Annotated in this window: 47 protein-coding genes and 1 pseudogene (2 of these 48 running past the window's edge); 30 read left to right on the top strand and 18 right to left on the bottom strand. The window is 39.1% G+C overall.

The features are described from left to right. The 4 genes from F8M47_RS08050 to F8M47_RS08035 all read right to left on the bottom strand — a co-directional run. Positions 1 to 539 carry the 5' portion of a metal ABC transporter ATP-binding protein gene (locus F8M47_RS08050; protein WP_150539598.1) on the bottom strand. The gene continues 217 nt to the left of window position 1, outside the view, so the window shows 539 of its 756 coding nt (coding positions 1–539); it begins with the start codon at positions 537 to 539; its stop codon lies beyond the left edge, outside the window. Position 540: 1 nt separating this feature from the next. Next, on the bottom strand, positions 541 to 1,437 hold the full coding sequence (locus F8M47_RS08045; RefSeq protein ID WP_150539597.1) for a metal ABC transporter substrate-binding protein: 897 nt from the start codon (positions 1,435 to 1,437) through the stop codon (positions 541 to 543). Between the two features lie 64 nt (positions 1,438 to 1,501). After that, on the bottom strand, positions 1,502 to 1,837 hold the full coding sequence (locus F8M47_RS08040; RefSeq protein ID WP_150539596.1) for a TusE/DsrC/DsvC family sulfur relay protein: 336 nt from the start codon (positions 1,835 to 1,837) through the stop codon (positions 1,502 to 1,504). 52 nt (positions 1,838 to 1,889) lie between these two features. Next, the gene (locus F8M47_RS08035; RefSeq protein WP_150539595.1) at positions 1,890 to 2,555 is read right to left on the bottom strand and encodes a Bax inhibitor-1 family protein; all 666 of its coding nucleotides are present in this window, start codon (positions 2,553 to 2,555) and stop codon (positions 1,890 to 1,892) included. 180 nt (positions 2,556 to 2,735) lie between these two features. On the opposite strand from F8M47_RS08035, the gene pgsA reads away from it, so the two are divergent. The 10 genes from pgsA (at position 2,736) to F8M47_RS07985 (ending at position 15,110) form a co-directional block, all read left to right on the top strand. Next, positions 2,736 to 3,287 carry a CDP-diacylglycerol--glycerol-3-phosphate 3-phosphatidyltransferase gene (pgsA, locus tag F8M47_RS08030; protein ID WP_150539594.1) on the top strand — a complete coding sequence of 184 codons (552 nt, stop codon included), beginning with the start codon at positions 2,736 to 2,738 and terminating at the stop codon, positions 3,285 to 3,287. 133 nt (positions 3,288 to 3,420) lie between these two features. Then, positions 3,421 to 5,397, top strand: coding sequence for a TonB-dependent receptor domain-containing protein (locus tag F8M47_RS08025; RefSeq protein WP_150539593.1), 1,977 nt, complete (start codon positions 3,421 to 3,423; stop codon positions 5,395 to 5,397). Between the two features lie 165 nt (positions 5,398 to 5,562). Continuing rightward, on the top strand, positions 5,563 to 7,395 hold the full coding sequence (gene uvrC / locus F8M47_RS08020; RefSeq protein WP_150539592.1) for an excinuclease ABC subunit UvrC: 1,833 nt from the start codon (positions 5,563 to 5,565) through the stop codon (positions 7,393 to 7,395). Between the two features lie 150 nt (positions 7,396 to 7,545). Continuing rightward, on the top strand, positions 7,546 to 8,838 hold the full coding sequence (locus F8M47_RS08015) for a nucleobase:cation symporter-2 family protein (RefSeq protein ID WP_150539591.1): 1,293 nt from the start codon (positions 7,546 to 7,548) through the stop codon (positions 8,836 to 8,838). A gap of 121 nt (positions 8,839 to 8,959) precedes the next feature. Beyond that, the gene (gene trxA / locus F8M47_RS08010) at positions 8,960 to 9,277 is read left to right on the top strand and encodes a thioredoxin (protein WP_005597935.1); all 318 of its coding nucleotides are present in this window, start codon (positions 8,960 to 8,962) and stop codon (positions 9,275 to 9,277) included. A 175-nt stretch (positions 9,278 to 9,452) separates the two neighbouring features. Further along, entirely contained in the window at positions 9,453 to 10,643 is a 1,191-nt protein-coding gene (hflK, locus tag F8M47_RS08005) for an FtsH protease activity modulator HflK (protein WP_150539590.1), read from the top strand. 2 nt (positions 10,644 to 10,645) lie between these two features. Next, a complete protein-coding gene (gene hflC / locus F8M47_RS08000; RefSeq protein ID WP_150539589.1) occupies positions 10,646 to 11,533 on the top strand; it encodes a protease modulator HflC in 888 nt (295 codons plus the stop codon). Between the two features lie 203 nt (positions 11,534 to 11,736). Then, entirely contained in the window at positions 11,737 to 13,035 is a 1,299-nt protein-coding gene (locus F8M47_RS07995) for an adenylosuccinate synthase (protein ID WP_150539588.1), read from the top strand. A 102-nt stretch (positions 13,036 to 13,137) separates the two neighbouring features. Beyond that, entirely contained in the window at positions 13,138 to 14,586 is a 1,449-nt protein-coding gene (gene thiI / locus F8M47_RS07990; RefSeq protein ID WP_150539587.1) for a tRNA uracil 4-sulfurtransferase ThiI, read from the top strand. Between the two features lie 83 nt (positions 14,587 to 14,669). Continuing rightward, positions 14,670 to 15,110, top strand: coding sequence for a GNAT family N-acetyltransferase (locus tag F8M47_RS07985; protein WP_150539586.1), 441 nt, complete (start codon positions 14,670 to 14,672; stop codon positions 15,108 to 15,110). 162 nt (positions 15,111 to 15,272) lie between these two features. Here the strand turns inward: F8M47_RS07985 and F8M47_RS12385 are convergent. Further along, positions 15,273 to 15,456, bottom strand: a pseudogene (locus F8M47_RS12385) (nuclear transport factor 2 family protein); the annotation flags it as partial. 168 nt (positions 15,457 to 15,624) lie between these two features. Beyond that, the gene (locus F8M47_RS07980) at positions 15,625 to 16,167 is read right to left on the bottom strand and encodes a carboxymuconolactone decarboxylase family protein (RefSeq protein WP_150539585.1); all 543 of its coding nucleotides are present in this window, start codon (positions 16,165 to 16,167) and stop codon (positions 15,625 to 15,627) included. Positions 16,168 to 16,335: 168 nt separating this feature from the next. Between F8M47_RS07980 and F8M47_RS07975 the strand changes: the two genes are divergently transcribed. Then, positions 16,336 to 16,926, top strand: coding sequence for a Maf family protein (locus F8M47_RS07975; protein WP_150539584.1), 591 nt, complete (start codon positions 16,336 to 16,338; stop codon positions 16,924 to 16,926). Between the two features lie 57 nt (positions 16,927 to 16,983). On the opposite strand, the gene F8M47_RS07970 is transcribed toward F8M47_RS07975, so the two are convergent. The 6 genes from F8M47_RS07970 to yajC form a co-directional block, all read right to left on the bottom strand. Continuing rightward, positions 16,984 to 18,285, bottom strand: coding sequence for an NCS2 family permease (locus F8M47_RS07970; protein ID WP_150539583.1), 1,302 nt, complete (start codon positions 18,283 to 18,285; stop codon positions 16,984 to 16,986). A gap of 169 nt (positions 18,286 to 18,454) precedes the next feature. Beyond that, complete coding sequence (gene ftnA, locus F8M47_RS07965; RefSeq protein ID WP_150539582.1) at positions 18,455 to 18,952, bottom strand: non-heme ferritin; 498 nt, start codon at positions 18,950 to 18,952, stop codon at positions 18,455 to 18,457. After that, entirely contained in the window at positions 18,952 to 19,458 is a 507-nt protein-coding gene (gene ftnA, locus F8M47_RS07960) for a non-heme ferritin (RefSeq protein WP_150539581.1), read from the bottom strand. The genes ftnA (F8M47_RS07965) and ftnA (F8M47_RS07960) overlap by 1 nt, the downstream gene beginning before the upstream one ends. Positions 19,459 to 19,616: 158 nt before the next feature. Beyond that, positions 19,617 to 20,588, bottom strand: a complete 972-nt coding sequence (gene secF / locus F8M47_RS07955; RefSeq protein ID WP_150539580.1) for a protein translocase subunit SecF — start codon at positions 20,586 to 20,588, stop codon at positions 19,617 to 19,619. A 10-nt stretch (positions 20,589 to 20,598) separates the two neighbouring features. After that, complete coding sequence (gene secD, locus F8M47_RS07950; protein WP_150539579.1) at positions 20,599 to 22,446, bottom strand: protein translocase subunit SecD; 1,848 nt, start codon at positions 22,444 to 22,446, stop codon at positions 20,599 to 20,601. 24 nt (positions 22,447 to 22,470) lie between these two features. After that, positions 22,471 to 22,767 (bottom strand): preprotein translocase subunit YajC, encoded by a 297-nt coding sequence (yajC, locus tag F8M47_RS07945; RefSeq protein WP_005597904.1) that lies wholly within the window; start codon positions 22,765 to 22,767, stop codon positions 22,471 to 22,473. A gap of 192 nt (positions 22,768 to 22,959) precedes the next feature. Between yajC and F8M47_RS07940 the strand changes: the two genes are divergently transcribed. Continuing rightward, complete coding sequence (locus tag F8M47_RS07940; protein WP_150539578.1) at positions 22,960 to 23,520, top strand: YtfJ family protein; 561 nt, start codon at positions 22,960 to 22,962, stop codon at positions 23,518 to 23,520. 61 nt (positions 23,521 to 23,581) lie between these two features. Here F8M47_RS07940 and ubiG read toward each other — a convergent pair whose 3' ends face one another. Then, positions 23,582 to 24,292 carry a bifunctional 2-polyprenyl-6-hydroxyphenol methylase/3-demethylubiquinol 3-O-methyltransferase UbiG gene (gene ubiG, locus F8M47_RS07935; protein WP_150539577.1) on the bottom strand — a complete coding sequence of 237 codons (711 nt, stop codon included), beginning with the start codon at positions 24,290 to 24,292 and terminating at the stop codon, positions 23,582 to 23,584. 193 nt (positions 24,293 to 24,485) lie between these two features. Here ubiG and gyrA point away from each other — a divergent pair, with 193 nt between their 5' ends. The 8 genes from gyrA to tcdA all read left to right on the top strand — a co-directional run bounded on the left by gyrA (position 24,486) and on the right by tcdA (position 37,966). After that, a complete protein-coding gene (gene gyrA / locus F8M47_RS07930) occupies positions 24,486 to 27,188 on the top strand; it encodes a DNA topoisomerase (ATP-hydrolyzing) subunit A (RefSeq protein WP_150539576.1) in 2,703 nt (900 codons plus the stop codon). Between the two features lie 89 nt (positions 27,189 to 27,277). After that, the gene (locus tag F8M47_RS07925; RefSeq protein ID WP_150539575.1) at positions 27,278 to 28,825 is read left to right on the top strand and encodes a type I restriction-modification system subunit M; all 1,548 of its coding nucleotides are present in this window, start codon (positions 27,278 to 27,280) and stop codon (positions 28,823 to 28,825) included. Positions 28,826 to 28,828: 3 nt separating this feature from the next. Then, positions 28,829 to 29,824, top strand: a complete 996-nt coding sequence (gene rhuM / locus F8M47_RS07920) for a virulence RhuM family protein (RefSeq protein WP_150539574.1) — start codon at positions 28,829 to 28,831, stop codon at positions 29,822 to 29,824. A 145-nt stretch (positions 29,825 to 29,969) separates the two neighbouring features. Further along, a complete protein-coding gene (locus F8M47_RS07915) occupies positions 29,970 to 31,268 on the top strand; it encodes a restriction endonuclease subunit S (RefSeq protein WP_150539573.1) in 1,299 nt (432 codons plus the stop codon). 220 nt (positions 31,269 to 31,488) lie between these two features. Further along, positions 31,489 to 32,049, top strand: coding sequence for an REP-associated tyrosine transposase (locus F8M47_RS07910; RefSeq protein WP_244298101.1), 561 nt, complete (start codon positions 31,489 to 31,491; stop codon positions 32,047 to 32,049). 136 nt (positions 32,050 to 32,185) lie between these two features. After that, positions 32,186 to 35,239, top strand: coding sequence for a type I restriction endonuclease subunit R (locus F8M47_RS07905; RefSeq protein WP_150539572.1), 3,054 nt, complete (start codon positions 32,186 to 32,188; stop codon positions 35,237 to 35,239). A gap of 17 nt (positions 35,240 to 35,256) precedes the next feature. Beyond that, entirely contained in the window at positions 35,257 to 37,200 is a 1,944-nt protein-coding gene (locus F8M47_RS07900) for an ABC transporter ATP-binding protein (RefSeq protein ID WP_150539571.1), read from the top strand. 1 nt (position 37,201) lies between these two features. Further along, entirely contained in the window at positions 37,202 to 37,966 is a 765-nt protein-coding gene (tcdA, locus tag F8M47_RS07895) for a tRNA cyclic N6-threonylcarbamoyladenosine(37) synthase TcdA (protein ID WP_150539570.1), read from the top strand. Between the two features lie 57 nt (positions 37,967 to 38,023). Here the strand turns inward: tcdA and F8M47_RS07890 are convergent, their stop codons facing one another. Further along, positions 38,024 to 38,578 carry a TetR/AcrR family transcriptional regulator gene (locus F8M47_RS07890; RefSeq protein ID WP_150539569.1) on the bottom strand — a complete coding sequence of 185 codons (555 nt, stop codon included), beginning with the start codon at positions 38,576 to 38,578 and terminating at the stop codon, positions 38,024 to 38,026. A 150-nt stretch (positions 38,579 to 38,728) separates the two neighbouring features. On the opposite strand from F8M47_RS07890, the gene F8M47_RS07885 reads away from it, so the two are divergent. From F8M47_RS07885 to F8M47_RS07870, 4 genes are read left to right on the top strand one after another with little or no spacing between them, the layout of a single operon-like run. After that, positions 38,729 to 39,790: an HlyD family secretion protein gene (locus F8M47_RS07885; protein WP_150539568.1), complete on the top strand. Its 1,062-nt coding sequence runs from the start codon at positions 38,729 to 38,731 to the stop codon at positions 39,788 to 39,790. A 2-nt stretch (positions 39,791 to 39,792) separates the two neighbouring features. Further along, on the top strand, positions 39,793 to 42,534 hold the full coding sequence (gene rbbA, locus F8M47_RS07880) for a ribosome-associated ATPase/putative transporter RbbA (RefSeq protein ID WP_150539567.1): 2,742 nt from the start codon (positions 39,793 to 39,795) through the stop codon (positions 42,532 to 42,534). A gap of 1 nt (position 42,535) precedes the next feature. Beyond that, the gene (locus F8M47_RS07875; protein ID WP_150539566.1) at positions 42,536 to 43,660 is read left to right on the top strand and encodes an ABC transporter permease; all 1,125 of its coding nucleotides are present in this window, start codon (positions 42,536 to 42,538) and stop codon (positions 43,658 to 43,660) included. Between the two features lie 3 nt (positions 43,661 to 43,663). Continuing rightward, the gene (locus tag F8M47_RS07870) at positions 43,664 to 45,064 is read left to right on the top strand and encodes an efflux transporter outer membrane subunit (RefSeq protein WP_150539565.1); all 1,401 of its coding nucleotides are present in this window, start codon (positions 43,664 to 43,666) and stop codon (positions 45,062 to 45,064) included. A gap of 149 nt (positions 45,065 to 45,213) precedes the next feature. On the opposite strand, the gene adhE is transcribed toward F8M47_RS07870, so the two are convergent. Next, entirely contained in the window at positions 45,214 to 47,829 is a 2,616-nt protein-coding gene (gene adhE, locus F8M47_RS07865; RefSeq protein WP_150539564.1) for a bifunctional acetaldehyde-CoA/alcohol dehydrogenase, read from the bottom strand. A 267-nt stretch (positions 47,830 to 48,096) separates the two neighbouring features. Here adhE and hemC point away from each other — a divergent pair, with 267 nt between their 5' ends. The 4 genes from hemC to F8M47_RS07845 are packed head-to-tail and all read left to right on the top strand — an operon-like array spanning position 48,097 to position 52,450. After that, positions 48,097 to 49,023, top strand: coding sequence for a hydroxymethylbilane synthase (gene hemC / locus F8M47_RS07860; RefSeq protein ID WP_150539563.1), 927 nt, complete (start codon positions 48,097 to 48,099; stop codon positions 49,021 to 49,023). A 4-nt stretch (positions 49,024 to 49,027) separates the two neighbouring features. Then, complete coding sequence (locus F8M47_RS07855) at positions 49,028 to 49,792, top strand: uroporphyrinogen-III synthase (RefSeq protein ID WP_150539562.1); 765 nt, start codon at positions 49,028 to 49,030, stop codon at positions 49,790 to 49,792. A 9-nt stretch (positions 49,793 to 49,801) separates the two neighbouring features. After that, positions 49,802 to 51,187, top strand: coding sequence for a uroporphyrinogen-III C-methyltransferase (locus tag F8M47_RS07850; protein WP_150539561.1), 1,386 nt, complete (start codon positions 49,802 to 49,804; stop codon positions 51,185 to 51,187). A gap of 12 nt (positions 51,188 to 51,199) precedes the next feature. Then, positions 51,200 to 52,450: a heme biosynthesis protein HemY gene (locus F8M47_RS07845; protein WP_150539560.1), complete on the top strand. Its 1,251-nt coding sequence runs from the start codon at positions 51,200 to 51,202 to the stop codon at positions 52,448 to 52,450. Positions 52,451 to 52,508: 58 nt separating this feature from the next. Here the strand turns inward: F8M47_RS07845 and F8M47_RS07840 are convergent, their stop codons facing one another. From F8M47_RS07840 to F8M47_RS07830, 3 genes are all read right to left on the bottom strand, one after another. Then, on the bottom strand, positions 52,509 to 53,375 hold the full coding sequence (locus tag F8M47_RS07840) for a DUF808 domain-containing protein (RefSeq protein ID WP_150539559.1): 867 nt from the start codon (positions 53,373 to 53,375) through the stop codon (positions 52,509 to 52,511). Positions 53,376 to 53,454: 79 nt separating this feature from the next. After that, complete coding sequence (gene rpsO, locus F8M47_RS07835) at positions 53,455 to 53,724, bottom strand: 30S ribosomal protein S15 (RefSeq protein WP_014991115.1); 270 nt, start codon at positions 53,722 to 53,724, stop codon at positions 53,455 to 53,457. A 136-nt stretch (positions 53,725 to 53,860) separates the two neighbouring features. Then, positions 53,861 to 55,168 (bottom strand): cation:proton antiporter, encoded by a 1,308-nt coding sequence (locus F8M47_RS07830; RefSeq protein ID WP_150539558.1) that lies wholly within the window; start codon positions 55,166 to 55,168, stop codon positions 53,861 to 53,863. Positions 55,169 to 55,443: 275 nt separating this feature from the next. Here F8M47_RS07830 and F8M47_RS07825 point away from each other — a divergent pair, with 275 nt between their 5' ends. Next, positions 55,444 to 57,321, top strand: coding sequence for a SurA N-terminal domain-containing protein (locus F8M47_RS07825; RefSeq protein WP_150539557.1), 1,878 nt, complete (start codon positions 55,444 to 55,446; stop codon positions 57,319 to 57,321). A 116-nt stretch (positions 57,322 to 57,437) separates the two neighbouring features. Beyond that, on the top strand, positions 57,438 to 57,671 hold the beginning of the coding sequence (locus F8M47_RS07820) for a YchE family NAAT transporter (RefSeq protein ID WP_150539556.1). The gene runs 420 nt beyond the window's last position; 234 of the gene's 654 nt are visible here — the first part of the coding sequence; the start codon lies at positions 57,438 to 57,440; its stop codon lies beyond the right edge, outside the window.

Below are 57,671 nucleotides of genomic sequence, written 5' to 3'. Positions count from 1 at the left end.
TTTTCAGTTTTAACATCAACGCCTGTAAATGGCTCGTCCAATAAGATAATTTGGCTTTCTTGTGCCAATGCTCGAGCGAGGAAAACACGTTTTTTTTGTCCGCCAGAAAGTTCGCCAATTTGGCGATCTTGTAAATGGTGAATATCTACACGTTCCATTGCTTGCATAACTTTTTGCTTATCTAAAGCAGATGGGCGACGTAGAAAACCCATATAGCCATAACGTCCCATCATGACTACGTCGTAAACCGACACAGGAAATTGCCAATCCACATCTTCACTCTGTGGAACATAAGAAACTAAGTTCTGTTTAAGTGCTTTTGCAATAGGCATATGGTTTAATTGAATAGTACCCGTTTGAGGTTTAACTAATCCCATTAAACTTTTAAATAAAGTGGATTTACCGCCACCATTTACCCCAATTAAGGCGCAAATGGTGCCGTTTTCAAGTTGAAAAGAAACGTCATGTAAGGCTAAATGCCCGTTGTTATAACGGACACTTAGCTTTTCTACGGAAATAGAGGTTGGAGTTAATGCCATTTTATTGTTTACTTTTTTCAAAACCATCAACAATTGTGCTGATTGTCACTTTTAATAAATCTAAATAAGTTGGAACCGCTCCATCTTTCGTTGAAAGTGAATCAACGTATAATACACCACCATATAATGCGCCTGTTTCTTTTGCTACTTGTTTAGCTGGTTTATCTGAAACCGTACTTTCGCTGAATACGACAGGAATATGATTTGCTTTTACGCCATCAATAACTTTTTTCACTTGTTGAGGTGAGCCTTGTTCTTCAGCGTTAATCGCCCATAAATAAAGCTCTTTCAATTGATAGTCTTGCGCTAAGTAACTAAATGCTCCTTCACTGGTTACTAACCAGCGTTGCGCTTCAGGGATAACAGATAAACGTTGGCGTAGTGGTTCGGCAATTGCTTTCACTTTTTCAGCGTAAGCTTGGGCATTTTTATTATAGCTTTCAGCGTTTTTTGGATCATATTTAACTAACGCAGCACGAATATTTTCAATATATTGCAATGCATTAGTGGATGACATCCAAGCGTGCGGATTTGGTAAGTTTTTGTATTCGCCTTCCGTAATCGCAATTGGTGTAATACCTTCTGTTACCACAACAGCAGGCTTACCTTTTACGTTTTCAAAGAAACGCTCAAACCAACGTTCTAAATTCATGCCATTCCATAAGATCAGATCCGCTTTTTGTGCTTTAGCAATATCTTTAGGAGTAGGCTGATAATCATGAATTTCTGCGCCAGGTTTGGTGATTGATTCAACAACGGCTTTATCACCCGCTACATTTTGCGCAATATCTTGAATCACGGTAAAAGTGGTTACTACTTTAAATGGCGCTGCCATAGCGAGTGTAGCGGTCATACCTAATGCTACAACAAATGCTTGTTTTAAAAATGAAAGTTTCATAGTTTCTCCTTTAATATGAATATATTTATCTTGTCAATTGAGAATAAATCTCAATTAATTATGATTATAAACATTTTATGGGTTTAGGTAAACCAGCGATTTTGGTAGCTTGTTTTGCGGGGCCATTAGGAAATAAACGTTGCAAATAACGGCTATTTCCTTTCTCTTCACCAAATTTTTGTGCCATGGCTTTTACTAACATACGAATAGCAGGCGAAGTTTTATATTCTTGGTAGAAAGCTCGTACTAAAACGATAATTTCCCAATGTTCATTGGTGAGGGTAATTTGTTCTTGTTTAGCAATTTCAATAGCAAGTTCTTCTGACCAATCAGAAAGATTGATTAAATAACCAGATGCATCGGTTGGATATTTTTGTTCGTTTAATTCAATATAATTCATAATATAAAAAAAGTGCCACTAAAGTGGCACTCAGTCTTAAATTTATTTATAACTAGTCATCACTACCCAATACGCCAAAAATTTGTAATAGGCTTAAGAATAGGTTGTAAAGAGATACATATAAATCCACTGTTGCGCGAATATAGTTTGTTTCGCCACCGTGAATAATATTGCTGGTTCCGAGTAAAATCGCACCGCTTGAGAATACGACAAATAATGCGCTCATTGCGAGACTTAATGCAGGGATTGCTAAGAAAATGTTAGCAATGATACCAACAAGCAATACAACGAATAATGCCACCATCATACCTGATAAGAACGACATATCTTTTTTCGTGGTAAGAACATAAGCTGAACAAGCGAAGAAAACTAATGCGGTTGCGCCTAGAGCAAGCACTACAACATCGCCTAAACCTGCGCCGATATAGCGGTTTAAAATTGGACCTAGGGTGTAACCTAAAAAGCCAGTTAAAGCGAAAACGCTAAGGATGCCTGCACTACTATTTGCAGTCGCATTCGTTAAAAATAATAAACCATAGAAACCAATTAATAGTCCCCACCATGGTAATGCAGGTGCGTTCATTGACATTGCAATAAATGCAACAACAGCTGAAAAGGCTAACGTCATTGAAAGCAATAAATAAGTATTACGTAATACTTTGTGAGTGCTAAGCAGTGATTCACTACCTGTTGCACCCGTAATTACACGATTTTCCATACTATTTCCTTTAAGTTAAGTAAAATTGTGATTCATATATGGACAAACTTCCATAAATCAAGTGTAAATTAGCGACAAATTTGCCTAAAGTCAATTGACTTTATCTATGCAATAGTTAAAAATTTTCTTATGAGTGTGGTACACTCTCATTACTAATATTTACTTTGCAAACACTTCTATATGAAACTAAATTTCCCTACCTACTTAACCTTATTTCGGGTCATGTTAATCCCTTTATTTGTTATTGCGTTTTATTTGCCTGTGGGTTGGTATGCACCTGAAATTTCCACTCTTATTTTCTTTATTGCTTCTATTACTGATGCTTTTGATGGCTATTTAGCCCGTAAATGGAACCAAACGACACGTTTGGGGGCTTTTTTGGATCCTGTGGCAGATAAAGTCTTAGTCGCTGTCGCATTAGTTTGTGTGGTGGAGTATTATCACACTTGGTGGATTACTATTCCTGCTGCAATTATGATTGCGAGAGAGATTATTATTTCTGCATTAAGAGAGTGGATGGCAGAATTGGGAGAGCGTGCGAGCGTAGCAGTTTCCGTATGGGGTAAATTTAAAACTACTGCACAAATGTTAGCGCTTGGCGGAATGTTATGGCGATTTAATTTCGCAATGGAGGTGCTTGCTTGGATTCTACTTTATATTGCTGCGGGTCTTACACTCTGGTCGATGTTTCAGTACTTAAAAGCAGCAAAAGGTAGTTTATTGAAATCATAATTATAAATTTTAATAGATAAGGCGGGATAAAATCCCGCCTTTTGTTTATGTAAATTACATATTTAATTGAAATGATAATTGTTTTTATTTAATCTGTATAGGGAAACTTACTACAATTAAAAGGAGACAAAAAATGCATAAACATAAAAAAACAATCTTTCCACTGAGCGTTATAAGCTTAGCTGTTGCTAGCTATGCTTCTGCGCATTCAACCCATTTGGATACTGTGGAGGTTCACGCCCAACCAACAGTAAATCATACCCGCAATATCAGTAACCTACGTGAATTATTAGCGAATCGAACCGATGTAAATATTGGTGGAGGGAGCGTTTCTGCTCAATATATTTCGATTCGAGGTGCTGGGCAGGATCGTATCGGTATGCTGATTGATAATACTTCAACCAATACGCAACAATGGTACCATCAAGGACGTTTTCAGTTAGATCCGTCGATGGTGAAATCAATTAAAGTAGATAAAGGTGCGGGTGCTGCAAGTGCGGGAATTGGTGTAACTGATGGCGTGATTCGTGCCGAAACTGTTTCAGCAAAAGATTTACTTAAACAGGGTCAGTCACTAGGTGCGAGAATTGGCTCGGAATATAACAGTAATAGAGGTATTAATGGCTCATTTTCTGTTTATGGACAAGAGTCTGGCTTAGATGTGTTATTACTAGGAAGCTGGGGAAATGATAAAAACTACAAAGCTGGGCGAGGTTATTTAGATGCAGTAAATACCAATAGCCGAGTGGTAAATAATACCACTCGTCGCCAAGGGAATTACTTAGCAAAATTTGGCTATGATTTAAATGAAAATCATCGTATTGGATTCAGCTTCCGTCAGGAAACATTTTATGGAAGTGGTCAAGATCGTTTTGAAATGATCTTCAATGGTCGCCCAGTCAATGCAAATACGACAACTCGCACTTACAATTTGGATTATGCAGCGAAAAATCTTGGTTTTGTACGAGATGTTAAGGCGAATGTATTTTACATTGCAGGAACAGATAAGCGCGAAGACTACCAAAAAGACAAATTAACAGGCTATCAACGTCGTTCAGAAACCAATACCACTGGGGCTAATTTAGGCTTTACCAGCGAATTGTTCCACGATCACTTATTGAAATACGGTGTGAATATTCGTAAAGAGAAAACCGAGAGTCAAAATTCATTTGGTCATATCAAGGGCGAAAAAAAAGCAGAATACGGCTTATATGCTGAAGGTATTTGGTCGTTAGGCAAAGTAGTCACTTTAACAACGGGGCTTCGCTATGATTATTATGCGTTAGATACCGCAGGAAAAGTGGATAAAACAGGCGCACCGCTTGCGGGTAAAAAATCGGTTTCGGATAATAAATTGAATCCGAGTTTTGGCTTAATTTGGGATGTAACGCCTAATTTTGCCTTAAATGCTAAATTAAATTATGCTAGCCGTAGCCCATTATTAGCTTCTGCTTACACTGTGACCGATAACCGTGGCTCGTTAGATAAGGCGAGAGGTTTACGCTTTATTGATCCGAATTTAAAAACGGAACAAGCACGCTTAGCCGAAGTTGGCTTTGAATGGAATTATGCGAATGTTACACTCAAAGGTAACGTGTTTGAGCAAAAAGTTAAGCATTTTTATCAAACAACTAATGGCGTAATCAGCAATGCAGGTACATTAACTACGAAAGGCTATGAAGCAGAATTAGATTATCAGTTAAATGGTTTAAAATTGACCGCTGGTGTATCCTATGCGGATCCTAAAACAGATTTTCTGATTAGTAATGATCCGTTGAATATTATTCCGCAAGGCCGTCAATGGAGCATGGGAATTTCGTATAAATTTATGCAACCAAGTTTAGAGATTGGTTGGTTAGGGCGTTATGCGCAATCTAAAGAATATCAAGCGGTTTCTCGTGCTAAGGTAGAAACCCAAAAACGTATTGGATACGGTGTGCACGATATTTTTGTAAACTGGCAGCCGCTTGATCAAGATAACTTTAACGTGAATTTCACGGTTAAAAATATCGGCAATAAATTCTATCGTAGCCATAGCCAAAGAAATACAGCAGTAACGCCACCAAGTCCAGGACGTGAATTTAAATTAGGTGTAAACTATAGCTTCTAATCTATTTGCGAATCAGCTAACTATTTTGCAAAAGCGGTTATATTTATAACCGCTTTTTCAGTTTATCTATAAGGCTAAGTTGCTGAAGCCTTGGCGGAAGTACCCTAATTGTCAAATATTCGTTATCATAGAGCTTATTTATTTTTTAACGCGATACGAGTTTTTATGTTTGATGCCAAAGCTTTTCTTGCTGATGTGCCTCACCTTCCAGGTGTTTACCGAATGTATGATGAAAAAAACATCATCATTTATGTTGGTAAGGCAAAAGATCTCAAAAAGCGCTTATCTAGTTATTTTCGTAGCCAACTTTCTAGCAAAAAAACAGAAGCATTGGTTGCTAATATTCATCACATTGAAACCACCATTACGCATTCTGAAACAGAAGCGCTATTGCTGGAACACAATTACATTAAAGAAAATCAGCCTAAATACAATGTGTTGTTGCGTGATGATAAATCCTATCCATATATTTTATTAACTAAACACAAGCACCCTCGTATCACCTCGTTTCGAGGAAGTAAAAAAATTGTAGGTGAGTATTTCGGCCCTTATCCAAATGCGGGAGCAGTGCGTGAAACGTTAAATTTACTGCAAAAGTTATTCCCCATTCGTCAATGTGAAGACAGTTATTATAAAAATCGTTCTCGCCCTTGTTTGCAATATCAAATTGGGCGTTGTCTTGCGCCTTGTGTAGAAGGCGTTTATTCACAAGAAGAGTACGATAATCAAGTAAACCTTGTTCGACTGTTTTTACAAGGTAAAGACGGGCAGGTGATTGAGCATTTAGTTCAGAAAATGGAAAAGGCAGCTGAGGCGCTTGATTTTGAAGGTGCAGCACGTTTTCGTGATCAAATTCAGTCGGTGCGAGCGGTACAAGAAAAGCAATTTGTATCAAATGAACGTTTAGATGATCTCGATATTATTTCAATTGCTTATCAACACGGCATTGCCTGCGTACATATTTTATTTGTGCGGCACGGAAAAGTGTTGGGTAATCGTTCTTATTTTCCCAAAGTTCCGAATAATACCGATTTAACTGAATTAGCAGATACTTTTATTGGGCAATTTTATTTGCAAATGAATCAGCATCGCACCATTCCAAATCAAATTATTCTTGATCAGCCGTTAAGTGAGGCAAACGCGCTCGCCAATGTTTTGTCGGAACAGGCAGGGCATAAGGTTAGCATTGCCGATAGAAATATCCGCGGTGATAAAAGCCGTTATCTTGCATTGGCAAAAACCAATGCTGAAGCGGCATTAACTTTACAGTTAAAACAAGATAGCAATATTCGCCACCGCTATGACGAACTCAAAGCGGTATTAAATGTGGCAGAGATCAAGCGGATGGAATGTTTCGATATTTCGCATACGATGGGAAATCAAACGGTAGCGTCTTGCGTTGTATTTGATGAAAACGGCCCGCTAAAATCAGATTATCGCCGTTTTAATATTGAAGGTATTACAGGCGGAGATGATTATGCAGCCATGGAACAAGCATTGTTAAAACGCTATAACCGTAATTTAGAGGCTGATAAAATCCCCGATATTATTTTTATTGATGGCGGTAAAGGGCAACTTAATCGAGCATTGGAGGCGTTTGCATCGTTAAATGTGAATTGGGACAAGCGTAAACCATTGTTAATTGGCGTGGCAAAAGGTGTGGAAAGAAAAGCAGGGCTAGAAACTTTATTGATCAGCCGAGCGGACAAGGAAATGCATTTACCACCAGATAGCCCTGCATTGCATTTGATTCAACATATTCGAGATGAATCACATAATCATGCGATTACAGGACACCGTAAAAAACGCCAAAAAGCTTTTACTGAAAGTGGATTAGAATCGATTGCAGGAGTAGGTGCTAAACGACGTCAAGCACTACTCAAATACCTTGGTGGTATGCAAGGCGTGAAAGCAGCAACATTAGAAGAAATTCAATCTGTGCCAGGTATTTCTAAACAACTTGCTGAAGTGATTTTTGACACATTACAAAATAGCTAAATGGCGTAAGCGGTCGAATTTATGGTTTTTTTTGCAAATTGTCGCCCAAACTTGACCGCTTGTTTTTACTACAATATGTGATAGCAAACGTTTGCGTAATCGTTTGCTAGAATATATAATTCGCCCCAATTTTTTTATTTTGAGGCATTTATGCAAAACTTACGTTATCCAGTTGATTCCAAACCTCCTTTCGGATTAACCCTTCTACTTGCGGCTCAACATTTATTGGCTGCGCTTGGCGGTATTATCGCCGTACCACTTGTGATCGGTAATGTTCTTAAATTACCTACGCCAGATACGATTGTATTAGTGAATGCAGCATTATTAGTTTCAGGTATTGTGACCATTATTCAATGTCAAGGGATTGGTCCAATTGGTTTACGTTTACCGAGTGTAATGGGAACCAGTTTTACTTTTGTGGCAGCAGCACTTGCGATTGGTTTTAGTGAACATGGTGTAGCAGGTATTATGGGCGCTTCATTAATTGGTTCACTGGTGATGATTATCGGTAGCTTTTTTATGCCATACGTACGTAAATTGTTTCCGCCTGTGGTAACGGGCGTTGTGGTGATGATGATTGGTTTGAGCCTCATCCCAGTAGCTGTGGATTGGTTTGCGGGCGGTCAAAAAGGCGATGCACATTATGCTGAGCCTGCCAATCTTGCGATGGCAACTTTTGTATTAGTGCTAGTGGTGATCCTTGTACAATGGGGTAAAGGTATTTTCTCGGCGGCCGCGATTGTTATTGGTATGATGATTGGCTATGTAGTGGCATTAGCGCTTGGTTGGATCAATTTTGAAGCGGTCAAAAATGCAGAAACTTTTGCAATTCCTCAACCGTTGCATTTTGGCTTAGCTTTCCCGATTTCAGGTATTATTGGTATGTCGATTGCTTATTTAGTGACGATCGTTGAATCAAGCGGTAACTTTTTAGCGTTAGGTAACGCAACCCAAACTGAAATTACAGGTAAACATCTACGTGGTGGTGTTTTGTGCGATGGGTTAGGCTCTGCTTTCGCAGCGATTATGTCTACTACACCATTTTCTTCATTTGCACAGAATATCGGAGTGATTTCACTCACTGGCGTAGCGAGCCGTTATGTCGTTACCATTATGGGAATATTACTCGTACTTGCTGGCGTGTTCCCTTGGTTTGGCGCATTAATCGTTTCGATTCCAAGTCCTGTATTAGGTGGCGCTGGCTTGATGATGTTTGCGATGATTATCGCAGCAGGTATCCAGATGCTGGACAAAGTAGAACGCTCAAAACGCAATGGGTTAATTATTGCGATTTCAATCGGTTGTGGTTTAGCGGTGACTACTCGCCCAGAATTGTTAGATAAATTACCGAGCTTCTTCAAAGAAGTCTTTGGCTCAGGAATTACAGTTGGCTCGTTGCTTGCGCTAGTGTTAAATCTCGTTTTGCCAGAGGATAAAGAATAAATAATTAGTGCAATTGGAAAAACTTACTTGAAATTGAGTAACTGAAGCCTTATCTTACGAAATAACTTAACGCCACGGTCAAGTGGCGTTTTCTTTTTAGATTAAATTAAGGAAACAAATTATGACTTTACAAGTTACAGATGCAACTTTCGAACAAGAAGTTTTAAAATCAGATGTACCAGTATTATTAGATTTCTGGGCGCCATGGTGTGGTCCTTGCCGCATGGTTGCACCAATTTTAGATGAATTATCAGAAGAGTTTGCAGGTCGTGCAAAAATTGCTAAGGTAAACGTAGATGAGAACCAACAGATCCCAGCACAGTTTGGTATCCGTTCAATCCCAACGTTAATTCTTTTCAAAAATGGTGAAGTGGTTGCAACGCAAGTAGGCGCATTACCAAAATCACAATTAAGTGCATTTGTTGAGCAAGCACTTTAATACTCATTTAAAAAAGAGGGCGAATTTTGTTCGCCCTTTTCATTTGCAAAAAAATTGTTAAAAAAGACCGCTTTAGGGGAATAAAGCCTAGCAATATCAGGCGCAAATAGGTACAATCCTCCAGTTACACATTTTTACAATTTGTAAGAGTAGATTTTATTCTTTGGAGAAATTTATGTCGTGGAATGAATCAGGCAATCAGCAAGACCCATGGGGTAAACCAGGTCAAAAGAAGCCTGAACAACAAGGTTCACAACAAGAGCCAAATAAGCAAAATAATCGCCAAGAGCCACCTGATTTAGAAGAGGCTTTTAGTTCGTTATTAAAGAAAATGGGAGGGAATAAAGATAACAATTCTTCTCCTTCGCAAAATTTTGGTAAATTTCTACCGCTTGCTTTAGTTTTCGCTGCTATTGTATGGGGCGTTTCGGGCTTTTATACGGTTAAAGAAGCGGAACGTGGCGTAGTAACGCGTTTCGGTAAATTGAATGATATTGTAATGCCTGGTTTAAACTGGAAACCAACGTTGATTGATGAAGTCACGCCAGTGAATATTGAGCGAGTTTCTGAACTGAAAACCAGTGGCTCAATGCTTACCCAAGATGAAAATATGGTGCAGGTTGAAATGACCGTGCAATACCGTGTAGAAGATCCCGCTAAATACCTCTTTAGCGTGCGTGATGCGGACGATAGCTTAAAACAAGCGACCGATAGTGCATTGCGCTATGTAATCGGTCATATGTCGATGGACGATATTTTAACTACTGGTCGTGCAACCGTGCGTGAAAAAACTTGGCAGGCGTTACGTGATATTATTAAAACCTACGATATGGGCTTATTGATCACAGACGTAAACTTCCAATCTGCACGCCCGCCAGAAGAAGTAAAAGATGCATTTGATGATGCGATTAAAGCGCAAGAAGATGAACAACGTTTAATTCGTGAAGCAGAAGCCTATGCTCGTGGACGTGAGCCAATTGCACGAGGTCAAGCGCAACGTATTGTTGAACAAGCAACTGCTTATAAAGCTCAAGTCGTGTTAGAAGCGCAGGGTGAAGTAGAGCGTTTTTCGAAACTTTTACCAGAATATAAAGCGTCACCGAAAGTAATGCGTGAACGCTTATATATCGAAAGCATGGAAAGAGTTATGAAAAATACACCGAAAGTAATTATGGATGGTAATGGTAATAATTTAAACGTATTACCAATGGATAAATTATTAGCAAAGCCGACCGCTTCTGTAGCGGCTACACAGCTAGCGCCACTTGTGGTTCAGCAACCACAAGTGGTTCAACAGCAACCTGTTCAACCGCATTCTGTACCAAGTACACAAAATGCAGAACCAGTTCGTAAAGGGAGATTTTAATAATGCGTAAATTATTATTACCTATTTTAGCGCTAGCTGGTTTTATCGTGCTTTCATGTGTGACAATTGTGCCAGAAGGCTATCGAGGCATTATGTTGCGCTTTAATAAGGTGCAGCGTGATGCAGAGCAAAAAGTGGTGGTTTATGCACCAGGCTTACACTTTAAAGTGCCATTTATTGATAGTTTAAAAGTATTGGATGCGCGTATCCAGATTTTAGATGGTCAAGAAGATCGTTTCGTTACCGTTGAGAAAAAGGACTTATTAGTTGATTCGTATGTAAAATGGCGAATCAGTGATTTTGGTCAATTTTATACGGCAACAGGTGGTGATGCACAACGTGCATCAGATTTATTACGCCGTAAAGTTGGCGACCGTTTACGTTCTGAAATTGGTTCTCGTACAATTAAAGATATTGTTTCGGGTTCCCGTGGTGAATTAATGGCGGGTGCACAAAAAGCCTTAAATGACGGTGATGACGGTGCAGAAAAACTTGGTATTGAAGTAGTTGATGTACGTGTAAAACAAATCAACTTACCAAATGAAGTTTCATCTTCAATTTATCAGCGTATGCGTGCAGAGCGTGCAGCTGTTGCAAGTGAACACCGTTCGCAGGGTGAAGAAAAAGCAGAAATTATTCGTGCTGAAGTAGATAAGAAAGTGGTGCTTATTGAAGCTCAAGCGAAGAAAACTGCTGAAACTTTACGCGGTGAAGGTGACGCACAAGCGGCAAAAATTTATGCAGACGCATTTAGCCAAGAACCAGAGTTTTACAGCTTTGTGCGTAGCTTAAAAGCATATGAAAACAGCTTTGCAAAAGAGCAAAGTAATATGATGCTACTTAAATCGGACAGTGACTTTTTCCGCTTTATGAAAGCACCTACAAAATAATTGTATCTATAAGACCCGATCTTTATCGGGTCTTTGATTTTTTTATTTATCACAGCAAAATAGAACATAACGAAATAAGCGGTGTGAATTACCAATTTTTTTGTAAATTTTCAGCCCAAATTTGGCCACTTGTAGTGGATATGTGTTTCTATATTTCCGTGGTTATATTCATTCAATTCAAGGCTAACTAAAGAGGCATTCCTATGGGTAAAAGTGTTGCTATTCTCGGCGCTCAGTGGGGCGATGAAGGGAAAGGTAAAATCGTAGATTTATTAACTGACCGTGTAAAATATGTGGTTCGTTATCAAGGTGGTCACAATGCGGGACACACCTTAATTATCAATGGTGAGAAAACTGTTCTTCGTCTTATTCCAAGCGGTATTTTACGTGATAATGTGACCTGTTTAATTGGTAACGGTGTGGTGCTTTCTCCAGAAGCATTAATGAAAGAAATGGGTGAATTAGAAGCACGTGGAATCAACGTTCGTGAGCGTTTAAAAATTTCAGAAGCTTGCCCATTGATTCTTCCTTATCATGTTGCAATGGATCACGCACGTGAAGCAGCATTAGGTAAAAACAAAATTGGTACAACAGGTCGTGGTATTGGCCCTGCTTATGAAGATAAAGTAGCACGTCGAGGTTTACGTGTAAGCGATTTATTCGATAAAGAAGCGTTTGCTGAGAAATTAAAAGATATTTTAGATTACTATAATTTCCAATTAGTACACTACTATAAAGTTGAGCCAGTAGATTTCCAAAAAACATTAGATGATGTATTTGCGGTTGCTGATGTAATTAAAGGCATGGTGGCAGATGTAACGACATTGTTACACGAAGCGCGTAAAGAAGGTGTGAATATCTTATTTGAAGGCGCACAAGGCACTATGTTAGATATCGACCACGGTACATATCCATTTGTAACCAGCTCAAATACGACTGCGGGCGGTGTTGCGACGGGTTCTGGTTTTGGTCCTCGTAATCTTGATTATGTATTAGGTATTATCAAAGCATACTGTACTCGAGTAGGTAGCGGTCCATTTACCACAGAATTATTTGATAATGTTGGTGCGGAAATTGCACGTAAAGGTAATGAATTTGGTGCGGTAACGGGGCGTCCTCGTCGTTGTGGTTGGTTTGATGCGGTAGCTGTACGCCGTGCAGTACAAATTAACTCAATTTCAGGCTTCTGTATGACAAAATTAGATGTATTAGATGGCTTTGAAGAGTTAAAAATTTGTACCGCTTACAAAATGCCAAATGGTGAAATTGTAGAATATGCACCAATGGCAGCTAAAGATTGGGAAGGTGTAGAGCCAATTTATGAAACGCTACCAGGCTGGAGTGAAAATACCTTCCGTGTAACAAAACGTGAAGAGTTACCACAAGCAGCGTTAGACTATATCAAACGCATTGAAGAGCTTGTTGGTGTGCCAGTAGATATCCTTTCAACAGGTCCAGACCGAGTTGAAACAATGATCTTACGCGATCCATTTGCTGCGTAATGTTGTTTAAATTTTAAGTTGTTTTCTTACCACGGAAAACACGGAGTTCACGGGATTTTCTGTGTATTCTGTGCTTTCCGTGGTTATTCTTTTAGTTGAACTATGAAATTTATTATTAAACTTTTCCCTGAAATTATGATTAAAAGCGATTCGGTTCGTAAACGCTTTATCAAAATTTTAACCTCAAATATTCGTAATGTGTTATTACGTGAAACGGAAAATGTCGCAGTCATTCGTAACTGGGACTTTATTGAAGTGCGTGCCAAAGTCGCAGAAGAAGCACCAATGGTGTTAGATTTACTCAAGCGCACACCAGGTATTCACCATATTTTAGAAGTGGAAGAAATGCCATTTAGTACCATGCACGATATTTTTGAAAATACGCTAGCAAAAGTGCGTGATGAATTAGAAGGTAAAACGTTCTGCGTACGTGTACGCCGTAAAGGTAAACACGAATTCCACTCGTTAGACGTAGAAAAATACGTGGGTGGTGGCTTAAATCAACATATCGAATCGGCTCGAGTAAAACTTACTAAGCCAGATGTGACAGTGCGAATTGATATTGACGGCGATAAGATGTTGTTGATCAACGCACGTCATGAAGGTTTAGGTGGTTATCCAATTGGTACGCAAGAAGATGTGTTATCACTGATTTCAGGTGGCTTTGATTCGGGTGTTTCAAGTTATATGTTGATTCGCCGTGGCTCTCGAGTGCATTACTGCTTCTTTAATTTAGGTGGTGCAGCGCATGAAATAGGTGTGAAACAGATGGCATATCATATTTGGAGCCGTTATAGCACCTCGCACAAAGTGCGTTTTGTTGCAATCAACTTTGAAAATGTGGTCGGCGAAATTTTAGAGAAAGTCGATAATGGTCAAATGGGGGTGGTGCTAAAACGTATGATGGTGCGTGCGGCAAGCAAAATTGCTGAGCGTTTTGATATTCAAGCAATTGTAACGGGCGAAGCGCTAGGGCAAGTTTCTAGCCAAACACTCACCAATTTACGTTTAATTGATAAAGTGTCTGATACATTAGTGCTACGTCCATTAATTACACATGATAAAGAGCAAATTATCGCCATGGCGAAAGAAATCGGTACCGATGATATTGCCAAATCAATGCCGGAATTTTGTGGCGTGATTTCAAAAAATCCGACAGTGAAAGCCGTTGAAAGCAAAATTGTTGAGGAAGAAGGTAATTTTGATTTTGCAGTGCTAGAACAAGCGGTCGAAAATGCACAGTTCCTTGATATTCGTGAAATTGCTCAGCAAACCGAACAAGAGGTTGTCTCGGTTGAAACCACTTCGGCATTGACGGAAAACGATATTATTTTAGATATTCGTAGCCCAGAAGAAACCGATGAAGCGCCATTTGGTTTAGCAGGTGTGGAAGTGAAATTAATGCCGTTCTACAAACTTTCGAGCCAGTTTGCAACATTAGATCAATCGAAAAACTATTTACTTTATTGCCAGCGTGGGGTAATGAGCAAATTACAAGCGCTTTATCTTAAAGAAAATGGTTTTAGCAATGTAAAGGTGTTCCGTTTCTAAAGGTAGGCTTTTGTAAGCGGTTATTTTTGGTTAAACTTTTGCAAGTTTTTACTGAAAATGACCGCTTATTTATAAGAAAGATTATGGAAATTCGTCTATTACAATCATCAGATTACGCAGGTTGGTATACGTTATGGCAGAAATATTTACAATTTTATCAAACCTCATTATGTGATTCGGTTTCGAATGAAACATGGCGGAAGGTTACTCAAACGAAAACTGTAAAAGGATTCGGTGCTTTTAATGAGCACGGTCATTTATTAGGATTTACTCACATTGTGATTCACCCTAACACATGGAACAATACCGATAGTTGCTATTTAGAAGATTTGTTTGTAAGCGAAGAAGCAAGAAGAAAAGGTGTGGCCCGACAATTAATTGAAACAGTTTATCAATATGCTACAGATAATCAATTAAACCGAGTTTATTGGCTAACAGCTCAAGATAATTTACAGGCTCAGGCATTGTATAATCAAGTAGCAAGGAAAACAGGCATGATTCAATATCGTCGTGATTTTACTTAAATGAGAGATAAATTAAGCGGTTTATTTTGCAAATTTTTACGAAATGATGTAGCAAATGCACAAAAATGCGAATTTGTTTCAATGATATAGAGACGGGTTCTGTGTAATTGTTACATGATACCGAAATTTTTAGTAAAAATAGACCGCTTATTTATTGAGAGATTAGAACATACTACGACCGCTTTCGGTTTTTTCTGAAACAGGTTGGATTACATCCCTGTGCTCAACAATTTTACCGCTTTGATCAAAGCGGTAAATCCACCATGGCTTCCCTTTTATTTTGTGCGTTTAATTTACTATGCACATATAACACCACTAAATTTCCTTCAGTAACAAAATGCTTTAGAGCTAACTAGTCTTCATCACAAATGACACAAATACCTAGCTCAATTTCATATTAGTGGACGGAGGTATTGCGATGTTGCTTAAGTATTGGGTGAGCGATTATTTAGCGGAAAAGATGGAGATTAAGCGGATAACAAGAAGGTGCGCTGTAGCGCACCCTTAATTTGCACTATGCAAAGTCTTGTAATTCTAGATTGATTGGCGTTTCTGCAATGTTATTTACGTAGTTACATAAAGTTGCAAGGCTTACTCCTAAAATCACATCAATCGCATTTTGTTGGTTATAACCTGCATTGAAAAACGCTTGTAATTGCGCATCCGTTAATTTTGCTTTTTGTAACATTACTGCCAGCGTGAAACGCGCCAAAGTATCTAATTTGGGATCAGAAATACGTGCGGTAGCGCGAATTTGATCAACGATTTCTTTTGGTGCATTTAACGCTTTTAATGAAATTTTAGTATGACCTGCAACACAGAAACCACAGCCATTTACTACTGCAGCGGTAATTTGTACCACTTCACGCTCAAGTGCTGTTAAGCTATTACGACCATTAATGCCACCTACGGTGCGGTAAGTTTCTAATGCAGTTGGCGCATTGGCTAATACGCCGATTAAGTTTGGAATAAAACCATTAGCTTGCTGTACAGCTTTTAATGCTTCTTGTGTGGCTTCTGGTGCGGTTTCGATAGTATGAATTTGAAATTTTGACATGTATAAGTTCCTTTATCCTAAGCAGTCTTGATAGATTTAAATCTATTTTGTGGAATAATAAAGGTTAACTTCCCTTAAATGCAAAGTTTTTTGAACAATTTTCTGATATTAATCCCTCTTTGATATAACAAAAAATTCTATAAGAAATAATAAAAAGGATAGACGCCAATGAAAAATCAACCGATATACCTCGCATCAAATAGCCCTCGTCGTTGGGAATTATTACAAAACTTAGGTTTGAATTTACTTCGTCTAGCGAGTGAAATTGATGAAACCCCACTTTTAAACGAAAAGGCTTCGGAATATTGCTTGCGTATTGCACAGCAAAAAAATCAAGCCGCACAAGAGGTCAGAATGGCACAAAATTTTGCTGAATATCCGATATTAACCGCAGACACGACCGTCTCAATTGATGGGAAAATTCTGGGCAAGCCTAAAGACGAGCAAGACGCTTTTGCGATGTTAAAAATGCTTTCAGGTAGAACACATCAAGTATTCACCGCCGTCTGTGTCAGCTATCAAAGCAAACAATTTGAATGTTTGCAAACCAGTGAAGTATGTTTTCGAACATTAACTGATGCAGAAATTCATGCTTATATCGCAACGGGAGAACCGATGGATAAAGCGGGCGCTTATGGTATTCAACAGTTAGGTGGAGTATTTGTGGCGCAATTATCAGGCAGTTTTACGGGGGTGATGGGCTTGCCAGTGTGTGAAACGGCAGAATTGTTAAAGCAGTGTGGTGTGCAAATTTTATAAAAAATTTGACCGCTTGTAAGGTAATAAAAAAGCCTTACAAGCGGTCTTTTTTTGAGATTAAATTGCTAATTCAAATGCATAGAATGCAACGAGAGCAATGGCAATAATTATCGTGCCAATATTCAGTTTTTTAAATTCACCTGAAATAATTCGACCGATAACTAAGGTTGCAAAGCCTAACATAATCCCCGTTACGATATTTGCCGTTAATACAATAAATACTGCACAAACTAAGCCAGACATTGCGCCGATAAAGTCATCAAAATCAAGTTTTGATACATTGCTTAGCATTAATAAACCTACGTACATTAATGCAGGTGCTGTTGCATAATTGGGTACTAAGAAAGCAAGCGGTTGGAAAAATAGCATTAATAAAAAACCAATCCCCACCACTACGGCAGTTAAACCTGTTTTACCACCTACTGCTGTGCCTGTTGCTGATTCAATATATACCGCAGCAGGCGCTGTACCGAATAAACCAGACAGCACAGAACCTAATGAGTCTGAGGTTAAAGCCTTATCACCATTGATAATTTGACCGTCTTTATCTAACAGGTTTGCTTGGCCTGCCACCGCACGAATTGTACCTGTCGCATCAAAGATTGCTGTCATCACTAAAGCGAATACCACAGGAAGAATTGCTGTATTTAAGGCTCCTATCACATCTAGATTTAAGAATTGAGAGTTTTCGCCGAAGCTAGGCATTTTGAAAAAGCTTATATATTTTACATTCGGGTCAAAAATTAACGCGATAATGGTAATCGCAATAATCACCCAAAGGATTGAGCCTTTCACTTTTAAGCGTTCTAAACCAATGATTGCGGCTAAACCAAGTAGCGCCATAATGACAGGGAATGAAGTGAAATCACCCATTTTTACAGGTAAGCCAGCCTGATTACCAACCACTAACCCTACGCCATTTGCTGCGATTAACAGTAAAAATAAACCGATACCGATACCCGCACCATGTGCAATGCTTGCAGGAAGGTTACGTAAGATCCATGCTCGAACACCTGTTACCGAAATAAGCGTAAATAGCACCCCCATCAGGAAGATTGCACCAAGGGCGACAGGAGTTGAGATACCTTGACCAAGCACTAAACTAAAAGCGGTAAATGCGGTTAAAGAAATTGCACAGCCAATTGCCATTGGCGCATTTGCCCATAAACCAATTAAGATTGAACCTAAGCCAGAAACTAAACAAGTTGCAATAAATACTGACTCGGCTGGGAAACCTGCTTGACTTAACATGCCTGGTACAACAATCACCGAATAGACCATCGCTAAGAACGTGGTTAAACCCGCAATAATTTCTTGGCGAGTGTTGGCGCCACGTTCTTCAAACTTAAACAAAGACATAAAATGAAAACCTCAAATAAACAAATAGAAATTTTAAGCGGCGAATTTTACCGAAAACTGCTTCAATAAGCAAACGTTTGCGTAAGCGCAATAAAATAAGCGGTCAAATTTCCGCAAAAATTGGTGATATGCAAAAAATGAGGGAAATTTGACCGCTTGTAATAGCGAATTAGTGCGAGCCAGCAAGCTGTTCTAAATCTTTGTCAATATAGTATAAAGATTTGCCATCTTCGCCTAATAGTTTGAATTTATTTAAAATTGAATTAAATAGAAATTCTTCTTCATGCTGTTCTGCGACATACCATTGTAAGAAGTTAAATGATGAATAATCTTTTGCATCAAAGGTTACTTCTACTAATTTATTGATGGAAGCCGTCACATGTTTTTCGTGATCTAATACAATTTCAAATAATGATTTTAATGAATCATATTCAGCTTTTGGTGATTCAATTGTATAGATTTCTGCAAGTGAACCTGTTTCGTTTAAATAAGTAAATAAACGACGCATATGTTCCATTTCTTCTGTTGCGTGTGCTTTTAAAAATTTTGCTGCACCAGGGAAACCATTGTTATCCGCCCATGCCGACATTTGTAAATACACATTTGAAGAATAAAATTCTAAATTTAATTGGTCGTTTAAATGTTTGATGATTGCTGGTGATAACATTATGCTGCTCCTTGTGATTGATCTAAGGTTTCTAAGTCTTTATCGATAAAGTAGAGTGATTTATTGCTTTCGCCTGCCACTGCAAACTTATCTAAAATTTCACCGAATAATTTTTCTTCTTCATGTTGTTCCGCAACATACCATTGTAAGAAATTAAAGGTTGAATAATCTTTTGCTGCGAAGGTTACTTCTACTAATTCGTTGATTTTAGCTGTAACGTGTTTTTCGTGCTCAGATACCACATCAAATAATTCTTTAAGTGACGAATATTCTTTGCGAGGAGCTTCAATTTGACCTAATAATGGCATTGCGCCTGTTTCACACACATAATCAAATAATTTTTGCATATGCTCTAATTCTTCATCGGCGTGACGAAGTAAGAAATTTGCTGCACCAGCAAAACCGTTTTTTGAACACCATGCAGACATTTGTAAATAAACATTTGAAGAGTAGAACTCTAAGTTGATTTGTTCATTGAGTTTATCAATGATTTTTTGCTGTAACATTTTACACCTCTATTTAATATTAAAAATTTGTTAAATAATGAGAGTTAATTTCATTCCGAAATCTAGATACGACAAAGGGGCGGAAAAATTTCCACCCCTTTGAATAATTGTATTAATTATACTCACTTTTTTACCAAGAGGCTACCCCCTCTTAGTAATTAGTAATCGATAAATGCTTGTTGATCTGCACCTTCTTTTTCTACTACTGGTTTCACCATGTGTTCACGGTTTAAACCAAGTTGCAATGCGACACCGATTGCAATATAGATTGATGAATAAGTACCGAAACCGATACCAATTAATAATGCTAGTGAGAAACTATGGATGGTAGGACCACCAAACCAATATAACGCTGCGACCACGAATAATGTGGTTACTGAGGTCATTAATGTTCTTGAAAGCGTTTGACTTAATGAAATATCAATCACTTCTTGTGAAGTTACACGGCGAATTTTACTAAAATTTTCACGCACTCGGTCAAATACCACGATCGAGTCATTCAATGAATAACCTACTACCGACAGAATTGCCGCCACAAAGGTAAGGTCGATCTCAATCTGTAAAAATGAGAAAATACCGATAGTAACTAATACGTCGTGGAATAATGCCAGAATACCGCCGATGGCTAAACGGATTTCGAAACGAGTACCGACATAAAGTAACAACATTCCAAGTGTAGCAAGCGTTGCCCAAATCGCACCTTGAGTGAGTTCTTCACCTACATTTGGTCCTACGAATTCAACACTTTTAATCGTTGCAGCAGGGTCAAGATCTTGGTGGACAATATCCATGATCTTATTACCTAACGACATATCGCCTGCAGATGCAGGTAAACGAATCATTAGCTCTTTTTGGCTACCTGTAGTTTGTACTAGTGCATTGCCGTAACCGTTTTGCTCCAACAAAGCACGAACCTTACCTAAATCGGCAGGTTGTGAGAATGTGGTTTCAATTACAGTACCACCTGTAAAGTCTAAACCCCAGTTAAATCCTTTGGTCACGATAGAGAAAATACATAATGTCGTCACGATTAATGAAAATACGAAACCGACATAACGATATTTCATAAATGGAATTAGTTTATACGGCAGTTTAATTTCTGACGCATCTTTTTCTTGCATAGTTGCCATTTATTCCACCTTAAATCCAAAGTTTTTTCACACGTTTATTGCCACCGTAAACCCAGTTAACGAGCATACGAGTACCAGTAATTGCAGTGAACATTGAAATCATTACCCCTAGTGCAAGTGTAATTGCAAAGCCTTTTACAGGGCCTGTACCCACCGCATAGAGTACTAAAGAGGTTAAAATTGTTGTTAGGTTCGAGTCAAAAATCGAAGTAAACGCGCCATTATAGCCTTCGTGAATTGCTTGCTGTACTGAACGTCCGTTACGTAACTCTTCTTTAATACGCTCGTAAATCAATACATTAGCATCCACTGACATACCAACCGCAAGAACGATACCCGCAATACCAGGCATGGTTAGCGTTGCGCCAACGAGTGACATTAAACCAATAGTTAAAATCATATTTACGGTAAGGGCTGCAGAAGCGAATACACCGAACATTTTATAGTACACTAAACAGAAAATGATCGTTAAAATTAGACCATACATTCCTGCTTCCATCCCTTTCGCCACATTATCCGCACCGAGGGATGCACCAATTGTACGTTCTTCTACAATTACGATTGGTGCAATTAATGCACCTGAACGTAATAATACCGCAAGATTTTGTGCTTCAGCAGGTGAGTTAATACCTGTGATTTGGAATTGGCTGCCAAGACGAGAGTTAATCGTTGCAACGTTAATCACTTCTTCATGTTTTTCTAAAATGACTTTACCGTGAGCGTCTTTACGTCCTGAATCTTTAAATTCGCTATAAAGGGTTGCCATCGGTTTACCAACAGCACTTTTGGTAATTTCAGACATCATATTACCGCCTTCAGCATCAAGGTTGATACTTACTTGCGGTAAACCACGTTCGTCTTTACCTGAGGTTGCATCAATAATATGTTCACCACCTAAAGAGGGTTTACGGCGTAATACTACAGCGCCACCATCACGGCTAAATTTTAGCTCTGAATCTGCAGGCACAATACCGCGTGAAGCAGACTCAACATTGGCATCTGCATTGACTAAACGGAATTCCAGTGTTGCGGTTGCGCCAAGAAGTTCTTTTGCACGCGCCGTATCTTGCACACCTGGCAATTCAACTACAATACGATCGGCACCTTGACGCTGAATGGTTGGCTCAGAAACACCGAGTTCTTCCACGCGTTTACGCAAAATAGAAAGGTTTTGCTCAATTGCCATATCTCTTGAAGCAGATAAACCATCTGCAGAAGGAGAGAATGATACCGTTGTTGTATCAATAAATGCAGCTTCTAAAGTAGTATATTGGCGACGTACAAAACGAACTGCTTTATCTGCTGTGTCAGCATCAGCGAATTCAATGATAGTTGCAAAATTTTCGCCTTTTTTGACCGCTTTATACTGTAGTTTTTCTTTGCGTAATTCGCTACGAAGGCTGTCTTGCAAGCTTTCTTGCTGTTTAGTGAGAGCCGTGTTCATATCAACTTCCATGAGGAAGCGCACACCGCCTCGTAAGTCTAAGCCTCGCTTCATTGGACTACCGCCAATATCGGTTAGCCAACTAGGCGTCGCAGGTGCAAGGTTTAACGCAACCGAAAATTTGTCACCTAATACTTCAGAAATTTTTTCTTTGGCAGGTAATTGTTGTTCATCATTTTCAAGACGCACTAAAATTGAGCCGTTCTCTAGAACGGCTGATTTTGGTGTGATATTCATTGATGACAATGTTCCCTGTACTTGAGCGAGGGTTTCGCTCGTGGCTTCTTGACCTCGAGTACCAGATATTTGTACCGAAGGATCTTCGCCATATAAGTTTGGAAGAGCGTATAAACCACCGATGAGTATCACAATAATAATCATCAGGTTCTTCCATAATGGGAAACGATTTAACACAATAAGTCCCCTAAGGTAGGAAAATTAAGAAAGGGCTTTCATTTGACCTTTTGGTAATACCGCAACCACGTAGTTACGAGAAATCACAACTTCTGTTGTGTCGTTTAATGCGATAACGATATTTTCGTTTTCTGCACTTACTTTAGTGATACGACCGATTAAACCACCGTTTGTTAATACTTCATCGCCTTTTGCAAGGTTAGAAAGTAAATCACGTTGTTGTTTTTGGCGTTTTGCTTGTGGACGATAAATCATAAAGTAAAAAATAAGACCGAAAACTGCTAAAATTACGATCATTTCTAATCCGCCGCCTTGTTGCATAAAAGCTCCTTAAATCAATGAGTTAGTGTTTAAAAATGAAAATCCCACAATCAATGGGAAAGTTGATGGTTAAAATAGCATAAAATCACGCATTTAACGAGTAGAAAATTTTAATGCTGTGTCGCTAGTTTTAAAGTAATATAGCAATATTGTGCTTATTTTTAATATTTCAATTCACTTAAAGGGGAACAAATGAAAAAATTTTCTCAACTAGCGGTCGTTTTTGGTCTATTTTTTGCAAATGTGGCTTTTGCACATCAGGTTCAGTTAAACAATGTACTTCCTGCGGTAACCGTCGCAAAAGATGGCGAACTCACGTTAAAAGGCAAAGATGTCAGCTATAAAACTTGGGCAAGTAATAGCCTTGCTGGAAAGGTGCGCGTGGTTCACCATTTTGCAGGTAGAAGTAGCGTCAAAGATAAAAATAAAGCGTTGATTGATGCGATTAAAAATGCAGGTTTTGATCGTGCAAAATACCAAACAGTAACGATTGTGAATGCAGATGATGCGATTGTTGGTACGGGTGTTTTTGTAAAAAATAGCGTGGAAGACGGCAAATTGGAAAATCCACACAGCCAAGTAGTATTAGATCAAGCGAGTAGTGTAAAAAATGCGTGGGGCTTAAAAGCGAAAGAAAGTTTTATTGCTGTGTTGGATAAAGCAGGTAAGGTACAGTTTGTTGCAGAAGGAAAATTATCACCTAATCAGGTTCAGCAAGTCATTGATTTAGTTAAGCAATTAACCAGTAATTAATAAAGTGAGGGCGTTTTAAAACGCCCTCTTTTTTGGTAAAAAATTAATGAGATTTGACCGCTTATTCGGCGTGTAAGCAAGCAATATAGTTACAGCTTACATCATTATTTAGCCAGAATTTTTCCGTCAATGGATTAAAATGATAACCTTTCATTTCTTGGCAACGTAATTGCGCCTGATCACACCAATTTAGCAATTCTGCTGGTTTAATAAATTTTTCAAATTTGTGCGTGCCTTTCGGCAACATTTTGAGTATGTATTCGGCACCTACAATCACTAACATATATGCTTTGAAAGTACGATTGATCGTGGAGAAAAACAGCACGCCATTTGGTTTAAGTAAGGCTTTACAGCTTTGAATAATGGATAATGGATCTGGCACGTGTTCTAACATTTCCATACAAGTGATGACATCAAACTTCTCTGCCTGACAGGCGGTCTGATTTTGTACAAAATCTTCAATGGTGGTTTGTTGATAATCAATAGTTAAGCCATGTTGTTGGGCGTGCTGGCGAGCAACTTCAAGGGGGTCATTAGTCATATCAATCCCCGTAACATTTGCCCCTGCTTTTGCCATTTCTTCGCTTAAAATACCGCCACCACAACCAACATCAAGCACTTTTTTGCCAAATACACCGTTAGCTTTCTCTTGAATATAAGCAAAACGCAGTGGATTAAGCAGGTGAATCGGTTTAAAACTACCGTTCGGATCCCACCAAGTTGTTGCCATTTTTTCAAATTTATCAAGTTCTTGTTGGTCAATATTACGCATTACTGCCTCTGGAAATAGGAATAAAAAAGTCAAATTGCAAAATAAATGCCAAATTTGACCGCTTCCTTACATTTTCAACTTTCAATTTTCAACTTTCAACTGTTTTTTTATGCTATAATCGCCTGAATTTTTCGCCCTCTACTTTTCCAGTAGCTTGGGCAATCTTTTTTATAAACTTGATTAGGAAATTTCAATGAGCGAATTAGCCAAAGATATTACCCCCGTCAGTATTGAAGACGAGTTAAAAACGTCTTATCTCGACTATGCGATGTCTGTTATTGTCGGACGTGCGCTTCCCGATGTGCGTGATGGTTTAAAACCAGTACACCGCCGCGTGTTATTCTCAATGGATCAAAACAGCAACACGTTTAACCGCCCACATGTAAAATCGGCTCGTGTGGTGGGTGACGTAATCGGTAAATATCACCCACATGGTGACTCTGCGGTTTACGATACCATTGTGCGTATGGCGCAACCCTTCTCACTTCGTTATATGTTAGTTGATGGTCAAGGTAACTTTGGTTCGATTGACGGTGATGCGCCAGCGGCGATGCGTTATACCGAAGTTCGTATGCAAAAAATTACCCAGGAATTATTAACGGATTTAGATAAAGAAACCGTGGATTTCTCGCCAAACTATGACGGCAAAGAGATGATCCCCGATGTGCTGCCGACTAAAATTCCTGCGTTGTTAGTAAACGGTTCATCAGGGATTGCGGTGGGTATGGCAACCAATATCCCGCCGCATAATTTAGGTGAGGTGTTAGACGGCTGTTTGGCGTATATCGAAAACGAAGAGATTACTGTTGAAGAGTTAATGCGTTATATCCCAGGTCCTGATTTTCCGACAAGGGCGATTATCAATGGGCGTAAAGGCATTGAAGATGCTTATCGCACAGGGCGTGGCAAAGTGTATGTGCGTGCTAAAGCAAGCGTTGAAACCACCGACAAAGGGCGTGAGCAAATTGTTGTTACCGAATTGCCATACCAAGTGAATAAAGCGAAATTGATTGAGAAAATCGCTGAGCTAGTGAAAGACAAAAAAATTGAAGGCATTAGCGGTATTCAAGATCACTCAGATAAAAAAGGTATTTCAATCGTTATCGAAGTGAAACGTGATGCTGTAGGCGAAGTGGTGTTAAATCACCTTTATTCACTTACCCAAATGCAAGTAACCTTCGGTATCAATATGGTAGCGCTAGACCATGGTCAGCCTAAGGTATTGAATTTAAAACAAATTATCGAAGCTTTCGTTAAACATCGTCGTGAAGTAGTAACGCGCCGTACTATTTTTGAATTGCGTAAGGCACGCGAACGTGCGCACATTTTAGAAGGTTTAGCGATTGCGCTGGCGAATATCGATCCTGTTATCGAATTGATCCGTAACTCAAAAACGGCAGATGAAGCACGTGAAGGTTTATTAGCGCGGGCATGGGCATTAGGCAATGTTGCACCAATGTTAGAAGCCGCAGGCGTAGATGCTTCTCGTCCAGAAGATTTACCTGAGCATTTAGGTGTTCGTGATGGACAATATTACCTCTCTGAAGCCCAAGCGCGTGCGATTTTAGAGTTACGTTTACACCGCTTAACAGGCTTAGAACACGAAAAAATTGTTGATGAGTACAAAGAGTTGCTCACTGAAATTGGCGAATTGTTACATATTTTAAGTAGTGCAGATCGCTTAATGGAAGTGATTCGTGAAGAGCTAGAAAAAGTAAAAGCTGAGTTTGGTGACGAGCGCCGTACGGAAATTACTGCCGCATCGGGCGACATCAATATGGAAGATTTAATCGCCCAAGAAGATGTGGTCGTAACGCTTTCTCACGCAGGTTATGTGAAATATCAACCGCTGTCTGATTACGAAGCCCAACGCCGTGGTGGTAAAGGCAAATCGGCAACAAAGATGAAAGAGGACGATTTCATTGAAAAATTATTGGTAGCGAATACCCACGATACGATTCTTTGCTTCTCAAGTCGTGGACGCTTGTATCAACTCAAAGTCTATCAATTACCGCAAGCCAGCCGTGGGGCAAGAGGCACGCCAATCGTGAATATTCTGCCGCTTGTGAAAGAAGAAAACGAACGTATCACAGCGATTCTTCCGATTCCAAATGGTGAATTTAGTGCCGATAAATTTATCTTTATGGCAACCGCAAGTGGTGTGGTGAAAAAAGTCTCGCTTGATGCGTTCAGCAACGTGCGTGCAAGCGGTCTAATTGCATTAAAACTTCGCGAAGGGGATGAGCTAATCGGCGTAGATATTACCGATGGCGACAGCGAAATTATGTTGTTCTCTGCACAAGGTCGAGTGGTTCGCTTTGCAGAAAAAGCAGTGCGTGCAATGGGACGAACCGCCACAGGGGTGCGAGGTATCAAACTTTCAACTACTGAAATTTCAGCAGAAGAGATTGAAGAAGCCGAAATTATTGAGATTGAAAACGAAGAAGCGGAAGATACCTCAAGCGTTAGCCTTGATACCGACCGAGTGGTTTCTCTTGTGATTCCTCGTACTGAAGGCGATATTTTAACCGTAACCCAAAACGGCTACGGCAAACGTACGGTGATTGGCGAATACCCAGTGAAATCTCGTGCAACCAAAGGTGTGGTGTCAATCAAAGTAAACGAACGTAACGGCAAAGTGGTCGCAGCGGTTCAAGTTGAAGAAGCGGATCAAATCATGTTGATTACGGATGCAGGTACGCTAGTACGTACCCGTGTTGCTGAAGTGAGCCTTGTTGGCCGTAACACCCAAGGCGTTCGCATTATCCGCACCGCAGATGATGAAAATGTAGTAAGCGTAGAGCGAGTATGCGAACCTGAAGAAGACGAAAACATCGAAGCTGATAACAGGGACACTGGCGAAGCAGAAAGCGTAGATACTTCTCCAGAAGCATAACCCTACACAATACAAGCGGTCGAATTTTCAAAGAATTTTGCAAAAATTTCAGAAAAAACGACCGCTTTTAACATACAGAGGATAATAGAATGACAAGTAGTCAACAACGTGCAGAACTTCAACGCCGTATTTGGCAGATTGCGAATGATGTGCGAGGTTCGGTCGATGGTTGGGATTTTAAGCAGTATGTATTAGGCACGCTGTTTTATCGCTTTATCAGTGAACATTTTGTGAATTATATTGAAGCGGGCGATTCAAGCATAAATTATGCAAATTGGTCAGACGATGATGAAAATATCGCACTGGGTAAAGAGAGCGTGATTAAGGAAAAAGGCTATTTTATCTACCCAAGCCAACTATTTGAAAATGTGGTGAAAACTGCTCACACTAATCCGAGCTTGAATGTCGAATTAAAAGAGATTTTTAGCGAAATTGAAAGCTCAGCGGTGGGCTATGATTCCGAACAGGACATCAAAGGGCTATTTGCCGATTTTGACACCACATCTAACCGCTTAGGCAACACGGTTGAAGATAAAAATAAACGATTGGCTTCGGTGCTAAAAGGCGTTGCCGAGCTGGATTTTGGGCGGTTTGAAGATAACCAAATTGACCTATTTGGCGATGCTTACGAATTTCTGATCTCCAATTACGCCGCCAACGCAGGTAAATCAGGCGGCGAATTTTTCACGCCCCAAAATGTATCCAAATTGATTGCACAACTTGCTTTATTTGGTCAGAAAGCCGTCAATAAAATTTACGACCCAGCCTGCGGTTCTGGCTCGTTATTGTTACAAGCGAAAAAGCAGTTTGATGATCACATTATTGAAGAGGGCTTTTTCGGGCAAGAAATCAATCACACTACTTACAACTTGGCTCGAATGAATATGTTTTTGCATAACATCAACTACGACAAGTTCAATATCACTTTGGGCGACACCTTGCTCAAACCGAAATTTGGCACAGAAAAGCCGTTCGATGCGATTGTTTCCAATCCGCCTTACTCCGTGAAATGGATTGGCAGTGATGATCCAACCTTAATCAACGATGAACGCTTTGCCCCAGCAGGTATTTTAGCCCCGAAATCCAAAGCCGATTTCGCCTTTATTTTGCACGCATTAAGCTACCTTTCTGCACGCGGTCGCGCGGCAATTGTGACTTTCCCTGGCATTTTCTATCGTGGCGGTGCAGAGCAGAAAATTCGTAAATACTTGGTCGATAACAACTTTGTGGAAACCGTGATTTCTCTTGCGCCGAATCTCTTTTTTGGCACAAGCATTGCGGTGAATATTCTAGTGTTATCCAAGCACAAAACTGATTCCAAAACCCAATTTATTGATGCAAGCGGTCTGTTTAAGAAAGAAACCAACAACAATGTTTTAACCGATGAACATATCGCACAAATTCTGAAATTATTCAGTGAAAAAGTCGATGTTGCCCATTTGGCTCAATCGGTTGAAAACAGCCAAATTGCCGAAAATGATTACAACCTTGCGGTGAGTTCCTACGTTGAAGCTGAAGACACCCGAGAAGTCATCGATATTCAAGCCCTAAACCAAGAAATCAGCGAAACTGTCGCCAAAATCGACCGCTTGCGACTAGATATTGATGCGATTGTGGGGGAGATTGAGGGGGCATAAATAATGGATTTAATTCTATACACCACATCAGACGGTAAAGCACAATTTTCACTACAAAAATTTGATGAGCAGCTATGGCTCACGCAGACGCAACTGGCGGAGCTGTACCAAACGAGCAAGCAAAATATTAGCAAACATATCAATGCCATATTTGCGGAAGGTGAAGCTGAACAAAATTTAACCGTCAACTATAAGTTGACAGTTCAAAATGAAGGCGGTAGAGAAATCAAACGTAAGCTTGCGTACTATTCTTTACCCCTTATTATTGCAGTAGGTTACCGAGTACGCTCCCCTCGTGGTACTCAATTCCGCCAGTGGGCAACAGAACGGTTGCACGAATATATGGTGAAAGGCTTTACCCTTGATGATGAACGGCTGAAAAACTTAGGTGGAGGAAATTACTTTAAGGAATTACTAGGGCGAATTAGGGAAATTCGTTCAAGTGAAAAGGTGATGTATCGTCAAGTATTGGATCTTTATGCCACGGCAATGGATTATGATCCGAGCAATGAAGCCAGCATCAAATTCTTTAAAATTATTCAAAACAAGCTCCATTTTGCGGCTCACGGAAATACAGCCAGTGAAGTGATTTATTTCAGAGTCGATAGTGATAAACCTTTTGCTGGATTAACCAATTTCAAAGGAAATCAACCAACACAAGCTGAAGCAATGATCGCAAAAAATTATTTAACAGAACAAGAACTGCGAGTGTTAAATAATTTAGTGTCTGCTTATTTTGATTTTGCAGAATTAAATGCGATTGAAGAACGCCCGATGTATATGAAAGATTATGTTGATGAACTTGATCGTATTTTAGCGAGTACAGGTAGAAAAGTATTAGATAATGCAGGAAAAATAACACATCAGCAGGCAAAAGAAAAAGCAAAAATAGAATATCAAAAATATAAAGCTAAAATGCTATCTGATGTGGAAAAAGATTACTTAAACACGATTCAAGAAGTTTATCAATTATCTAAAAAAGAGAGTCGAAAAAAGTAAAAAAGCGGTCTGATTTTAGCGAATTTTTGCAAATGTATATAACAACATAAAATTGAAATGTAGGGGCGGATTTCATATCCGCCCGATAAGATAGATGATTAAAAATGAACAGGGCGGAAATAAATTCCGCCCCTACGAGGTGATAATGAATATTTTAGAATTGATTGAAAATTGTGAAGTGGAATGGAAGTCGTTGGGTGAAATTGCTGAAATTTATGGTGGATTAACAGGGAAAAATAAACACGATTTTGAAAAAGGAAATGCAAAGTATGTTTCTTACAAAAATATATTTGATAATATAGAAGTTAATCCATCTATATTAGAAAATGTTACAGTATCTGAGAATGAAAAACAGCATGTTGTCAAATATGGAGATGTATTATTTACAGGCTCATCAGAAACAGCTGAGGAAGCAGGTATGTCTTCGGCAGTAACAACTTATTTTGAAGAGAATGTTTATTTAAATAGTTTTTCTTTTGGAATTAGATTTAATGATGATATTAAAATTATTCCTGAATTTTCTAAATATCTATTTCGCTGTCATTTTATTCGTTCTGAAATTGCAAAATCTGCAAGTGGAGTAACGCGTTTTAATATCTCAAAATCAAGATTTAGAAAAATCAAAATCCCAATCCCCCCACTAGAAATCCAACAAAAAATTGTAAAAATACTTGACAAATTCACTGAGCTGGAAGCTACGCTGGAAGCTACGCTGGAAGCTGAATTATTACTGCGTGTCAAACAATATAATTATTATCGTGATGAATTATTAACGTTTGAATGTAGGGGCGAATTACATTCGCCCGATAATTCCGATGATATAGATAATGGGGCGAATGTGATTCGCCCCTACAATGTGGAATGGAAAAGTTTGGGGGATTTATGTTTAATTACAGATGGAGATCATCAGCCACCACCTAAAACATCAAATGGAATACCGTTTATTACCATTTCTAATATTGATAAGCAAAATAATATAAATTTTGATAATACTAGATATGTTTCAGTAGAATATTTCAATAAATTGTCCAAAGATAGGGTTCCTCAAAAAGGAGATTTATTATACACGGTGGTCGGAACATTAGGTATTCCGATTCGAGTTCAGGTAGATAAACCATTTGTTGTTCAAAGACATATTGCAATCATTAAACCTAAAAAAGAAATATTGCAGGAATATCTATATTATCTTGTGCAAACTACAAAATTTTTCAATAACGCTTGTGTTGCGGCTACGGGGGCAGCACAGAAAACAATCGGTTTAAAATATTTGCGGAATGTAAAAATTCCCGTTCCATCCCTAGAAACCCAACAAAAAATTGTCAATATTCTTGATAAATTTGACCGCTTAACCAATTCTATTTCTGAGGGGTTACCAAAAGAAATTGCATTGAGACAGAAACAGTATGAGTATTATCGGGAGCGGTTGTTGAATTTTTCTCGTTAATAGGAATAAATAACATATTTTTGGTAGGGGCGGATTTTATATCCGCCCAACAACATAAACGATAAATACCAAAAGACGGAAATAAATTCCGCCTCTACGAGGTGATAATGGATGTTTTGGATTTTAATTAAAATCGTAGGGGCGGATTTTATATCCGCCCGACAACATAAACGATAAAGATGAAAAGGGCGGAAATAAATTCCGCCCCTACGAGATGATAATGAATATTTTGGAATGGATTGAAAATTTTTTGGGGTATATCCGTTCGATAACCAAAGCGATAAATATGAAGAAGGAATATAAAATGGATCTTCATCATAGAAGAAAAAGACTACGATTATCATTCTATGATTATGCTCAGTATGGTTGTTATTTTGTTACTATTTGTACCAAAGACAGAAAACCAATATTTGGTGAGATAAAAGAAGGAAAAATGGTTTTAAATCATTTTGGTTATCTGATGGAGAAATCTTTGTTTTCTGTTCTGTCTGAAAATAAGAATAGTGAAATTCCTGATTATGTGATTATGCCAAATCATTTACATTTTATTTGGTTTAATCAAGATAATGAAAGTTTATCCAATATTGTTAAAAAGATAAAAGGAAGAATGGCAGCATTTTATCGAGAATATTATAAAGAAAATAATGAACCATATTTTCCATTATGGCAACGTGGATTTTATGAACATATCATAAGAAATGATAAAGATTACGAACGTATTTCAGAATATATAGAAAATAATCCTATTCAATGGGAATTGGATCGTTTTTATTCTCGATAATTGATGGCGTGTAATTGGACGGAAATAAATTCCGCCCCTACGAAGTCGTAATGAATATTTTGGTTCTTGATTAAAATCGTAGGGGAGGAATTTTATATCCGCCCCAAAAATCAAATGATATAAAAAGGACAAGGCAATGTACATTGAAACCACCCCTATCACCGAAACCAATAATTTTATTGTTTTAGATCATTATGAAAGAATTGAACAGTCATCGCATTATCAAACAGAATATGATTTAGAGCGTGAATTTATTGCAGATTTACAAAATCAAGGTTATGAATATCGCCAAGATTTAAATAACCAAGAAGTGTTGTTAAAAAATCTGCGTGAGCAATTAGAAATACTGAATAATGTGCAGTTTTTAGAGTCGGAATGGCAACGGTTTTTAGCAGAGTATTTAAATAAACCATCTGAAAATAGTTTAGATAAAACGCGTAAAATTCATCACGATTATATTTATGATTTTGTATTTGATAATGGGCGGATTCAAAATATCTATTTGGTAGATAAAAAGAATATTGCTCGCAATAAAGTGCAGGTGATTAACCAATTTGAACAAACAGGCTCATTTGCCAATCGCTATGATGTGACTATTTTGGTAAATGGTTTGCCATTAGTACAAATTGAATTAAAAAAACGTGGTGTGGCAATTCGAGAAGCCTTTAATCAAATTCATCGATATAGCAAAGAAAGTTTTAATCAAGAAAATTCCCTTTTCAAATTTTTGCAGATTTTTGTGATTTCAAATGGCACAGATACTCGTTATTTTGCGAATACCACCAAGCGAGATAAAAATAGCTTTGATTTCACAATGAATTGGGCGAACTCCGATAATAGTTTAATTAAAGATTTAAAAGATTTTACCGCAACCTTTTTCCAAAAAAACACGTTGCTTAATGTTTTATTGACTTATTCGGTATTTGATGTCAGCAATAATTTATTAATTATGCGCCCTTATCAAATTGCAGCAACAGAACGTATTTTATGGAAAATTCGCAGTACACATTTAACTAAAAATTGGTGTGATGTGGAAAGTGGTGGTTATATTTGGCACACCACAGGCTCGGGTAAAACATTAACCAGCTTTAAAGCCGCTCGTTTGGCTACGGAATTAGATTTTATTCATAAAGTATTTTTTGTGGTGGATAGAAAAGATTTGGATTATCAGACGATGAAAGAATATCAACGCTTTTCGCCTGATAGTGTCAATGGTTCAGAAAGTACCGCAGGTTTAAAACGCAATATTGAAAAAGATGATAATAAAATTATTGTTACCACTATTCAAAAATTAAATAATTTAATGAAAAGTGAAGATAATTTGGAAATTTATAAACAGCCTGTGGTATTTATTTTTGATGAATGTCATCGTAGCCAATTTGGTGAAGCACAAAAGAATTTAAATAAGAAATTTAAAAAATTCTGCCAATTTGGTTTTACAGGAACGCCAATTTTTACCGAAAATGCCTTAGGGGCGGAAACGACGGCGAGCGTGTTTGGGCGAGAATTGCACTCTTATGTGATTACCGATGCGATTCGTGATGAAAAAGTGTTGAAATTTAAGGTGGATTATAACGATGTTCGCCCGAAATTCCGTAAAATGGAAACGGAAAAAAATCTCGATAAACTGACCGCACTTGAAAGCAGAGAAGCCTTATTGCACCCTGAGCGAATCAAGGAAGTTACGCAGTATATTTTGACTCATTTTAAACAGAAAACCCACCGCTTAAATGCGTCTGGCAAAGGGTTTAATGCGATGTTTGCAGTGAGTAGCGTGGAAGCCGCAAAGCATTATTATGAGCAGTTCAAATTGCAACAACAAGCGGTTACAAATCCACTAAAAATTGCAACGATTTTTTCCTTTGCCGCCAATGAAGAGCAAAATGCAATTGGCGAAATTGAAGATGAATCTTTTGAGCCGACGGCGTTAAATAGCTCAGCGAAAGAGTTTTTATCCCTTGCGATTAGCGATTATAACCAGATGTTCCGCACCAATTATGGCGTGGAGAGCCGAGAGTTTCAGAATTATTATCGTGATCTTGCCCAGCGTGTGCGAAATCAAGAAGTGGATTTGTTGATTGTGGTGGGAATGTTCTTAACAGGCTTTGACGCCCCAACGCTAAATACGCTTTTTGTCGATAAAAACCTGCGTTATCACGGCTTAATGCAAGCATTTTCTCGCACCAACCGTATTTTTGATGCCACCAAAAGTTTCGGCAACATCGTGACTTTCCGAGATTTAGAGCAAGCGACTATTGATGCCATTACGCTGTTTGGCGATAAAAACACGCGAAATGTGGTGCTTGAACGCAGTTATACCGACTATATGTACGGCTATAAAACCAGTGCTGGCGAGCAAGTGCGTGGTTATTTGGACGTGGTGAAAGAGCTACAAGAAAAATTCCCTGATCCGAGCCAAATTGTCGAAGAAAAAGAGAAAAAAGCCTTTACCAAACTGTTTGGTGAGTATCTGCGTTTGGAAAATGTGTTACAAAATTATGACGAATTTTATGCGCTTAAAACTCAAAATGCAGAGTCAAATTTAGTCTGCGAAACGCCAGCGAGCTACGGCAATTCGGTGGTGTTACCAACAGAACGCCAATTACAAGATTATCGCTCAGCTTATAACGATATTCGTGATTGGCAACGTCGTGAGCGGAGTAGTGCCGACAAGCAATCTGACATTGATTGGAGCGATGTGGTGTTTGAAGTGGATTTGCTGAAATCGCAAGAGATCAATTTGGATTACATTTTAGAGCTGATTTTTGAGCAACATAAAAAAACCAAAGATAAGCCAGCATTAGTAGAAGAAATTAGGCGAGTTGTGCGTTCAAGTATCGGCAACCGTGCGAAAGAGAGTTTGATTGTAGATTTTATCCACCAAACCGATATTGATGGCATTTCGCACAAAGCGGATTTGATTGAAGCCTTTTTTAAATTTGCTCAACAAGAACAGCAACGAGAAGCCCAAGAGCTTATTCAGCTCGAAAATCTCAATGAAGAAGCCGCAAAACGCTACATTAACACATCATTAAAACGAGAATATGCGAGCGAAAACGGTACTGGGTTGGTAGAATTATTACCTAAAATGAGCCCGTTAGATCCTAAAAGGCATACTTTAAAACAGAAAGTTTTCCAAAAAATATCATCTTTTATTGAAAAATTTAAAGGTGTAGGTGGAAATATTTAATTTACATTGGAATAGAAATGGCATTACTCAACTTATCCAACGCCTATTTGGGCTTTGGCGATCATCCTTTATTAGATCATACTGAATTACATATTGAGCCGAATGAGCGTGTTTGCTTGGTTGGACGAAATGGGGCGGGCAAATCCACGCTGATGAAAGTGCTGGCGGGCGAAGTGCAGCTAGATGATGGCAAACTGATTTTTGAAAAAGACATTGTAGTGGCAAGACTTGAGCAAGCTCCGCCGCGTCATATTCAAGATACTGTGTTTGATTATGTTGCAGAGGGAATTGCGCATCTTAGCGACTTGTTGAAGCAATATCACCACATTTCGCAGCAAATGCTGACTGATTATAGCGATGAGCTGTTAGCAAAATTATCAGTAGTGCAATCGCAGCTTGAGCATAATAACGGCTGGCAGTTTGAAAATCGGATTCAAGATACTCTCAAATTGCTTGAGCTTGATCCTGAAAAACGATTGTGCGAATTATCGGGCGGTTGGGTTCGCCGAGCGGCTCTCGCTCGTGCATTAGTGTCAAACCCTGATATTTTATTGCTCGATGAGCCAACCAACCATTTAGATGTGGAGGCGATTACTTGGCTTGAAGAGCTGTTGTTGAACTTCAACGGTGCAATTATTTTTATTTCGCACGACCGTTCGTTTATCCGCAAAATGGCAACCCGAATTGTGGATTTAGATCGTGGAAAATTGGTGTCTTACCCAAGCAATTACGATCAATATTTAACAGAAAAAGCAGAAGATCTACGGGTTGAAGCCTTACAAAATGAGCTATTTGATAAAAAACTCGCTCAAGAAGAAGTGTGGATTCGACAGGGTATTAAGGCTCGCCGTACCCGAAATGAAGGGCGTGTGCGAGCGTTGAAAAAATTGCGGGAAGAACGTCGTAATCGCCGTGAGGTGCAAGGTACAGCCAAAATTCAGCTCGACCAAACAGCTCGTTCGGGCAAAATTGTGTTTGAAGTGGAAAATGCGAGTTATGAAATTGCAGGCAAAACCTTGTTGAAAAACTTCTCTACGACTATTCAGCGTGGAGACAAAATCGCCTTGGTTGGGCCAAACGGCTGTGGTAAAACTACTTTTATCAAATTGCTACTAGGTGAGTTACAACCTACTTCAGGTTCAATTCGTTGTGGTACTAAATTAGAAGTCGCTTACTTTGACCAATACCGAGCTGAACTTGATCTTGAAAAAACGGTGATGGACAACGTAGCAGATGGTAAGCAAGACGTGGAAGTCAATGGCGTGAAACGCCATGTGCTAGGCTATCTGCAAGATTTCTTGTTCCCACCAAAACGGGCGATGACACCTGTAAAAGCTTTATCGGGCGGTGAACGTAATCGCCTGTTATTGGCAAAACTGTTGCTTAAACCAAACAACTTATTGATTTTGGACGAACCGACCAATGATTTAGATGTGGAAACGCTGGAGTTATTAGAAGAGTTACTAGCGAATTATCAGGGGACATTACTGATCGTAAGTCACGATCGCCAATTTATTGATAACACCGTCACAGAATGTTACTTCTTTGAAGGCGAGGGCGTATTAAATAAATACGTAGGCGGCTATTTTGATGCAAAACAGCAACAAGAAAATTATCATGCAACACTTGCTCAAAGCCAAGTAAACAAGCGGTCAAATTCTACGGAAAACTTGCAAAAAACAGAAGAAAAACAACCGCTTGTCGCTAAGAACGAACCTGCTAAGAAAGTGAAACTTTCTTATAAAGAGCAGCGAGAGTTAGATGAATTGCCGACCAAAATGGAAGCATTAGAAGCTGAAATGGAAGCGTTGCAACAAGAAGTTAATAGTACAGATTTCTTTAGCAAAGATCTAAGCTATACGCAGGCGAAATTGCAAAAATTGGCAGAAACTGAAGCCGCATTAGAAGCCGCTTTTGAGCGTTGGGAAGCATTGGAAAATATCAAAAACGGAAATTTATAATATGGCAGAAAGAATTGACAATTATGAACAGCGTTTTGGCGGCATTGGTCGTCTTTACACACCTGAAGGGCTGGAAAAGCTACGCCATTCGCATATTTGCGTGATTGGTATTGGCGGTGTTGGTTCGTGGGCGGTGGAGGCATTAGCTCGTTCGGGTATCGGCAAAATCACCATGATTGATATGGACGACATTTGTGTGACTAACATCAACCGCCAAATTCACGCAATGAGTGGCACGGTGGCACAGCTGAAAACAGAGGCGATGAAAGAGCGTGTTGAGCGAATTAACCCTGAATGTGTGGTTGAAATTATTGATGATTTCATCACTACCGAGAATATTCCTGAATACCTCAACCGTGGTTATGATTATGTGATTGATGCGATTGATTCGGTGAAAACCAAAGCAGCGTTAATTGCATTCTGCAAACGTAACAAAATTAAGTTGATTACAACAGGCGGAGCAGGCGGGCAGACCGATCCAACCCAAATCCAAATTGCGGATTTGAGCAAAACGATTCAAGATCCGCTTGCCTCAAAAGTACGTTCGTTACTGCGCAAGGAATATAATTTTAGCCAGAATCCAAAACGAAAATTTGGCATTGATTGTGTTTTCTCTACTCAGCCATTAATTTTTCCCAAAATGGGCGATGGGTGTGAAATTTCAGCAACAATGAACTGCGCAAATGGTTTTGGTGCGGTAACAATGGTAACTGCAACTTTTGGTTTTTTTGCGGTTAGTCGTGTAATTGATAAATTACTCAAATAATAAAAGGCGTCGAATGACGCCTTTCTTGTAAAAAAGATCTGAAAATCGACCGCTTGTTTAGTCTAATTTAAAATAAGTCAGTACTTCTTTAACATTATCATTAGTAATGGATACATCCAGTGGCGTATCTCGCATAATTACTTGTTCTAGTAATCCCATTGAAATAATCGCAAATAATTTGCTTTGAAAGGCAATATCAGCGTGTTCTATTTTTGATTGATGTTGGTGAACTTCAATATATTTTTGTTCCATCGCTTCTTGCATATTACGTTTTAAACTGATGCGACGATTTTCAATTTTCCATAATAACTGAATGAGTGTGCGATATTGATTCATCACAATGGCAGCTTGTTCAGCAAACTCTAAATTCGGGGTAGAAAAACGCTGATCAAGTAATGGCTGTAAAATATCTTGATGAACCTGTTCAATAATGGAAGCTGCAAGCATATCTTTATTTAAATAATGTTTATAAAACGTTGAGCGATTAATTTTGGCTTTATCTAAAATATCTTGTACAGTAATTTCATCGTAATTCTTTTCTTCTAGTGTTTGGATAAAAGCGTAGTAAATCGTTTCACGTGTACGTACTATACGGGGATCTTCGCGTTTCATTATGACCTCCATTCCATTAATGGATTTAGATAACCAACAATTTATTTCTTTTTATACCATTAAGCAACAATTTATCGTTTTTTGATGGTTGTTGAAAAATAAACTGTTATTTATAATCCTAGTCAATCAGCATATTTGAGGATAAATCAAATGAAAAAATTATTGGTTGTAGCACTTATTGTCGCAGTAGTAGGTAGTGCGTATTTATGGCAACAAATATGTGGTGTGAATGACAATTTGTCAGGAATTGTGGCAGTAAATGGGCGCTTAGAGCTAGAACGATTAGACATTGCAACCCTTTATGCAGGGCGTGTGGATGAAATATATGTGAAAGAAGGGCAAAATGTAGAGAAAAATCAAGTGCTTGTCCGTATTTTCTCGGCACAAGCCCAAAGTCAAGTAGATGCAAGCCGTGCACAAATTGAAGCAAGTAAAGCACAAGTTGAAAACGCCAAAGCACAGCGTGTACGAGCAGAAGAAGCAGTTACTCGAGCCAGTGCGGAAATTACCGCTCAGCAACAGCAGGTTAATGTGGCGAAATTAGAACTCGATAATGCCAAAAAATTACGCCGTGAAAATTTAGTTTCAGCGAGTGAATTAGAACGTCGCCAAGCCAATTATAAAGCCACCGTCGCCACCCTCGATACCGCAAAAGCAGCTCGCCAAGAAGCACAAGCCTTAGTCAATCAAGCCAAAGCCACCATTTCTCAAGCCGAAGCGGCGGTAAGTCAAGCTCAAGCTGAATCAGATCGTGCAATTTCACAACATAACGATATGCTCATTAAATCCCCTATTGCTGGTAGAGTCGAATATAAAATTGCCGAAGTCGGCAACGTGCTTGCGGTGGGGGGAAAGGTGGTCAGTTTGCTTGATCCCAGCGATGTTTATATGAATGTCTTTTTGCCAGCTTATCAATCCAATTTGGTGAAAATTGGCGATGAAGCTCGCATTAAAATTGATGGCTCAGATATTGTATTACCTGCCACTATTAGTTATGTGGCAAGTGAAGCACAGTTCACTCCAAAAGCAGTAGAAACCCGTGAAGAACGTGCCAAGCTGATGTTTAAAGTCAAATTGCAATTGCCAGTGGACATTACCCGACGTTATGCTGGCTTGTTAAAAGGTGGGATGACAGCAATGGGCTATGTCAAGTATGACGCACAAGCAGCTTGGGTGGATAGTTTAGCCGTCAATCTACCGCAAGGTGAATAGCCATGAATGATCAAACATTGGCGGTATCCATCTCACATTTACATCACGCTTATGGTAAAACACAAGCGTTGCAAGATGTCTCGATTACGATTCCCAAAGGCAGAACCGTTGGGCTGATTGGCCCCGACGGAGTGGGGAAATCCACCTTGTTATCAGTGATTGCGGGCACAAAAATCTTGCAACAGGGCGAGGTGCTTGTGTTTGGGCGCAATGTTTCGGATAAAGCAGATCGTGAAGCGCTGACCCATCAAGTTGCCTTTATGCCACAAGGTTTAGGTAAAAATCTCTATCTTACGCTCTCTATTTACGAAAATGTCGATTTCCACGCCAGAATGTTTGGACTTTCTTGTCAAAAACGCAAAGCCCGTATTGCACGTTTGCTGAAAGCGACAGGGTTATCACCTTTTGCCGATCGCCCCGCGGGCAAGCTGTCTGGCGGGATGAAGCAAAAACTCAGTCTCTGCTGTGCTTTAGTACATAGCCCTGAATTATTGATTTTAGATGAGCCGACCACAGGGGTTGATCCACTTTCTCGTCGACAATTTTGGCAGCTGGTAGATGAATTGCGAGCTGAAACGCCTGAAATGACCGTGATTGTTGCTACCGCTTATATTGATGAAGCCGAGAATTTTGAATATGTGCTGGCAATGGATGATGGAAAAGTGATTGCTGACCAACCGACTAAAGCGGTGATTGCGCAAACCGAGAGCCAAAATCTTGAAGAAGCCTATATCAAATTATTACCAAAAGAAAAACGCGGTGCTGAAAATGGGCTGGTAATTCCGCCGTTTGAAAGCGTGCCGAATGAACCTCCTGTGATTGTTGCCGAGGGACTAACCAAAAAATTTGGCGATTTTACCTCAGTTGATAATGTAAGTTTTGTGATTTCAAGGGGCGAAATTTTTGGCTTTCTTGGCTCGAATGGCTGTGGTAAATCCACTACCATGAAAATGCTGACAGGCTTGCTTGACCCCACCGAAGGCAGTGCAACGTTGCTTGGGCAGTCGATTGATGCCAGCAATATCGACACCCGTAAACGGGTGGGCTATATGTCGCAAGCCTTTTCGCTCTATGAAGAATTGACAGTGCGAGAAAATTTAGATTTGCACGCCAAACTCTATCAAATTCCGAAAGCAGAATGGGCAGATTATGTAAATGGTGCAATGGCACAATTTGATTTAAGCCATTTAGCAGATGAAAAACCTTCTGCCTTGCCACTTGGGATTCGTCAGCGTTTGCAATTAGCAGCGGCTTGTTTGCATAAACCAGAAGTACTGATTTTAGATGAACCAACTTCGGGTGTAGATCCTGCTGCACGGGATATGTTTTGGGCATATCTCATCAAGCTTTCTCGTGAAGATAAAATTACCATTTTCGTGACCACTCACTTTATGAATGAAGCCGCTCGATGCGACCGTATTTCATTTATGCACCGAGGTAAAGTGCTTGGTGTTGGTACACCTGAAGAACTTCGTCTGGCAAAAAATGCCCCGACCCTTGAAGAAGCCTTTATTGCTTATTTGCTGGAAGAAGCCGATGAAATTACCTCGCCAAGTAGTGATAATACCGCTCAAAAAGTATTAGAAGAGCCCATACAAGCGGTCGGATTTTGGCAAAATTTTACGAACTGGTTTGCGATTATTTGGACCTTTGCTGTACGTGAGGGCAAAGAGCTATTACGTGATAATATCCGTCTTTTCTTTGCGTTGCTTGGTCCGTTGATTATGTTGATTTCGATGGCATCGAGTATTTCGTTTGATATTAATCCGATGAAATTTGCAGTGTTAGATAAAGATAATACTTCGGAAAGTCGTCGATTAATCGAACATTTCGAACATTCACCTTATTTTATTCGCCAAGCTAATGTGTATAGCTCAGAAGAGATTTTACCTGCTTTACAAACAGGTAAAGCGAAATTGATTTTGGAAATTCCAAATGGCTATGGGCGAGATTTGTTGCGAGGGCAACAACCTGAAATTGGGCTTTTTATTGATGGCGCTTTCCCTTCTACCGCAGAGAATTTAAATGGTTCGGCACGAGGTGTGATTAATCAATATGTACAGGAGTTAGCAAAAAATAATGGTATTCGTATTGCGAGTACCTCAGCAACAGAACCCCGTATGGTGTATAACCAAGATTTCAAAAGTATCTATGCGATGACACCAGGTGTGATTATGCTTGCGATGATTATGATCCCTGCGATGATGACAGCACTGAGTGTGGTGCGAGAGAAAGAAATTGGTACTATTATGAATTTATACGGCTCGCCTGCCTCTCAGCTGCAATTTTTACTGGGTAAGCAATTGCCTTATGTGGCGTTATCTTTTATCAGTTATTTGGTTATGGTTGCTGTGGCGTATTTTGTCTTTGGTGTGCCGATTAAAGGCTCGATACTGGCGACATTTTTAGGGACATTACTCGGTATTTTTGCCTCAACAGGGTTTGGTTTAGTGATGTCGAGCTTTATGAATTCGCAAGTGGCGGCAATTTTTGCCACGGCGATTATTGCGATTGTGCCAACGATTAACTTCTCGGGCATGATGTTTCCGACTTCTCGGTTAGACGGCAATGTGTTGCTGATTGCCAAAATTTTTCCTGGTTCATGGCTACAACAAATCAGCCTTGGGGGCTTTACCAAAGGGTTAGGCTTTATGGACTTTATCCCAAGTTATACCGCATTAGGGCTTATTTATCTCGCTTATCTCACTATTTCAACGATCGCTTTGAAAAAACAGGAGAAATAAGATGATTCGCTGGCTAAAAAATATGGCGTACCTTGCCATGAAAGAACTTAAAAGCCTTGCAGGCGATCCTGTAATGATGGGGTTGATTCTCTATATGTTTTCCGCCGCACTCATTACCATTGCAAAACAAGGAATGACGGATGTGAAAAATGGCTCAGTGGCAATTGTGAATTACGATCATTCGGTGCTGTCTTATCGCTTAAAAGATGCGTTGATTATGCCCTATTTTAAAAAAGTGGAGGATATTGAGGCGCATCAAATCGATCGCTTAATGGATACGGGGCAGTACACCTTTGTGGTAGAAATTCCGCCAAATTATCAAACTGATATGCTGGCAGGGCGAGCGCCGAAATTACAAGTTTTAGTTGATGCAACCGCGATAACACAAGCCAGCATTGGTGCGAGTTATTTAAATACAATTTTTAGCCAAGAAATTCAGCGTTTTTTAAAGAACAGCTCACAAGTTGCCCCAATTCAAGCTACTACGAATGTGATGTTTAACCCTAATTATTCAAGCGAGTGGTTTATGGGTTCAACCCAAGTAGTGGGGAATTTAACTCTGCTGACTTTGCTTTTGGTGGGGGCAGCCGTGATTAGAGAGCGAGAGCGAGGCACGTTGGAACACTTATTAGTGATGCCGATTCGTTCAAGTGAAATTGCGGTGGCGAAAATTGTGGCGAATGGTTTAGTATTGTTGGCAGTTTCCTCTGTGGCATTAAGGGTGATCACCAAAGGTGTGCTAGGTGCGCCTTTTGATAACAAGGCAATTGCATTATTTGCGCTAGGTGTGGCGATTTTCTTATTCTCTATTGCCTCATTAGGTATTTTATTGGCAGTGATGGCTCCAACCATGCCACAATTTGCGCTTTTAGTGTTGCCTGTGTATGTGGTGATGTATCTGCTTTCTGGCACAACGTCACCAATTGAGAATATGCCCGAATTAGCCCAAAAACTGACGCAATTCTCTCCAACAACGGTGTTGGGTTCTTATGCTCAAGATGTGTTATTCCGCGGTGCAGGGCTTGAGCTGGTGTGGATACATTTAGTGAAAATGGCGTTATTAGGCGGGCTATTTTTAAGTATCGCTTTGTGGCAATTTAAATCAATGCTTTCAAGACAAGGATAAATTATGAAAAAATATAAATTAACTGCCATCGCAATTTTTGTATCAATTTTGACCGCTTGTCAGCTTACCCAAGTAGAACAGCAATCCTCGGTTGCTGTGCCTACTCAATTTGACCAAGCACAAGTTGTTAAAGGTTCGGCAGAGATTCAACAATGGTGGCGTAACTGGCATGATCCACAACTGATTCACTTAATTGAACAAGGCTTGGAAGCGAATTTAGACATTAAACTGGCGCAAGCACGTCTAAATGAAGTGCAAGCGAATAGTGATTACGCTGAAGCTGATCGAGGTATTAATGTTGGCGCAAGTGGTTCAGCGGGGGCTGGCGTGAGTAATGTAAACACCAAAATCATTAACCCAAGCCGTTCGGATTCTCGCAATGCCTATGGTGGCATCCAAGCCTCGTGGGAGCCTGATTTCTTTGGCAAAAAACGCAGTGATGTTGATGTGGCGCAAGCAATCGTGTTTAGCCAACAAGCGCAAGTGTATGCGGCTCAGCTGTTAGTCTCTAGCCAAATTGCGGATAATTATTTTCGCATTCATGCATTAGAAAAGCGCCATGCGATTATTGGGCAGAATCTTGCTACTTTAACCGAGCTAAAACGCTATATTCAAGGACGATTTAATGCAGGGCAAGCCAGTGCCTATGAAGTCAATGAAATCAGCACACAAATCAGCGCACTGCAAGCCAGTCAAGCAACATTAAAAGCACAAGCGGATATTTATGAGCGCAACATCGCCGTGTTGTTAGGGCAATCGCCACAAGGTTTCCATATCGTAAAAAATGGCAATCCATTAGCCAATATCCCTCAGGCACCTGCGGGACAATATCCAAATAGTGTGATTGAACGTCGCCCTGATTTACAAGCTAGCCAGTACCAAATTCAAGCGATGGCAGCGAAAGTGGCGAGCGCAAAAGCGGATCTTTATCCTCGCTTCGACATTAATTTCTTGGGGCAGGGGGGCTATATTAAATTAGATAATGAGCTCTCACATTTATCAGGTTTAGCAGGGCTTGCCAGTGCAGGTGTGCAGTTGCCGATTTTTACTAACGGACGTATTCAAGCAAACATTGACGGTGCAGACGCACGTTTAAAAGCGGCAGTGATTCAGTATGATAAAACCTTGCTCACCGCATTAGCGGAAGTGGATTCAGCCTATCAAACGCAATACAGTTTAGTGAATCAAACCAACTTACTGAAAACCGCCTACACGCAGGCAAATAAACAAGCCAGTGATGCGCAAACGTTGTTTAAACACGATGAAAAAACGCTGGACGTTGCCTTGCGAGCGAAAATTTCAGCGCTTAATTATCAAGAGCAAATCGTGCAATCTCAACTTGCTCAAGCGCAAAATTTAATTAGCCTCTACAAAGCGCTTGGCGGAGGCTGGCAGGCACAATGATCAGCAAAAAGCGGTTGAATTTTACAGATTTTTTGCAATGGTAAAATTTCATTAAAATATGACCGCTTGTAAGTAGTAAACAATAAAGGGCTAACTGATGTTAGCCCTTTCGTTTATTTATCAACCGTTATTAGGTGTTCGCTTATTTATTATTTACCGTAATAAGCTTTGGTCATGATTTCTTCCATATCTTCAACCATTGCTAAGCGAGGATTTGCAGGGGTGCATTGGTCTTCAAATGCGTTTAATGCAAGTTCACGGCGAGCGCTCAAGAACTCTTGTTCATCAATACCTTGTTCACGTAATGACATTTTTACGCCACAACGCACAGCTAAATCATGTACGGCTTTTGCGTAAGATTCTACCGCTTCTTCTGGGGTCGTAGCAGGTAAACCTAAAATACGAGCAATATCTTGGAAGCGTTTATCCGCAACATAGTTGGTATATTTCGGCCAAGTGGCGACTTTAGTTGGGCGAGTACCGTTATAACGAATAACGTGTGGTAATAAAATCGCATTGGTACGTCCATGAATAGTATGGAATTTACCACCGATTTTATGCGCCATTGAGTGACAGATACCTAAAAATGCATTTGCAAATGCCATACCAGCCATGGTTGATGCGTTGTGCATTTTTTCACGTGCAACTTCATCAAACTCTTTCACTGATTTTTCTAAGTTTTCAAATACCAATTTAATTGCTTGTAACGCTAAACCATCAGTATAGTCGTTAGCTAGAATTGAGGTATAAGCCTCAGTTGCGTGAGTTAATACGTCTAAACCTGTATCTGCTGCAACGTGAGAAGGTACAGACATAACTAATGCGGGATCTACAATTGCTACGGTTGGTGTTAATGAGTAGTCCGCTAATGGATATTTAATATCGCCATCAGTGATTACTGCAAATGGTGTTACTTCAGAACCAGTACCAGATGTGGTTGGAATACCAACAAATTTTGCTTTGCGACCTAATTGTGGGAATTTAAACGCACGTTTACGAATATCCATGAATTTTTGAACTAAATCACGGAAATCAACTTCTGGCTGCTCATAGAATAACCACATTACTTTGGCCGCATCCATTGGTGAGCCACCACCTAACGCAATGATAGTGTCAGGTTGGAAGCTACGCATAAGCTCTGTACCACGTTGTACTGTTTGTAAACTTGGGTTTGGCTCAACATCAGTAAATAATTGAATCATCACTTTATTACGGCGTTGGCGTAACTGCTCTGTAATGCGATCAACAAAACCAAGATCTACCATTGAACGGTCGGTCACGATCATCACTTTATCTGCATTTTTCATTGATTTGAGATATTGAATAGAGTCACGTTCGAAGTAGATTTTTGATGGAACTTTAAACCATTGCATATTATTTCTCCGTCTGCCCACACGTTTAATATTAATTAAGTTCACTGCACTTACGTTGTTACTTACAGAGTTTTTACCGTAAGAACCACAACCTAAGGTGAGGGACGGAAGGAATGAGTTATAAACATCGCCAATACCACCGAATGTTGAAGGCGAGTTCCAAATTACCCGAATCGCTTTTACTCGTTCACCAAATGTTTTCGCTAATTCAGCGTTTTGTGTATGAATTGCCGCAGAGTGACCTAAACCGTGGAAGTTCACCATTGCTTCAGAAAGTTCTAAGCCATGTTCAGTTGAGTTAGATTTTAATAGTGCAAGCACAGGTGATAATTTTTCACGGGTAAGTGGTTCGCCTTCGCCGACGAATGCACATTCTGCAAGCAAGATATTAGTTTTTGTTGGAACAGTGAAACCTGCTTGTTCTGCAATCCACGCAGCAGGTTTACCTACTACTGCAGCATTTAATTTTGCGCCTGCACAGTTTTCATCGTTCGCTTTATCAACACCAAAAATAAATTTTTCTAATAGTGCTTTTTCTTTTTTGTTTACCAGATATACACCGTAAGATTGCATTTCTTTAACGAAGTCAGCGTAGATTTCTTTATCTACGATAGCCGCTTGTTCAGAAGCACAAATCATACCGTTGTCGAAAGATTTTGACATTACAATGTCATATACCGCTTGTTCTAGTTTTGCGGTTTTTTCAACATAAGCAGGAACGTTACCTGCCCCTACACCTAACGCTGGTTTTCCGCAAGAATATGCCGCTTCAACCATTGCATTACCGCCTGTTGCAAGAATGGTTGCAATGCCTGGATGTTTCATTAATGCTGAAGTCCCTTCCATTGATGGGGTTTCGATCCATTGGATACAGTTTTCAGGCGCACCAGCGACTATTGCAGCATCACGTAAGATTTGTGCGGCGTGCGCTGATGATTTTTGTGCTGAAGGATGGAAAGCAAAAACGATAGGATTACGGGTTTTGAGGGCGATTAACGCTTTGAAAATGGTTGTTGAGGTTGGATTAGTCGTTGGTGTGATACCACAGACAACGCCGACAGGATCTGCAATTTCTGTAATACCAGTGACATCATCTTCACTAATTACACCTGCGGTTTTTAAATGGCGCATATTATTAACGACATATTCACAAGCAAATAAATTTTTGGTTGCTTTGTCTTCAAATACACCTCGACCTGTTTCTTCATAAGCATGCATTGCGAGAACGCCATGTTTATCCAGTGCCGCCACAGAGGCTTTTGCAACAATATAATCCACTTGCTCTTGGTTTAATAAACGAAATTCGTCTAGTGCTTTTAAACCTTTTTCCACAAGTGCATTTACTTCTGCTTGAGCATCATATGGTTGTGCATTTTTTGCATTGTTAGCCATAGTTTGGTTCCTCTAAAGTTTAAAATTTCAAATTTTTTTAACTGGTGAAATTATTGCCTAAATGACATTAAATTTCATTTAATTTAATAACTCTTTAGAAGTATTTTTGATCTGTATCAAAAATAAAATGGTAGGTAATTTATTCGAAACGAATAAAAAACATACTATTAACATCGCATTAACTTTGCACAGAAATTTTGGAAGTTCTGCTAATTAATGGTAGGATAACAATATTTATATAAATAGAATAAAGTTGTGTAATTAGCTATGAAAGAGATTTTGCGTATTGCAACGCGCCAAAGCCCTCTGGCACTTTGGCAAGCAAACTTTGTAAAAAGTGAATTAGAAAAACGTTTTCCAGAACTCTCCGTTGAATTAGTTACTATGGTAACAAAAGGCGATATTATTTTAGATACTCCGCTTGCTAAAATTGGTGGTAAAGGTTTATTTGTAAAAGAATTAGAATTAGCGCTATTAGAAAATAGAGCTGATCTTGCAGTGCATTCAATGAAAGATGTGCCAATGAGTTTTCCTGAAGGTTTGGGATTAGCGGTGATTTGTGAGCGAGAAGATCCTCGTGATGCATTTGTTTCAAATAAATATCAAAATTTAGATGAATTACCAGCAGGTGCTGTGGTAGGTACTTCTAGTTTACGTCGCCAATGTCAGTTAATGGCAAAATATCCGCATTTACAGGTGAAATCTTTACGAGGCAATGTTGGAACACGTTTAGCAAAATTAGACAATGGCGAATACGATGCAATTATTCTTGCTTCTGCTGGTCTGATTCGTTTAGCAATGTCAGAACGTATTCGTAGCTTTATTCCTGTTGAACAATCTTTACCTGCAGCAGGGCAAGGTGCTGTAGGGATTGAAACACGAGTGAATGATGAGCGAGTGTTAAATTATCTTGCAGCATTAAATCATTATCCGACCGCTTGTTGTGTGACTGCTGAGCGTGCGATGAATACTCGCTTACAAGGTGGCTGCCAAGTACCAATTGGCGGTTTTGCAACGTTAAATGGCAATAAAATTACCCTAAATGCACTGGTTGGCGCACTGGATGGCTCGCACATTATTCGTGCTTCTGGGATAGCAGATATAAATCAAGCAGAGCAACTTGGTATTTCTGTTGCAGAGCAATTACTTGCACAAGGCGCGGATAAAATTCTCGCTGAAATATATAAAGACTAATTATATGAATGTGTTAATTACTCGCCCCGATCAGCGAGGGCTGGAATTAGTGGAAATGTTGAATCAGCATCAAATTTTTGCGATTCATCAGCCATTATTTACGATCGAAGCTGGGGTAGAACTTCCCCAGCTTCCGTCGGTTATGGCTCGTTTAAATGCAGGAGATTACGTATTTGCTGTTTCTAAACATGCGATCGATTTTGCTTCGGCAACATTAGAACAAACAGGTTTTCATTACCGTTCAGATTTAAATTATTTTGCAGTAGGGCAACAATCGGCACAATATTTTTCAGCACGTAGTGAACAGCCTGTGCGTTATCCAATTACATCTGAAAATAGCGAAGGTTTATTGCAATTAGCAGAAATGCAAGCACTAAGTGGTAAAAATTTATTGATATTACGTGCTGAAACAGGGCGTGATTTGCTGGCAGAAAAGGTAAGTTCTCTCGGTGCAGAAGTTCAATGCTTGGAATGTTACCGTCGAAAATATGTTGAAGAAAATCTGACCGAAAAAATCAGCTTATGCAAACGGGTTGGGGTTGATACGATTGTGGTAACAAGCGGTCATATTTTAACGATGTTATATGAACAAACAGCAGAAAATGACCGTATTTGGCTAAATGAATGCCGTTTAATTGTGGTTAGTCAGCGTATTGCAAACATGGCATATAAATTAGGGTGGAAGCAGAATCACGTGATTCTCTCCGAAAAAGCAGATAATAATAGTTTGCTAGAAACCGTATTGAAAGAGATCGAAAAATCGAACTAAGGTGGGCGTATGTCAAAAGATAAACAGGTGATTGAACAAGCAGAAGAGGTTGTGGAAAGCACAACGTCTGAAGCAAAACAAGCGGTCGAGTCTGATAAGGAGTTTGCAAAAAATCCTGAAAAATTAACCGCTTATGATACGGATAAAGGGGATATTAAAATGGATTCGAAAACAGAAGAGAAAACAGTGATTGTTCAAAAGTCTGGCGGAAAAGCGATCGCAATTTTAGCCTTATTGGTTGCAATGGCTGTCGGTGGCGCAGGTCACTATATGGCAAATAAAAAATTCAACGAAGTTGAACAACAAATTGCACAATTAGCGGGCAAACCTGTTGAAGCTTTAGGTGAACTTCCAACTTTTGAGGCGGAAAAAGCACAACTGACAGAGTTAGCCGACAGCTATCAAAAAGCGTTGGAGCGAATTAATCAATTGGAGCAAAACCAATCTGCTTATACGAACCAAATTACTCATTTACAAACGCAACTCCAAAATGTGAGTGGAATGCCTCAATCAGATGCCGTGGTATGGAAATTATCTGATGCAGATTTCTTATTAAACAATGCGTTACGTAAATTAGTGCTCGATAATGATATTGATACAACTAAAAGCCTGTTACAAGAAGCTGATGCTGTGCTAGCGCAGGTGGCTAACGGGCAGGTTGATAATATTCGTGCCGCAATTAAGAATGATTTAGCGCAATTAGCGAATGTGAATAATGTTGATCAAAATAGCATTATGCAGCATTTAACTACGTTGGCGAATAATTTAGATGATTTACCAATGTTAGCCAATGAATCAAGTGAAGAGCCTGTGATTGCAAGCGGAGAAGTGAGTGATTCAATTCAAGATTGGCAAAACAATATCAAGAAAAGTGTAGATTCATTCTTAGATCACTTTATTCGTGTAAGCGATCGTAATAAAGCCGATGAAAAGGCGTTTGTGGCACCAAACCAAGAAATTTATTTACGTGAAAACATTCGTTTACGCTTACAAATTGCGATTTTAGCGGTGCCTCGTCAACAAAATGAATTGTACAAAAAATCATTAGATGCCGTTGGCACTTGGATTCGTAGCTATTTTGATACGCAAAATGAAAATGTGAAAAACTTCTTGAAAGAGTTAGATGAATTAACTGAACAATCTGTTTATGTAGATGCACCAACACGTTTGCAAAGCTTAGAATTGCTTGAGCAGTTACTCAATAAAGCGCCACAAGCGGTTGAAAAGATTGAAATAAAAGCAGAAAAAGAATTAACGAATCCAACTTCTGCAGAAGATAAAAAAGTGGAAGCTGCAAGCGAACCACAAGCAACCCCAGCAGAGCAAAAGCCCGCTGAGAGTACACCTGCAGAGTCATCTGTAGAACAACCAGTACAGCAACCTTCTGCACAATAGGAGAAATTATCTATGTTTAGAGTGCTTTTCTTAATGCTTCTGCTTTTAGCAGGGCTGATTGCTGGTCCGTATATTGCGGGTAGTCAGGGTTATGTGCGTATTGAAACAACAGACAAAGTGATCGAAATGAGCATCGTAATGTTGGTTGTCTTTTTTGTTGTTGCAATGGCGGTGGTTTATTCGGTGGAATGGATAATCAGTCGTTTCTGCCGTTTAAGTAAAGGTTCATATAATTGGTTCTTTAATCGTAAACATAAAAAAGCTCAGCAAGAAACCTTAGAAGGTTTAATCAAAATGAGTGAAGGCGATTATTCAAAGGCAGAAAAATTATTTAGCAAAAATGCCAAACATGCAGATGAGCCTGTATTAAATTTACTTAAAGCTGCTGAAGCTGCTCAGCAAAGAGGAGATGAATTTAATGCTAATAAATATTTAATTGAAGCAGGTGAATTAGCAGGCACTAATAATGTTGCAGTGGAATTAGCACGAACCAAAATTTTAATGCAACAAGGCAAATTACCAGCGGCTCGTAGTGCGATTGATAGTTTAATTGAGTTAGCGCCTCGTAATACAGAAGTATTGCGTCTTGCGATTCAAATCTATAAAGACTCAAAAGCTTATAATGCATTAGATAGTGTTTTAGAAGATATTGGTCCGCGTAGTTTCTTATCAGCAGAAGAATATGAATCATTAGAGCATTTTGTGGATGATGGTCTGTTAGATGAAAAAATGAATGAAGAAGGTCAAGACGGTTTATTAACTTGGTGGGAAAATCAACCAAGTCGTCGCCGTAAATCTATCTATGTACGGACAGGGTTAATTAAACGTTTAATTGATACCGATGATCACGAATCAGCACAAGATATTGCGCTAGAGACTGTGAAAAAATATGAAGATGAACAATTATTGCCATTGCTTGAGCAGCTCACACGTTTACAAGTTGCAGAAGATAGCAAATTAGTCAAAGTATTAGCGAAGCGAGCAGAAAAAGCGGATGTTCAATATTCGGATGATTATGCAAGAGCATTAGGTTATATCTATACTCGTGAAGGCGTGTTTGAAAAAGCGAAACATTACTTTTCGCAATTACTTGAGCATCGTGAGTGTGTGCCAAATGATCGTATTATGGCATTACATGTTGCAGAGCAAACACACGATAGCGTATTAGCAAATAAAATTCGTGAGATTAATCTAAGACAAGTGAGTATGGATAAGAAAAACGATACTCAGGAAACTACAGCTTTAGTTGATAAATCAGTTTAGCAGTGAGATCTAAAAAAGCCGTTTATCGTAAGATAAGCGGCTTTTTACGCGTGATAGCTTAATGTTGCTTAGCAAATATTTTCATCAAAGGTAAAATAATTGCACAGCAAATGAGACCCACCACAATACCAACAACAAAATCAACTAAACTTGCGAATTGGCTTGGAATGGCTAGCTGTTCTGCTAAATGGTGGATTTCAGCAATATTATGCGAGAAAATCCCGCCTCCGACTAAGAACATCGCAATGGTGCCAATCACAGAAAGCGATTTCATAAACCAAGGCATAATAACTAATAATGCTTTTCCGATAGACTGTGACAGCCCATTTTTCTTCTGCATCAACCATAAGCCGATATCATCTAGTTTGACAATTAGACCAACCAAACCATAAACAAAAACGGTAATACCAATCCCGATACTTGAAAGAGCAATGATTTTGATCATCGTTGATGATTCTTGTAGCACGCCTAATGCGATAATAATAATTTCGGCTGATAAAATAAAATCAGTACGGACTGCACCTTTAATTTTATCTTTTTCTGAAACCTGTTCTTCCGCAGAATCCGTATGTGACTCATCTTTATGTAGGAATTTGTGCAATAGCTTTTCTACACCCTCAAAGCATAAGTAGGCTCCACCAATCATTAGTAATGGCAGAATGGCTTTTGGTAGATAAATTGAAAGCAGCAGAGCAAGAGGAATTAATATCACTTTATTAATTAATGAGCCTTTCGCTACACTCCAAACAATAGGTAATTCTCTATCAGGGCTGATATTTTTGCCACTTACTTGATTTGCATTCAGAGCTAAGTCATCTCCGATTACTCCCGCAGTTTTCTTGGCTGCGACTTTGGTCATTACAGATACATCATCAAGCACTGCAGCAATATCATCTAATAACGTAAATAATGAACTAAATGCCATTTATTGTTTTCCTTAATAAGTCCATTTAGAAAAAAACCGAGCTAAATAATAGCTCGGTTCTTCTGATTGCAATTCGAAATTAGCGACGTAAACCTAAACGTGCGATAGTTTCTGAATATTTAGCAAGATCAGTACGTTTTAAGTAGTCTAATAATTTACGACGACGTGAAACCATACGTAATAAACCACGACGACCATGGTGATCTTTTTTGTGCGCAGCAAAGTGTGCTTGTAAGTGGTTGATTTGTGCAGTTAATAATGCAATTTGAACTTCTGATGAACCAGTGTCTTTTGCATCACGACCAAATTCAGCAACGATTTTTGCTTTTGCTTCTACGCTTAGAGACATTTTAATATCCTTTTCTTTAAGGGTTGATAATACATCCTTCGCCGATCTCTAACTCAGCGAGGACAGGAAGCGCAAATTCTAAAGATAAAGCGGTCAAATTTCAACAAAAATTTGCAAGTCGCTTTGAATCCTTTAATTAATGATGATTACTTGGTTGTAAATATTCTTCTTTATTTGGATCAACCGTTTTGGATTTACGAATCATTGGTTCAACGGTTGAGCCTTGAACTAAAATTGAGAACATTACTACCGCATAAGTCATCACAAGAATTAAATCTTTCACATCAACATCACCAGCAAAGGCAACTTTACTTGGAATTGCAAGCGCCATAGCTAATGCTAAACCGCCACGTAACCCACCCCAAGTCATAATTTTTAGAGTGTATGGATTATAAGTACGGAATTGCTGCATTGCCTTAAACGGAATCCATAAACTTAGATAGCGTGAAGCTAAGCAAACAGGAATAGCTGCAAGCATTAAAATGACGCCATAAATATTGAAATCGACTAATAATAGTGCGAAACCAATAAGGAAAAATAATAATGAGTTAAGGAAGTGATCAATCATTTCCCAGAAGTGGTCAAGATAGCGTTGGCTTTGCTCAGAGAAGCCCGAACGACGTGTCCAGTTACCGATCATAATGCCTGAAACTACCATCGCTAATGCGCCAGATACGTGCAAAATATTGCTCGCAAACATAAAACCTGCAGTTGGAATGGTTAGCGTGATAAGCATTTCCATTGAACCATCATCGGTTGATGAAATTAAAATATGCGCAATAAAACCAAGCACGAAACCAAATAAAATCCCGCCGATAGCTTCATGCATAAATAATCCCATAATGCCAGAGAAGCTTGCTTCTTGCCCCCCAAAGGCTACTGCAAATACGGTAACGAAAATCACCAAACCAACACCATCATTAAATAATGATTCGCCTTCTACTTGCATAGATAAACGTTTTGGTGCTCGTAAATTTTTGATAATCGCTAACACAGCAATTGGGTCGGTTGGGGAAATGAGAGAACCAAAAACGACACAATAAATGAAATCCATTGGTAAGCCAATAAGGTGAGCGATACCCCAAATTAGGCTTGCGATAAAGAAGGTTGAGGCGAGAGTAGAAAATAAAGCGAAGGTAGTGATTTCCCATTTCTGGTCTTTTAATACAGGGAGTTTTACTCCAAGTGAACCTGCAAACAGCAAGAAGCCAAGAATACCGTTGAGTAAAAAGCTTTTGAAATCAATTTGTTCCATTACTTCTTTAGCAATTGTGTCGATATTAAACCAACCTAATGATCCCAATCCCCAAACAAGTAGAGAGCAGATCATTGCTGCAGCGGAGATTGCAATAGTTGATTGTACTTTTGCGCTAATTTTACTAGTAATGAATCCGAGCAAAATAGACAGCGCCGAGAGGAAGCAAATATATGCGTAAATGCCCATAGGTAATCCTGTCGATGTGAATAAAATAGAAAGAAATGAGAGCGCCAAAAATAAGGCTTATGAAGTGTGAAATTAAAGCAACTTTCAGCGTTAAAGTAAAGAAAAAAGACGAACTTCAGTATCTGTAAGCGGTCTGATTTGTGCTGAAATTTACTAATAAATTTGTACAAAAGTAGCGAATTTCAGATTTGAGAATTACACACTTTACAGTATAATCGCTACAATTTTTTGCATATAAACAAGGTCAATAGACCATTACATTTAGGAATCTATCAATGATTGGAAAAATGCATGAGCGGACAAATGGTCCCGTTTTTAAAATTATTTTTGCATTAGTCTCTTTATCTTTCGTGATTACAGGGATTGGTACAGGGCTTGCAGGTGTAGATACTTCAGCCGTAAAGGTAAATGGCACTGCGATTGAGCAACAAGCGTTTAATGCGGCGAAAAGTCGCCAACAAAATATTTTAAATACCCAAATGGGTGAGCGCTTTTGGGATCTATTAGATACACCTGAGTATGCTCACCAATTTAACCAATCGGTATTAAATGGCTTAATTGATGATGAGCTTCTGCGTCAATATGCGCAAAATTTAAAATTAGGCATTAGTGCAGAACAAATTAAATCAGAAATTGTAAATAGCCCAACATTCCAACGAGATGGTAAGTTTGATAATCAATTATATCAACAAACGCTACGTAATAATGGCTTAAGTGCTGACGGTTATGCAGCGATCGTTAATGAGGGAATGTTATTCTCACAAATTCAAGAAGGGATTATCGGTAGCCATTTTTCAGTGCCAGCAGAACAAGAGCGTTTAGCGAAATTACTCTTACAAAAACGTGAAGTACGTTTAGCAACTTATTCTGTTGTAGCAGAAGCTCAAAATCAGACCGCTTCTGCAGAAGAGTTACAAACTTATTATAATGCTCACAAAAATGCATTTGTTGAACCTGAAAAATTAACGGTTGAATATGTGACTTTAACTCCAGAAAATGTTGCAAAAAATGTACAGGTTACAGATGAACAAATTGCAACTTACTATGAAAAAAATAAGGTAGATTACCTAACCAAAGGTGAAGTTCACCTTGCGCATATCCAACTTGCAAATGAAGTGGATGCTAAAGCGGTTGAACAGCAACTTGCTAATGGTGCAGATTTTGCAACGCTTGCCAAAGAAAAATCAGCAGATAAATTATCAGCCACACAAGGCGGTGATTTAGGCTGGGCAAAAGCAGGTACATTTCCGAAAGCATTTGAAGATGTGGCGAATAATTTACAAGTTGGCGCAGTAAGCCCAGCAGTAAGAGTTGATGGCGCTTATCATATTATTAAAGTACTAGAGCGTAAAAATGAGCAAGTAATTCCGCTTGAGCAAGTAAAAGAAAATATTGCGAAAACAATTCGTAATGAATTAGTACTAACAGAATATTCAAATCTTGCGAGAGAAATGGCAAACAAAGCGTTTGAAAATAACGGTTCGTTAGATGGTGTTGCAGAAGTAGCTGGCTTAGCAGTTCACAAAACAGCACCATTTAACCAACAAAATGTGCCAGCGGAATTAAATAATGAAAAAGTGTTAAAAGCATTATTTAGCGGTGAATTACGCCAAAGCAGTCAAAATTCCGATGCGTTAGACATTGGTGATGAACATAATCCGAAAACAATGTTTGTGCGTGTGAGTGATTACCAAGCAGAACGTGTGAAAACCTTAGACGAAGCAAAAGCTGAGGTAGAAACTGCGGTTAAATTACAAAAAGCAGAGCAAACTTTGCTAGCGACAGCGCAAGAAAAGGTAACTGCCTTAGCAAATGGTCAAGTAGCAGATGTACAATTTGGTACAACGCAAGCTTTAGTTTATGCGCAAGCGCAAGGACAACAACCTGTATTAGCACAAACAGTGTTTTCAATGGCAAAACCGACCAACAAAGCGAGTTATATCGTTGCTCGTGATGAAAAAGGTGATGTTGTGATTGTCGCTTTAGATAAAGTAACAGACGGAAATATTGATGAATTTAAACCGCTTGTTGCGCAGTTTAATCAAGCAGATCAATTAATGTTACGTAATGATTTATTAAAAGATTTACGAGCAAAAGCCTCAATTGAAATGAATGAAGATTTTATGCAACAATTAGGTTCATCTTCACATTAATTCACGCCGATTAGTATGAACGCCTAAAACATTGAGTTTTGGGCGTTTTTATTTTGTCACGAGAGAGTATCCCCGATATAATGCAAATTTTGTTTTGTGTGTAAAAGTAGGTTTATGTGGAAATAGTGATTAATTTTGCCATTTATCTTCAATTTTTTATCGGTTTATTTGCGATTGTGAACCCTTTTGGTTCTTTGCCTATTTTCTTTAGTATGACGAGCCATCAATATGAGGCTGAACGTAATCATACAAGTTTAGTTACTGCAATTTCTATCGGCGTTATTTTGTTGGTGAGCTTATTTTTTGGCAAACTGATTTTAGATGCGTTTAGCATTTCTTTAGATTCGTTC

The sequence above is a fragment of the Actinobacillus vicugnae genome, from assembly GCF_901687125.1.
Lineage (GTDB): Bacteria > Pseudomonadota > Gammaproteobacteria > Enterobacterales > Pasteurellaceae > Actinobacillus > Actinobacillus vicugnae.
This window is presented reverse-complemented; position numbering and strand designations above follow the sequence as displayed.

What these genes read in the sequence shown, in the direction of transcription:
- F8M47_RS08045 (WP_150539597.1), bottom strand. Translation starts at nt 1,437, where the DNA reads ATGAAACTTTCATTTTTAAAACAAGCATTTGTTGTAGCATTAGGTATG.
- F8M47_RS08040 (WP_150539596.1), bottom strand. Translation starts at nt 1,837, where the DNA reads ATGAATTATATTGAATTAAACGAACAAAAATATCCAACCGATGCATCT.
- F8M47_RS08035 (WP_150539595.1), bottom strand. Translation starts at nt 2,555, where the DNA reads ATGGAAAATCGTGTAATTACGGGTGCAACAGGTAGTGAATCACTGCTT.
- pgsA (WP_150539594.1), top strand. Translation starts at nt 2,736, where the DNA reads ATGAAACTAAATTTCCCTACCTACTTAACCTTATTTCGGGTCATGTTA.
- F8M47_RS08025 (WP_150539593.1), top strand. Translation starts at nt 3,421, where the DNA reads ATGCATAAACATAAAAAAACAATCTTTCCACTGAGCGTTATAAGCTTA.
- uvrC (WP_150539592.1), top strand. Translation starts at nt 5,563, where the DNA reads ATGTTTGATGCCAAAGCTTTTCTTGCTGATGTGCCTCACCTTCCAGGT.
- F8M47_RS08015 (WP_150539591.1), top strand. Translation starts at nt 7,546, where the DNA reads ATGCAAAACTTACGTTATCCAGTTGATTCCAAACCTCCTTTCGGATTA.
- trxA (WP_005597935.1), top strand. Translation starts at nt 8,960, where the DNA reads ATGACTTTACAAGTTACAGATGCAACTTTCGAACAAGAAGTTTTAAAA.
- hflK (WP_150539590.1), top strand. Translation starts at nt 9,453, where the DNA reads ATGTCGTGGAATGAATCAGGCAATCAGCAAGACCCATGGGGTAAACCA.
- hflC (WP_150539589.1), top strand. Translation starts at nt 10,646, where the DNA reads ATGCGTAAATTATTATTACCTATTTTAGCGCTAGCTGGTTTTATCGTG.
- F8M47_RS07995 (WP_150539588.1), top strand. Translation starts at nt 11,737, where the DNA reads ATGGGTAAAAGTGTTGCTATTCTCGGCGCTCAGTGGGGCGATGAAGGG.
- thiI (WP_150539587.1), top strand. Translation starts at nt 13,138, where the DNA reads ATGAAATTTATTATTAAACTTTTCCCTGAAATTATGATTAAAAGCGAT.
- F8M47_RS07985 (WP_150539586.1), top strand. Translation starts at nt 14,670, where the DNA reads ATGGAAATTCGTCTATTACAATCATCAGATTACGCAGGTTGGTATACG.
- F8M47_RS07980 (WP_150539585.1), bottom strand. Translation starts at nt 16,167, where the DNA reads ATGTCAAAATTTCAAATTCATACTATCGAAACCGCACCAGAAGCCACA.
- F8M47_RS07975 (WP_150539584.1), top strand. Translation starts at nt 16,336, where the DNA reads ATGAAAAATCAACCGATATACCTCGCATCAAATAGCCCTCGTCGTTGG.
- F8M47_RS07970 (WP_150539583.1), bottom strand. Translation starts at nt 18,285, where the DNA reads ATGTCTTTGTTTAAGTTTGAAGAACGTGGCGCCAACACTCGCCAAGAA.
- ftnA (WP_150539582.1), bottom strand. Translation starts at nt 18,952, where the DNA reads ATGTTATCACCAGCAATCATCAAACATTTAAACGACCAATTAAATTTA.
- ftnA (WP_150539581.1), bottom strand. Translation starts at nt 19,458, where the DNA reads ATGTTACAGCAAAAAATCATTGATAAACTCAATGAACAAATCAACTTA.
- secF (WP_150539580.1), bottom strand. Translation starts at nt 20,588, where the DNA reads ATGGCAACTATGCAAGAAAAAGATGCGTCAGAAATTAAACTGCCGTAT.
- yajC (WP_005597904.1), bottom strand. Translation starts at nt 22,767, where the DNA reads ATGCAACAAGGCGGCGGATTAGAAATGATCGTAATTTTAGCAGTTTTC.
- F8M47_RS07940 (WP_150539578.1), top strand. Translation starts at nt 22,960, where the DNA reads ATGAAAAAATTTTCTCAACTAGCGGTCGTTTTTGGTCTATTTTTTGCA.
- ubiG (WP_150539577.1), bottom strand. Translation starts at nt 24,292, where the DNA reads ATGCGTAATATTGACCAACAAGAACTTGATAAATTTGAAAAAATGGCA.
- gyrA (WP_150539576.1), top strand. Translation starts at nt 24,486, where the DNA reads ATGAGCGAATTAGCCAAAGATATTACCCCCGTCAGTATTGAAGACGAG.
- F8M47_RS07925 (WP_150539575.1), top strand. Translation starts at nt 27,278, where the DNA reads ATGACAAGTAGTCAACAACGTGCAGAACTTCAACGCCGTATTTGGCAG.
- rhuM (WP_150539574.1), top strand. Translation starts at nt 28,829, where the DNA reads ATGGATTTAATTCTATACACCACATCAGACGGTAAAGCACAATTTTCA.
- F8M47_RS07915 (WP_150539573.1), top strand. Translation starts at nt 29,970, where the DNA reads ATGAATATTTTAGAATTGATTGAAAATTGTGAAGTGGAATGGAAGTCG.
- F8M47_RS07910 (WP_244298101.1), top strand. Translation starts at nt 31,489, where the DNA reads ATGAATATTTTGGAATGGATTGAAAATTTTTTGGGGTATATCCGTTCG.
- F8M47_RS07905 (WP_150539572.1), top strand. Translation starts at nt 32,186, where the DNA reads ATGTACATTGAAACCACCCCTATCACCGAAACCAATAATTTTATTGTT.
- F8M47_RS07900 (WP_150539571.1), top strand. Translation starts at nt 35,257, where the DNA reads ATGGCATTACTCAACTTATCCAACGCCTATTTGGGCTTTGGCGATCAT.
- tcdA (WP_150539570.1), top strand. Translation starts at nt 37,202, where the DNA reads ATGGCAGAAAGAATTGACAATTATGAACAGCGTTTTGGCGGCATTGGT.
- F8M47_RS07890 (WP_150539569.1), bottom strand. Translation starts at nt 38,578, where the DNA reads ATGAAACGCGAAGATCCCCGTATAGTACGTACACGTGAAACGATTTAC.
- F8M47_RS07885 (WP_150539568.1), top strand. Translation starts at nt 38,729, where the DNA reads ATGAAAAAATTATTGGTTGTAGCACTTATTGTCGCAGTAGTAGGTAGT.
- rbbA (WP_150539567.1), top strand. Translation starts at nt 39,793, where the DNA reads ATGAATGATCAAACATTGGCGGTATCCATCTCACATTTACATCACGCT.
- F8M47_RS07875 (WP_150539566.1), top strand. Translation starts at nt 42,536, where the DNA reads ATGATTCGCTGGCTAAAAAATATGGCGTACCTTGCCATGAAAGAACTT.
- F8M47_RS07870 (WP_150539565.1), top strand. Translation starts at nt 43,664, where the DNA reads ATGAAAAAATATAAATTAACTGCCATCGCAATTTTTGTATCAATTTTG.
- adhE (WP_150539564.1), bottom strand. Translation starts at nt 47,829, where the DNA reads ATGGCTAACAATGCAAAAAATGCACAACCATATGATGCTCAAGCAGAA.
- hemC (WP_150539563.1), top strand. Translation starts at nt 48,097, where the DNA reads ATGAAAGAGATTTTGCGTATTGCAACGCGCCAAAGCCCTCTGGCACTT.
- F8M47_RS07855 (WP_150539562.1), top strand. Translation starts at nt 49,028, where the DNA reads ATGAATGTGTTAATTACTCGCCCCGATCAGCGAGGGCTGGAATTAGTG.
- F8M47_RS07850 (WP_150539561.1), top strand. Translation starts at nt 49,802, where the DNA reads ATGTCAAAAGATAAACAGGTGATTGAACAAGCAGAAGAGGTTGTGGAA.
- F8M47_RS07845 (WP_150539560.1), top strand. Translation starts at nt 51,200, where the DNA reads ATGTTTAGAGTGCTTTTCTTAATGCTTCTGCTTTTAGCAGGGCTGATT.
- F8M47_RS07840 (WP_150539559.1), bottom strand. Translation starts at nt 53,375, where the DNA reads ATGGCATTTAGTTCATTATTTACGTTATTAGATGATATTGCTGCAGTG.
- rpsO (WP_014991115.1), bottom strand. Translation starts at nt 53,724, where the DNA reads ATGTCTCTAAGCGTAGAAGCAAAAGCAAAAATCGTTGCTGAATTTGGT.
- F8M47_RS07830 (WP_150539558.1), bottom strand. Translation starts at nt 55,168, where the DNA reads ATGGGCATTTACGCATATATTTGCTTCCTCTCGGCGCTGTCTATTTTG.
- F8M47_RS07825 (WP_150539557.1), top strand. Translation starts at nt 55,444, where the DNA reads ATGATTGGAAAAATGCATGAGCGGACAAATGGTCCCGTTTTTAAAATT.